Source organism: uncultured Limimaricola sp. (assembly GCF_964022235.1).
Lineage (GTDB): Bacteria > Pseudomonadota > Alphaproteobacteria > Rhodobacterales > Rhodobacteraceae > Limimaricola.
Window position 1 is genome coordinate 1 of record NZ_CAXHZL010000011.1, and the last position, 54,287, is coordinate 54,287.

At 68.5% G+C, this 54,287-nt stretch carries 58 protein-coding genes; 36 read left to right on the forward strand and 22 right to left on the reverse strand.

The features are described from left to right. On the reverse strand, positions 1–192 hold a 192-nt coding region (gene rpsF / locus AADJ02_RS13530; protein WP_341213545.1), incomplete at its 3' end, for a 30S ribosomal protein S6. 278 nt (positions 193–470) lie between these two features. On the opposite strand from rpsF, the gene AADJ02_RS13535 reads away from it, so the two are divergent. From AADJ02_RS13535 to AADJ02_RS13550, 4 genes are all read left to right on the forward strand, one after another. Next, positions 471–1,028, forward strand: a complete 558-nt coding sequence (locus AADJ02_RS13535) for a hypothetical protein (protein WP_341213546.1) — start codon at positions 471–473, stop codon at positions 1,026–1,028. A 114-nt stretch (positions 1,029–1,142) separates the two neighbouring features. Then, positions 1,143–2,069 carry an ACP S-malonyltransferase gene (gene fabD / locus AADJ02_RS13540; protein ID WP_341213547.1) on the forward strand — a complete coding sequence of 309 codons (927 nt, stop codon included), beginning with the start codon at positions 1,143–1,145 and terminating at the stop codon, positions 2,067–2,069. Between the two features lie 124 nt (positions 2,070–2,193). Further along, positions 2,194–2,931 (forward strand): 3-oxoacyl-[acyl-carrier-protein] reductase, encoded by a 738-nt coding sequence (gene fabG, locus AADJ02_RS13545; RefSeq protein WP_341213548.1) that lies wholly within the window; start codon positions 2,194–2,196, stop codon positions 2,929–2,931. 192 nt (positions 2,932–3,123) lie between these two features. Further along, on the forward strand, positions 3,124–3,357 hold the full coding sequence (locus tag AADJ02_RS13550; protein ID WP_017929475.1) for an acyl carrier protein: 234 nt from the start codon (positions 3,124–3,126) through the stop codon (positions 3,355–3,357). Between the two features lie 77 nt (positions 3,358–3,434). Here AADJ02_RS13550 and AADJ02_RS13555 read toward each other — a convergent pair whose 3' ends face one another. Further along, a complete protein-coding gene (locus AADJ02_RS13555) occupies positions 3,435–4,283 on the reverse strand; it encodes a PilZ domain-containing protein (RefSeq protein WP_341213549.1) in 849 nt (282 codons plus the stop codon). Between the two features lie 159 nt (positions 4,284–4,442). On the opposite strand from AADJ02_RS13555, the gene fabF reads away from it, so the two are divergent. The 22 genes from fabF to AADJ02_RS13665 all read left to right on the forward strand — a co-directional run bounded on the left by fabF (position 4,443) and on the right by AADJ02_RS13665 (position 22,538). Further along, positions 4,443–5,711, forward strand: a complete 1,269-nt coding sequence (fabF, locus tag AADJ02_RS13560; protein WP_341213550.1) for a beta-ketoacyl-ACP synthase II — start codon at positions 4,443–4,445, stop codon at positions 5,709–5,711. Next, a complete protein-coding gene (gene mltG / locus AADJ02_RS13565; protein WP_341213551.1) occupies positions 5,711–6,877 on the forward strand; it encodes an endolytic transglycosylase MltG in 1,167 nt (388 codons plus the stop codon). The genes fabF and mltG overlap by 1 nt, the downstream gene beginning before the upstream one ends. Positions 6,878–7,055: 178 nt before the next feature. Beyond that, positions 7,056–7,394, forward strand: coding sequence for a hypothetical protein (locus AADJ02_RS13570; RefSeq protein WP_341213552.1), 339 nt, complete (start codon positions 7,056–7,058; stop codon positions 7,392–7,394). Continuing rightward, complete coding sequence (locus AADJ02_RS13575; RefSeq protein WP_341213553.1) at positions 7,276–8,682, forward strand: terminase family protein; 1,407 nt, start codon at positions 7,276–7,278, stop codon at positions 8,680–8,682. Before AADJ02_RS13570 ends, AADJ02_RS13575 begins: the two co-directional genes overlap by 119 nt. A 179-nt stretch (positions 8,683–8,861) precedes the next feature. Beyond that, positions 8,862–10,034, forward strand: a complete 1,173-nt coding sequence (locus tag AADJ02_RS13580; RefSeq protein ID WP_341213554.1) for a phage portal protein — start codon at positions 8,862–8,864, stop codon at positions 10,032–10,034. Then, positions 10,027–10,242, forward strand: coding sequence for a hypothetical protein (locus tag AADJ02_RS13585; protein ID WP_341213555.1), 216 nt, complete (start codon positions 10,027–10,029; stop codon positions 10,240–10,242). Before AADJ02_RS13580 ends, AADJ02_RS13585 begins: the two co-directional genes overlap by 8 nt. 11 nt (positions 10,243–10,253) lie before the next feature. Continuing rightward, positions 10,254–10,802: an HK97 family phage prohead protease gene (locus AADJ02_RS13590; RefSeq protein WP_341213556.1), complete on the forward strand. Its 549-nt coding sequence runs from the start codon at positions 10,254–10,256 to the stop codon at positions 10,800–10,802. Then, positions 10,795–11,946 (forward strand): phage major capsid protein, encoded by a 1,152-nt coding sequence (locus AADJ02_RS13595; RefSeq protein ID WP_341213557.1) that lies wholly within the window; start codon positions 10,795–10,797, stop codon positions 11,944–11,946. The genes AADJ02_RS13590 and AADJ02_RS13595 overlap by 8 nt, the downstream gene beginning before the upstream one ends. 66 nt (positions 11,947–12,012) lie before the next feature. Next, positions 12,013–12,612, forward strand: coding sequence for a hypothetical protein (locus tag AADJ02_RS13600; RefSeq protein WP_341213558.1), 600 nt, complete (start codon positions 12,013–12,015; stop codon positions 12,610–12,612). Then, entirely contained in the window at positions 12,609–12,959 is a 351-nt protein-coding gene (locus tag AADJ02_RS13605; RefSeq protein WP_341213559.1) for a head-tail adaptor protein, read from the forward strand. Before AADJ02_RS13600 ends, AADJ02_RS13605 begins: the two co-directional genes overlap by 4 nt. Further along, on the forward strand, positions 12,956–13,366 hold the full coding sequence (locus tag AADJ02_RS13610; protein ID WP_341213560.1) for a DUF3168 domain-containing protein: 411 nt from the start codon (positions 12,956–12,958) through the stop codon (positions 13,364–13,366). Before AADJ02_RS13605 ends, AADJ02_RS13610 begins: the two co-directional genes overlap by 4 nt. Positions 13,367–13,389: 23 nt before the next feature. Further along, positions 13,390–13,803 carry a phage major tail protein, TP901-1 family gene (locus AADJ02_RS13615; RefSeq protein WP_341213561.1) on the forward strand — a complete coding sequence of 138 codons (414 nt, stop codon included), beginning with the start codon at positions 13,390–13,392 and terminating at the stop codon, positions 13,801–13,803. Beyond that, a complete protein-coding gene (locus AADJ02_RS13620) occupies positions 13,803–14,117 on the forward strand; it encodes a gene transfer agent family protein (RefSeq protein WP_341213562.1) in 315 nt (104 codons plus the stop codon). Before AADJ02_RS13615 ends, AADJ02_RS13620 begins: the two co-directional genes overlap by 1 nt. After that, positions 14,114–14,302: a rcc01693 family protein gene (locus AADJ02_RS13625; protein ID WP_341213563.1), complete on the forward strand. Its 189-nt coding sequence runs from the start codon at positions 14,114–14,116 to the stop codon at positions 14,300–14,302. Before AADJ02_RS13620 ends, AADJ02_RS13625 begins: the two co-directional genes overlap by 4 nt. After that, positions 14,299–14,937: a phage tail tape measure protein gene (locus AADJ02_RS13630; RefSeq protein ID WP_341213564.1), complete on the forward strand. Its 639-nt coding sequence runs from the start codon at positions 14,299–14,301 to the stop codon at positions 14,935–14,937. Before AADJ02_RS13625 ends, AADJ02_RS13630 begins: the two co-directional genes overlap by 4 nt. Before the next feature lie 10 nt (positions 14,938–14,947). Further along, positions 14,948–15,580: a DUF2460 domain-containing protein gene (locus AADJ02_RS13635; protein WP_341213565.1), complete on the forward strand. Its 633-nt coding sequence runs from the start codon at positions 14,948–14,950 to the stop codon at positions 15,578–15,580. Next, on the forward strand, positions 15,577–16,428 hold the full coding sequence (locus AADJ02_RS13640) for a DUF2163 domain-containing protein (RefSeq protein ID WP_341213566.1): 852 nt from the start codon (positions 15,577–15,579) through the stop codon (positions 16,426–16,428). Before AADJ02_RS13635 ends, AADJ02_RS13640 begins: the two co-directional genes overlap by 4 nt. Next, complete coding sequence (locus AADJ02_RS13645; RefSeq protein WP_341213567.1) at positions 16,425–16,853, forward strand: NlpC/P60 family protein; 429 nt, start codon at positions 16,425–16,427, stop codon at positions 16,851–16,853. The genes AADJ02_RS13640 and AADJ02_RS13645 overlap by 4 nt, the downstream gene beginning before the upstream one ends. Further along, positions 16,853–20,773 carry a glycoside hydrolase/phage tail family protein gene (locus AADJ02_RS13650; RefSeq protein ID WP_341213568.1) on the forward strand — a complete coding sequence of 1,307 codons (3,921 nt, stop codon included), beginning with the start codon at positions 16,853–16,855 and terminating at the stop codon, positions 20,771–20,773. Before AADJ02_RS13645 ends, AADJ02_RS13650 begins: the two co-directional genes overlap by 1 nt. Then, the gene (locus AADJ02_RS13655) at positions 20,770–21,054 is read left to right on the forward strand and encodes a hypothetical protein (RefSeq protein ID WP_341213569.1); all 285 of its coding nucleotides are present in this window, start codon (positions 20,770–20,772) and stop codon (positions 21,052–21,054) included. Before AADJ02_RS13650 ends, AADJ02_RS13655 begins: the two co-directional genes overlap by 4 nt. 58 nt (positions 21,055–21,112) lie before the next feature. Further along, the gene (cysE, locus tag AADJ02_RS13660) at positions 21,113–21,919 is read left to right on the forward strand and encodes a serine O-acetyltransferase (protein ID WP_341213570.1); all 807 of its coding nucleotides are present in this window, start codon (positions 21,113–21,115) and stop codon (positions 21,917–21,919) included. 187 nt (positions 21,920–22,106) lie between these two features. Then, a complete protein-coding gene (locus tag AADJ02_RS13665) occupies positions 22,107–22,538 on the forward strand; it encodes a carboxymuconolactone decarboxylase family protein (protein ID WP_341213571.1) in 432 nt (143 codons plus the stop codon). Between the two features lie 124 nt (positions 22,539–22,662). Here the strand turns inward: AADJ02_RS13665 and AADJ02_RS13670 are convergent, their stop codons facing one another. The 7 genes from AADJ02_RS13670 to AADJ02_RS13700 all read right to left on the reverse strand — a co-directional run bounded on the left by AADJ02_RS13670 (position 22,663) and on the right by AADJ02_RS13700 (position 30,182). After that, the gene (locus AADJ02_RS13670) at positions 22,663–24,027 is read right to left on the reverse strand and encodes a pyruvate dehydrogenase complex dihydrolipoamide acetyltransferase (protein WP_341213572.1); all 1,365 of its coding nucleotides are present in this window, start codon (positions 24,025–24,027) and stop codon (positions 22,663–22,665) included. Between the two features lie 12 nt (positions 24,028–24,039). Continuing rightward, the gene (locus tag AADJ02_RS13675; protein ID WP_341213573.1) at positions 24,040–25,440 is read right to left on the reverse strand and encodes a pyruvate dehydrogenase complex E1 component subunit beta; all 1,401 of its coding nucleotides are present in this window, start codon (positions 25,438–25,440) and stop codon (positions 24,040–24,042) included. Between the two features lie 3 nt (positions 25,441–25,443). Next, positions 25,444–26,490, reverse strand: coding sequence for a pyruvate dehydrogenase (acetyl-transferring) E1 component subunit alpha (gene pdhA, locus AADJ02_RS13680; protein WP_341213574.1), 1,047 nt, complete (start codon positions 26,488–26,490; stop codon positions 25,444–25,446). Positions 26,491–26,654: 164 nt separating this feature from the next. Further along, entirely contained in the window at positions 26,655–26,948 is a 294-nt protein-coding gene (locus tag AADJ02_RS13685) for a septum formation initiator family protein (RefSeq protein WP_341213575.1), read from the reverse strand. 162 nt (positions 26,949–27,110) lie between these two features. After that, positions 27,111–28,040 carry a class I fructose-bisphosphate aldolase gene (locus AADJ02_RS13690; RefSeq protein ID WP_341213576.1) on the reverse strand — a complete coding sequence of 310 codons (930 nt, stop codon included), beginning with the start codon at positions 28,038–28,040 and terminating at the stop codon, positions 27,111–27,113. Between the two features lie 127 nt (positions 28,041–28,167). After that, positions 28,168–28,977, reverse strand: coding sequence for an SDR family oxidoreductase (locus AADJ02_RS13695; protein WP_341213577.1), 810 nt, complete (start codon positions 28,975–28,977; stop codon positions 28,168–28,170). A 14-nt stretch (positions 28,978–28,991) separates the two neighbouring features. Continuing rightward, complete coding sequence (locus tag AADJ02_RS13700) at positions 28,992–30,182, reverse strand: phosphoglycerate kinase (protein ID WP_341213578.1); 1,191 nt, start codon at positions 30,180–30,182, stop codon at positions 28,992–28,994. A 119-nt stretch (positions 30,183–30,301) separates the two neighbouring features. Between AADJ02_RS13700 and AADJ02_RS13705 the strand changes: the two genes are divergently transcribed. Further along, positions 30,302–30,808 (forward strand): peptidylprolyl isomerase, encoded by a 507-nt coding sequence (locus AADJ02_RS13705; protein ID WP_341213579.1) that lies wholly within the window; start codon positions 30,302–30,304, stop codon positions 30,806–30,808. Continuing rightward, a complete protein-coding gene (locus AADJ02_RS13710) occupies positions 30,801–31,346 on the forward strand; it encodes a peptidylprolyl isomerase (protein WP_341213580.1) in 546 nt (181 codons plus the stop codon). Before AADJ02_RS13705 ends, AADJ02_RS13710 begins: the two co-directional genes overlap by 8 nt. A 40-nt stretch (positions 31,347–31,386) precedes the next feature. On the opposite strand, the gene AADJ02_RS13715 is transcribed toward AADJ02_RS13710, so the two are convergent. From AADJ02_RS13715 to AADJ02_RS13740, 6 genes are all read right to left on the reverse strand, one after another. After that, complete coding sequence (locus tag AADJ02_RS13715; protein WP_341213581.1) at positions 31,387–32,502, reverse strand: histidine kinase dimerization/phosphoacceptor domain -containing protein; 1,116 nt, start codon at positions 32,500–32,502, stop codon at positions 31,387–31,389. Between the two features lie 74 nt (positions 32,503–32,576). Further along, entirely contained in the window at positions 32,577–33,980 is a 1,404-nt protein-coding gene (locus AADJ02_RS13720) for a YdiU family protein (RefSeq protein ID WP_341213582.1), read from the reverse strand. Positions 33,981–34,099: 119 nt separating this feature from the next. Next, the gene (locus tag AADJ02_RS13725) at positions 34,100–35,032 is read right to left on the reverse strand and encodes a nucleoside hydrolase (protein WP_341213583.1); all 933 of its coding nucleotides are present in this window, start codon (positions 35,030–35,032) and stop codon (positions 34,100–34,102) included. An 87-nt stretch (positions 35,033–35,119) separates the two neighbouring features. Beyond that, positions 35,120–35,686, reverse strand: coding sequence for an acetolactate synthase small subunit (ilvN, locus tag AADJ02_RS13730; RefSeq protein WP_341213584.1), 567 nt, complete (start codon positions 35,684–35,686; stop codon positions 35,120–35,122). Positions 35,687–35,762: 76 nt separating this feature from the next. Then, positions 35,763–37,541 carry an acetolactate synthase 3 large subunit gene (locus AADJ02_RS13735; protein ID WP_341213585.1) on the reverse strand — a complete coding sequence of 593 codons (1,779 nt, stop codon included), beginning with the start codon at positions 37,539–37,541 and terminating at the stop codon, positions 35,763–35,765. A 286-nt stretch (positions 37,542–37,827) separates the two neighbouring features. Then, the gene (locus AADJ02_RS13740) at positions 37,828–38,775 is read right to left on the reverse strand and encodes a YihY/virulence factor BrkB family protein (RefSeq protein WP_341213586.1); all 948 of its coding nucleotides are present in this window, start codon (positions 38,773–38,775) and stop codon (positions 37,828–37,830) included. Positions 38,776–38,953: 178 nt separating this feature from the next. On the opposite strand from AADJ02_RS13740, the gene AADJ02_RS13745 reads away from it, so the two are divergent. Both AADJ02_RS13745 and AADJ02_RS13750 read left to right on the forward strand, forming a co-directional pair. After that, positions 38,954–40,828, forward strand: coding sequence for a PhoX family phosphatase (locus tag AADJ02_RS13745; RefSeq protein ID WP_341213587.1), 1,875 nt, complete (start codon positions 38,954–38,956; stop codon positions 40,826–40,828). Positions 40,829–40,947: 119 nt separating this feature from the next. Continuing rightward, positions 40,948–42,597, forward strand: coding sequence for an alpha-amylase family protein (locus AADJ02_RS13750; protein WP_341213588.1), 1,650 nt, complete (start codon positions 40,948–40,950; stop codon positions 42,595–42,597). On the opposite strand, the gene AADJ02_RS13755 is transcribed toward AADJ02_RS13750, so the two are convergent. From AADJ02_RS13755 to AADJ02_RS13765, 3 genes are all read right to left on the reverse strand, one after another. Further along, positions 42,594–43,433 (reverse strand): arginyltransferase, encoded by an 840-nt coding sequence (locus AADJ02_RS13755; RefSeq protein WP_341213589.1) that lies wholly within the window; start codon positions 43,431–43,433, stop codon positions 42,594–42,596. The genes AADJ02_RS13750 and AADJ02_RS13755 overlap by 4 nt on opposite strands. Positions 43,434–43,539: 106 nt before the next feature. Continuing rightward, complete coding sequence (locus tag AADJ02_RS13760) at positions 43,540–44,001, reverse strand: RDD family protein (protein WP_341213590.1); 462 nt, start codon at positions 43,999–44,001, stop codon at positions 43,540–43,542. A gap of 89 nt (positions 44,002–44,090) precedes the next feature. Further along, positions 44,091–44,567 carry a DUF2852 domain-containing protein gene (locus AADJ02_RS13765; protein ID WP_341213591.1) on the reverse strand — a complete coding sequence of 159 codons (477 nt, stop codon included), beginning with the start codon at positions 44,565–44,567 and terminating at the stop codon, positions 44,091–44,093. A 189-nt stretch (positions 44,568–44,756) separates the two neighbouring features. On the opposite strand from AADJ02_RS13765, the gene AADJ02_RS13770 reads away from it, so the two are divergent. Further along, on the forward strand, positions 44,757–47,543 hold the full coding sequence (locus AADJ02_RS13770) for a glutamine-synthetase adenylyltransferase (RefSeq protein WP_341213592.1): 2,787 nt from the start codon (positions 44,757–44,759) through the stop codon (positions 47,541–47,543). Further along, positions 47,540–47,806: a hypothetical protein gene (locus AADJ02_RS13775; protein WP_341213593.1), complete on the forward strand. Its 267-nt coding sequence runs from the start codon at positions 47,540–47,542 to the stop codon at positions 47,804–47,806. Before AADJ02_RS13770 ends, AADJ02_RS13775 begins: the two co-directional genes overlap by 4 nt. Positions 47,807–47,825: 19 nt before the next feature. Here the strand turns inward: AADJ02_RS13775 and eda are convergent, their stop codons facing one another. Continuing rightward, a complete protein-coding gene (eda, locus tag AADJ02_RS13780; RefSeq protein ID WP_341213594.1) occupies positions 47,826–48,467 on the reverse strand; it encodes a bifunctional 4-hydroxy-2-oxoglutarate aldolase/2-dehydro-3-deoxy-phosphogluconate aldolase in 642 nt (213 codons plus the stop codon). Positions 48,468–48,607: 140 nt separating this feature from the next. On the opposite strand from eda, the gene AADJ02_RS13785 reads away from it, so the two are divergent. Then, positions 48,608–49,174 carry a hypothetical protein gene (locus AADJ02_RS13785; protein WP_341213595.1) on the forward strand — a complete coding sequence of 189 codons (567 nt, stop codon included), beginning with the start codon at positions 48,608–48,610 and terminating at the stop codon, positions 49,172–49,174. Here the strand turns inward: AADJ02_RS13785 and edd are convergent, their stop codons facing one another. Then, entirely contained in the window at positions 49,175–50,977 is a 1,803-nt protein-coding gene (gene edd, locus AADJ02_RS13790; protein ID WP_341213596.1) for a phosphogluconate dehydratase, read from the reverse strand. It lies immediately after the preceding gene. A gap of 180 nt (positions 50,978–51,157) precedes the next feature. Between edd and AADJ02_RS13795 the strand changes: the two genes are divergently transcribed. Continuing rightward, positions 51,158–52,366, forward strand: a complete 1,209-nt coding sequence (locus tag AADJ02_RS13795; protein ID WP_341213597.1) for a class I SAM-dependent rRNA methyltransferase — start codon at positions 51,158–51,160, stop codon at positions 52,364–52,366. Beyond that, positions 52,363–52,923: a PIN domain-containing protein gene (locus AADJ02_RS13800; protein WP_341213598.1), complete on the forward strand. Its 561-nt coding sequence runs from the start codon at positions 52,363–52,365 to the stop codon at positions 52,921–52,923. Before AADJ02_RS13795 ends, AADJ02_RS13800 begins: the two co-directional genes overlap by 4 nt. Here the strand turns inward: AADJ02_RS13800 and AADJ02_RS13805 are convergent. Continuing rightward, complete coding sequence (locus AADJ02_RS13805; protein ID WP_341213599.1) at positions 52,920–53,603, reverse strand: M48 family metallopeptidase; 684 nt, start codon at positions 53,601–53,603, stop codon at positions 52,920–52,922. The two genes, AADJ02_RS13800 and AADJ02_RS13805, sit on opposite strands and share 4 nt — an antisense overlap. Before the next feature lie 170 nt (positions 53,604–53,773). Here AADJ02_RS13805 and AADJ02_RS13810 point away from each other — a divergent pair, with 170 nt between their 5' ends. Then, positions 53,774–53,932 (forward strand): hypothetical protein, encoded by a 159-nt coding sequence (locus AADJ02_RS13810; protein WP_341213600.1) that lies wholly within the window; start codon positions 53,774–53,776, stop codon positions 53,930–53,932. A 39-nt stretch (positions 53,933–53,971) separates the two neighbouring features. On the opposite strand, the gene AADJ02_RS13815 is transcribed toward AADJ02_RS13810, so the two are convergent. After that, entirely contained in the window at positions 53,972–54,265 is a 294-nt protein-coding gene (locus AADJ02_RS13815; RefSeq protein ID WP_341213601.1) for a hypothetical protein, read from the reverse strand. Between the last annotated feature and the right edge of the window lie 22 nt (positions 54,266–54,287).

Consider the following 54,287-nt stretch of genomic DNA (forward strand, 5'->3'; position numbering starts at 1 on the left):
GCGCAGGAAGGCATAGTGGCCCTTGCGGTTCTTGTTGATCTTGTAGGCCATCGTCTTGACGCCCCAGTACTCGTTCTCGAGCACCTTGCCGCCGTTGTCGGCGAGGACGGTCGAGAAGTGCTCGACAAGGCTTTCGGCCTGCGCGTTGGACAGGTCCTGACGCGCAATGAAGACATGCTCGTAAAGCGGCATGTGAACTCCAGTTCGGTTTCCAGGCGCATTTCATAGAACGGGGCGATGACCTTCCGCTCCCCGTTCACGAGAGTCTGCGCGGTTCATTCGAATGCGCGGAAGGATGCGGCCTTATACAGATCATACGGGGCGGCGCAAGCGGCGCGGCCCCAAGGGCGCCGTGCCGCGCGCCGCCGGGTCCATTCAACCCAACCACGCCCGCTTGCCGACATATTCGCGCCCTGATCCCGGGTGAGGATCGACCTGTCCGATAGCATAGGTCCGGGAGACCCCCCTCCATGAGCGCTGCCGCCCAGAGCCCCCGTCATGATGCCGCGCCGCTGGTGCTGGGCTGCGGCCGTCGTTGCCGCAGGCTCGCGGTGATGGTTCTCTTCGCCGTCTGGGCCTTCGCGCTCGGCGTCACCGCGGCGGCGGGGGCGATCTGGCTGTCGCCTCTGGGCGCGCCGCTCGACGAGGCGCTGTGGATTAAGATGGTGGTGGCGGTGATGCTCGGCGGCGGGCTCATCTGCTACGCCGGACGCGGCAGCCGCAGCGAGATCCATTTCGACACCGAGCGTCGCCTGGTGCGCGAGGTGCTGCGCCGTCCGAACGGGCGCATCGAACAGGTCGCGACCTGGGGCTTTGACGAATTTCGCGCCACCGAGATCCGCGACCGCAGCGACGCCCGACGCATGCTGCTGCGCGCCGAGTTGCGCCTGTCGGGCGAAAACCTGTCGGTGCGGGTCGCGCAGGGCGATCTGCACGCCATGGCCGCGCTGGCGCGCCGGATCGAGGGCGACCTCGGCCTGCCGCAGCCCCGGGGCGTGCCGCTGTTCCGCCGCCGCGACGCGGCCTGAACGCCGCTGCCTGAGACCTGCCCTCCAGACCCTGCCGCCTGACGCTTTCTTGTCGCGGCCCGTCCGAGCCGTTATGCGGTGATCCGACGCACCGCATCACAAGGGAGCAGGGCCATGCGCGCATTCGTTTTTCCGGGGCAGGGATCGCAGACCATCGGCATGGGCCGGGCGCTGGCCGAGGCCTATCCTTCGGCGCGCGCCGTGTTCGACGAGGTGGACGCCGCGCTGGGGGAAAAGCTCAGCGCGCTGATCTTCGAAGGCGAGATCGAGACCCTGACCCTCACCCGCAACGCGCAGCCCGCCCTGATGGCGACCTCGATCGCCGCGATGGCGGCGCTGAAGGCCGAAGGCGTCTCAATCACCGACGCCTCCTATGTCGCGGGCCACTCCTTGGGCGAATACTCCGCGCTCTGCGCCGCGGGGTCGCTGCGTCTTGACGATACCGCGCGGCTGCTGCGCCTGCGCGGCGAGGCGATGCAGGCCGCCGTGCCGGTGGGCGAGGGCGCGATGGCCGCCCTTCTTGGGCTCGACCTCGCAGCGGCGCGCGAAGTGGCGAGCGAGGCCGCCCAGGGCGAGACCTGTCAGGCCGCAAACGACAACGATCCCTCCCAAGTGGTGATCTCCGGCAGCCGTGCCGCGGTGGAGCGCGCACTCGATATCGCCAAGGCCAAGGGCGCCAAGCGCGCAATCCTGCTCCCCGTCAGCGCGCCGTTCCATTGCGCGCTGATGGCGCCCGCCGCCCGCGCCATGGCCGAGGCGCTTGAGGGCGTCGACATCCGCGAGCCCGCCGTGCCGCTGGTCGCCAACGTGCGCGCCGAGGCGGTCTGCGACCCGGCGCTGATCCGCACGCTTCTGGTCGACCAGGTGACCGGCGCGGTGCGCTGGCGCGAGAGCGTGGAGTTCATGGCGCGCGAAGGCGTGACTGAGTTCTGGGAGATCGGCGCGGGCAAGGCGCTCATCGGCATGATCCGTCGCATCGCCAAGGGGGCCGAGACCCGCGCCATCGGCACGCCCGAGGATGTGGCGGCGGCTAAGGGCTGACGGCTGCGGCCACTTCACTCTTCAAATACTCAGATCCTGCGCCCAATCCTCGGTGCGCGGGATGTGGTCCGGGCGCGGCCTTGCTGCTAGACCCTTGGCCAAGCGAAGTCTCAGGAGACCACACATGTTCGATCTGACCGGAAAATGCGCCTTGGTGACCGGAGCCTCTGGTGGCATCGGCGGCGCCATCGCCACCGCGCTGCACGGCGCGGGGGCCACGGTGGGGCTGTCTGGCACCCGCACCGGCCCGCTCGAGGAGCTGGCGGCGAGCTTGGGGGAGCGCGCCCATGTCCTGCCGTGCAACCTCGGCGACGCCGAGGCGGTCAACGCGCTGCCCAAGCAGGCCATCGAGGCGATGGGCGGGCTCGACATCCTCGTCAACAACGCCGGCATCACCCGCGACAACCTGTTCATGCGCATGTCCGAAGAAGACTGGGCGCAGGTTCTGGAGGTGAACCTCACCTCGACGATGCGCCTCTGCAAGGGCGTGGTGCGCCCGATGATGAAGGCCCGCTGGGGCCGGATCATCAACATCTCCTCGATCGTCGGCTCCACCGGCAACCCCGGTCAGGCGAACTATGCCGCCGCCAAGGCCGGCATGGTCGGCATGTCGAAATCCATCGCCTACGAAGTGGCGAGCCGGGGCATCACCGTGAACTGCGTGGCGCCGGGCTTCATCGCCACGGCGATGACCGACAAGCTCAACGACGAGCAGAAGTCGGGCATTCTGGGCCAGATTCCGGCGGGCCGCATGGGCGACGCCGACGAGATCGCGGCGGCGGTGCTCTATCTGGCGAGCCCCGAAGCAGGCTATGTCACGGGGGCGACGCTGCATGTGAACGGTGGCATGGCGATGCTCTGAGGCGGGAATTACGGGGCCGGTGCCGCGCCACAAAGCGTTTGCGCGGCCCCGAAACTCTGCTAAAGGACGACGAGATTTTCCGGCGGTGGCCCGTTTCGGCCCCTGTCGGTGAGCGGCCCGCTCGGGCATGAAAATGCCCTTCGGGGCAAGACAAAAAGGCCCGAAGGGGCCGGAAAGACGTGAGGAATTGTTATGAGCGACGTCGCCGACCGCGTGCGCAAGATCGTTGTTGAGCATCTGGGTGTCGAAGAGGACAAGGTCGTCGAGAACGCCTCGTTCATCGACGATCTGGGCGCCGACAGCCTCGACACCGTCGAGCTGGTCATGGCTTTCGAGGAAGAGTTCGGGATCGAGATCCCCGACGACGCCGCCGAAACCATCCAGACCTTCGGTGATGCGGTTCGCTTCATCAAAGAAGCGCAGTAATACACAAGGCTTTGGTCTTCGGACCCTGGCAGGACACGGCACCCTTCGGGGTGCCGTTTTCGTTTCGGCGCATCTATTCAGCCGGGCGGGGCAACACCGCCCTCTGGCTCGGGCAGCGTCAGGATCGGGGCCACCGCATCGTCGGGCAGCGGTCGCAGGAACTGCACCCCGACGTAATGCCGGTTGCGCCATTTCGCCGTGGCACCGATGCGCCGGTCGCCCAGCAGGATCGTCACCCCCTTGAGACCCGCGGGCTCGAACTCGGGGTCGAGGCGCAGCTTGGCCCCCAGCCGGCTGATGTCGATCAGCCGGGTTCCGGTTTCGGCGGTGCCGCTGCGGATCCGGGCGGGCAGGTTGACCGCGTGACGCTGGGCCTGTCGCTTGCGCTTGCGGCGTCGCAGCGCGATGACATGCGCGCCAAGCGCCGTGAGCGCGCAAAGGGCCAGCGCCCCCGCGCCGAGGCTGGCAAGCCTGGCCATGCGCATCCCGGCCATCACCCCGTCGGGTGGCGCGCCCGTGGATGTGGGCTCGCCCGCACCGGCCCCGCGCGCCGCTGCGGCATCCTCCGGCGCGCAGACATGGCGCGACAAGAGCGCGGCCAACCGCCCCGTGGTCGCGCGCGCCGTGTCGGTCGTGAGGTGCGCCGCCGCCGCCGCGTGGCCCCGAACCCGCGCCATCTCGACCGCCTCCACGGCAAGCGTCACCGAAGCCGCGATGTCGCGGCGATGGACGGTGAGCGGGTGGCCCGCGAGGTTCCACATCACCCGTTCGGTGTCGGTGCGGCGCAGCTCGCGCTCGAGCCCGCCGAGGTCGCCCGCGGCGGTCGTCGTCACGAGGCGACCCAGCGCATCCACCGCCTCGCAGGCCGGATCGGCCCGAAGCGGCGCGGCCATCACGATCAAGATCAGCACGAACCACAGGCGCATGGCAGGTCTCCTTCCCCTCCAGCTATGCTCCAAGGAAGCTGAAATCCGCGTTAACTCGGCTCTGAAAGGCTCGTCTGGCATTTCCCGCCCCCCGCGCTCTTGCTCCTGTGCAAAGCCCTGCGGTATCAGGACGCGAGTTATTGCGAAGAGGATGGTCAGATGCGGCGAGTGGTCGTGACGGGGCTGGGGCTTGTAACGCCGCTGGCCGACAAGGTCGAGCCGAGCTGGGATGCGATCCTGGCCGGGAAATCCGGGGCAGGCACCATCACCCGCTTCGACGCCAACCACCTTGCGACGAATTACGCCTGCGAGGTGCCGCAGGGCGAGGGCGTCGATCCGGCGATCCGTTTCGATCCCGACGACTACATGGAGCCCAAGGACCAGCGGAAGGTCGACGACTTCATCCTGTTCGGCATCGCGGCGGCGCAGCAGGCGGTCGAGGACAGCGGCTGGACCCCGCAGACCGAGGACGACCGCGAGCGTACCGGCGTGATGATCGGCTCTGGCATCGGCGGCCTCAATTCGATCGCCGAAACGGCGCTGCTGATCCGCGACAAGGGCCCGCGCCGCGTCTCGCCCTTCTTCATTCCCGGCGCGCTGATCAACCTGATCTCGGGTCAGGTCTCGATCCGCTACGGCTTCAAGGGGCCGAACCACTCGGTCGTCACCGCCTGTTCGACCGGCGCGCACGCCATCGGCGACGCGGCTCGGCTCATCAAATACGGCTCGGCCGACGTGATGGTCGCGGGCGGCGCCGAGGCGGCGATTTCCGAGATCGGCATCGCGGGCTTCAACGCCTGCAAGGCGCTCTCGACCAAGCGGCGCGACGATCCGCAGGCCGCGAGCCGCCCCTATGATGCCGACCGCGACGGTTTCGTCATGGGCGAGGGCGCGGGCATCGTCGTGCTCGAGGAATACGAGCACGCCAAGGCGCGCGGCGCCAAGATCTATGCCGAGGTGCTGGGCTACGGCATGTCGGGCGACGCCTATCACATCACCGCCCCCGCCGAAGGCGGCGAGGGTGGCGAGCGGGCGATGCGCGCGGCGATCAAGGACGCGGGCATCGAAGCGAGCCAGATCGATTACATCAACGCGCATGGCACCTCGACCATGGCCGACACGATCGAGCTTGGCGCGGTGGAGCGGCTGATGGGCGACGCGGTGTCGAACGTCACCATGTCCTCGACCAAATCGATGACCGGGCACCTTCTGGGGGCGGCCGGCGCGATCGAGGCGATCTTCTGCATTCTCGCGATCCGCGATCAGGTTGCGCCGCCGACGATCAACCTCGACGATCTCGCGGTCGAGACCACCGTTGATCTCGCGCCCAACGCCAAGCGCGAGCGCAAGATCGACATCGCGCTCTCCAACAGCTTCGGCTTTGGCGGCACCAACGCGAGCGTTCTGTTCGGAAAGGTCGCCTCCTGATGTGGCGGCACCTCGCCTCGAACACCATCACCTTCCTGATCGTCGGCCTCGCGGGTGCGGCGGGCGTCATCGCCTGGGGGGTCAACACGTATTCGGACGAGGGGCCGCTCGAGGCCGCGATCTGCCTGCGGGTCGAGCCGGGCACAAACATGCGCGCCGTGAGCCAGCGGCTCGTGGATCAAGGGGCGATCGGCTCGGGCTCGGTGTTTCGCATCGGGGCCGAGTATTCCGAGAAGGCCGGTCAGCTCAAGGCCGGCAGCCACCTGATCCCCGAGCGGTCCTCGATGGAGCGCATCGTCGAGATCGTCACGCGCGGCGGGGCATCGACCTGCGGCACCGAGATCCTCTACAAGATCGGCGTCAACGCGGTGCTGGCCGAGGTGCGCGAGCTTGATCCCGCCACTTCCGATTATACCGAGCTGGCCGAGTTCGACCCCACCGCCGAAAGCGTTGAGATCCCGCCTGAATACACGACCATGCGCGAGCGGGCCGACACGCGCTACCGCGTCTCGATGGCCGAGGGCGTGACCTCCTGGCAGGTGGTCAACGCGCTCAACGCGCTCGATACGCTCGATGGCGACGTCGAGGAGATCCCCGCCGAGGGCAGCCTTGCCCCCGACAGTTACGAGATCGCGCCCGGCACGCAGGTAGAGGCGGTGCTCGACCGGATGGAAGCGGCGCAGGCCGCGATCCTCGCACAGGCCTGGGAAGATCGGGCGGGCGATCTGCCGCTCGAAAGCCCCGAAGAGGCGCTGGTGCTTGCCTCCATCGTCGAAAAGGAAACCGGCGTCGCGGCCGAACGCCCGCAAGTGGCGAGCGTTTTCGTGAACCGTCTGCGTCAGGGCATGCCGCTGCAGACCGACCCCACGGTGATCTATGGCATCACCGAGGGCAAAGGCGTGCTGGGCCGTGGCCTGCGGCAGAGCGAGCTGCGTGCCGAGACGCCTTGGAACACCTATGTCATCAGAGGCCTGCCGCCGACGCCGATCGCCAACCCCGGTCGCGCGGCGATCGAGGCGGCGTTGAACCCGGCCACGACCGATTTCATCTTCTTCGTGGCTGATGGCACGGGCGGCCACGCCTTTGCCGAGACGCTGGACGAGCACAACAGCAACGTCGCCGAATGGCGCAAGATCGAGGCCGAGCGCGCAGCAGCTCAGAATTGATTTTTCGTTAATATAACGGGCGCTTGCCGGTCGTCCTTCACGTCGCAAAGATTGACTTTCGGGACGATCTGACGTATAGTTGCAGACAAGCTGAGAGAGTTACGACAAGGCGGCACCGGAGCAATCCGGGGCCGCCTTTTTCGTATCCGCTCTCCGGCTGAAACAACAAGGGGCAGGCATGAGCATGGGTGAAACGACGCGCGCTTCGGGGCCGGACGACGCGGCACGGCGCAAGGAGTGGCAGGACGCGTGGGGGCTGTTGTCCTCGGTGCGCTCGACCTTGGCGGATCTTTTGGACGATGTGCGATCCGAAGCAGGCGAGCCAAAGGAATTGCAAAAGAAAATCAGCGATCTGGAGAGTGCTCTTAAGGGTGCGTTCGAGGTGGAAAGGAAGTTCAATGACTGGCTCAAGCGGCAGGACGGCGGACTCGCATCCGGAGAGATCGACATCGACGACGCCCGGCGCCGGATCGGTTGCCGACTGGATCGCCTGCGCGCCTGCTGCCGCGAGGGCTGAGTTTCTGGGCGCGCTGGACGCAGCAGAGCTGGCGGCGCTGCCTTGGCTCTTCGACATCTGGGCGTTGCCGCATCAACTGCCGCCCGGAGGCGATTGGCGGACATGGGTGATCCTTGGCGGGCGCGGCGCGGGCAAGACCCGCGCCGGGGCCGAATGGGTGCGCGCGCAGGTCGAGGGTGCGCGGCCCGGAGATGCCGGGCGCGCGCGGCGGGTCGCCTTGGTGGGCGAGACGCTCGATCAGGCGCGCGAGGTGATGGTGTTCGGCGAAAGCGGCATCCTTGCCTGTTCGCCGCCCGACCGGCGACCGGTCTGGAGCGCCACGCGGCGGATGCTGACTTGGCCCAACGAAGCCACGGCGCAGATCTTCTCGGCGCATGACTTCGAGGCGCTGCGTGGCCCGCAGTTCGATGCGGCTTGGGCCGACGAGCTGGCCAAGTGGAAGCGCGGGGCCGAGGCCTGGGACATGCTGCAGTTCGGCCTGCGTCTAGGCGATCCGCGCGCCTGCGTGACGACGACGCCGCGCAACGCGCCGGTGCTGCGCGACCTGCTGGCTTCGGAGAGCACGGTGGTCACCCATGCCGCGACCGAAGCCAACGCCGCGAACCTCGCCCGCGGCTTTCTCGACGAGATGAAGCGCCGTTACGCGGGCACGCGGCAGGGGCGTCAGGAGCTGGAGGGCGTGCTGCTCGCCGATGCCGAAGGGGCGCTGTGGACCGCCGAGATGCTGGTGGGCTGCATGGCCGACGCGGCCCCCGATCTCGATCGCATCGTCGTCGCGGTCGACCCCTCGGTGAGCGCGCACGCGACCTCCGACGCCTGCGGCATCGTCGTGGCCGGTGTGGTGATGGAGGGTCCGCCGCAGGACTGGCGGGCCTATGTGCTGGAGGACGCCACGGTCGAGGCGGCCTCGCCGCTCGACTGGGCGCGGGCGGCCTGCGCGGCGATGGCGCGGCACGGGGCCGAGCGCATGGTGGCCGAGGTGAATCAGGGCGGCGCGCTGGTCGAGACGGTGGTGCGTCAGGTCGATCCGCTGGTGCCGTTCAAGGCGCTGCGGGCCAGCCGGGGCAAGGGGCTTCGGGCCGAGCCGGTCGCGGCGCTCTACGAACAGGGCCGCGTGCATCACCTGCGCGGTCTCGGCGCGCTCGAGGATCAGATGGCGCAGATGACGGCGCGGGGGTTTTCGGGCTCGGGCTCGCCCGACCGGGTGGATGCGCTGGTCTGGGCCCTGCACGAGCTGATGATCGCGCCGGCGCAGGCGTGGCGCAGGCCACGGCTCCGGCAGCTCTAGGCCGCACTCTGCTCCAAAAATACTCGCGTGGGGCCGCGGCACGCGGCGGGGGCGGCAGCCCCCTCCGATCCAAGGTGTTGCGTGGCCCCCCGGACCACCGCGCGCCCCGTTCCCGGTTTCCCAACCGCGCACTGTCATTCTCTTCGCTAAGACGCAGTGACGACCAGCGGGGGGCGGCGATGTTCGAGTTCTTCAAGCGCGACAAGGGGGCACCCGAGGACAAGGCCTCGGCAGCGGGGCGGTGTCTCGCCTGGCCCGGCGCGGGACGACCGGCGTGGAGCGCGCGGGACACGGTCTCGCTCACCCGCGCGGGCTTTGTCGGCAACCCGGTGGGGTTTCGCGCGGTGCGGCTGATTTCCGAGGCGGCGGCGGCGCTGCCGTTGATGCTTCAGGATCGCGGACGTCGCTATGACGAGCACCCCGCACTGGCACTTCTGGCGCGGCCCAACCCCGGTCAGGGCCGGGCCGAGCTGATCGAGGCGCTGGTCGGGCAGATCCTGCTCACCGGCAACGGCTATGTCGAGGCGGTGGGCGCCGAGGGGCTGCCCTATGAGCTGCACGTGCTGCGCTCGGACCGGGTGGCGCTGGTGCCGGGGGCCGACGGCTGGCCGGTGGCCTACGACTATGCCGTGGGCGGGCGAAAGCACCGTTTCGCGGTGGGCGATGGCCCGAGCCCGGTGTGCCATATCAAGAGCTTTCACCCGCAGGACGACCATTACGGGCTCTCGGCGCTTGTCGCGGCGGCCACGGCGATCGACGTGCACAACGCCGCCTCGGCCTGGTCCAAGGCGCTCTTGGACAACGCCGCGCGCCCCTCGGGCGCCATCGTCTATCGCGGTGCCGACGGGCAGGCGGGGCTGACGCCCGATCAATACGACCGTCTGGTCGAGGAGATGGAGAGCCAGCATCAGGGGGCGCGCAACGCCGGACGCCCGATGCTGCTCGAAGGCGGGCTCGATTGGAAGCCGATGGGGTTCAGCCCCTCGGACATGGAATTTCAGAAAACCAAGGAAGCGGCGGCGCGCGAGATCGCGGTGGCCTTTGGTGTGCCGCCAATGATCCTCGGGATACCCGGCGACGCGACCTACGCCAATTACCAGGAGGCCAACCGCGCTTTCTACCGCCTAACCGTGCTGCCCTTGATGGCGCGGGTTGCAGGCGCGCTGGCCGAATGGCTGTCGGATTTCTCCGAGACGCGGTTCGAGCTTCGCGTCGATCTCGATCAGGTGCCGGCGTTGGCCGCCGAGCGCGACGGGCAATGGCGGCGCGTCTCCGAGGCGCTGTTCCTGACCGATGCGGAGAAGCGCGCGCTTCTGGGGCTGCCCGTGCGCGAGGTCGGCTCGGATGGATGACCTGCGCGAGCATCGCTTCGCTTGCGCGCCGGGGATGCGCATCGAGGCGCATGAGCAGCTGGTGGCGCTTCAATTCGCGCAAGTCGCGGCGACGCTTGAACGGATCGAGGCGGTGATGGAGCGGCTGGAGCGCCGGCTCTGGCTCGCCGTCTACGGCGTCGTGGCCGCCATCGGCGCGCAGGCGGCCCAAGGGATCGTGGGGCTTTGAGGGAGAAGATGATGGAGCTGGAACGCAAGTTCTGTGCGGGCGGCACGGAGGGCAGCGGGCCGCTGGAGATCGGCGAGGGCGCGGTGATCTCGGGCTACGCCTCGCTCTTTGGCAAACCCGATCAGGGTGGCGACGTGGTCGAGCCGGGGGCCTATGCCGCCTCGCTCAAGCGGCTGATGGCCGCGGGCGGCCGGGTGCGGATGCTGTGGCAGCACGACCCGGCGCGACCGATCGGTGTCTGGGACGAGGTGCGCGAGGACGCGCGCGGGCTTTGGGTCAAGGGCCGCATCCTCACGGAGGTGGCGCAGGGCCGGGAGGCCTCGGCGCTGGTCGCGGCGGGGGCGATCGACGGTCTGTCGATCGGCTACCGCACGCGGCGCGCGAGGAAAGACGGCGCGGGCCGCAGGCTCGACGAGCTGGAGCTTTGGGAGGTGTCTCTCGTGACCTTCCCGATGCTGCGAGAGGCCCGCGTGGGCGTCAAGCACGAGGACGCGCTGGCGGCAAAGGTGCGGGCGGCGCGGTGCCTGCTCAGGGGTGAAGGGGGAGAACGCGATGCGTGACGACGACAGTGAGCTTGGCCGCGAGATCGGCGGGCTGATGGACGAGCTGGGCCGGTTCTCGGCCGAGATCCGAACGAAACTCAAGACACAGGACGACCGGATGACCAGACTGGACCGCAAGACCGCGCTCGCCGCGCGCCCCGCTCTCGAAGCGAAGGCCGAAGGCCAGCCGCACCGCGCCGCCTTCGGCGCCTATCTGCGCACCGGCGAGGATGACGGGCTGCGCGGCCTCGGCCTCGAGGGCAAGGCGATGAGCACGACCGTCGCGGCCGATGGCGGCTATCTCGTCGATCCGCAGACCGCCGAGCGCGTGCGCGGCGTGCTGGGGGCGACCGCCTCGCTGCGCGCCATCGCCAGCGTGGTGGCGGTGGACGCGGGCTCCTACGACGTATTGATCGACCATGCCCAGGCGGGGGCCGGCTGGGCCGATGAGACGAGCGCTCGCACCGAAACCGGCACGCCGCAGATCGACCGCATCTCCATCCCGCTACACGAGCTGTCGGCGCTGCCGAAAACCTCGCAGCGCCTGCTCGACGACTCTGCCTTCGACATCGAGGGCTGGCTCGCGGGCCGCATCGCCGACACCTTCGCCCGCTCGGAGGCCGCAGCCTTCGTCTCGGGCGACGGCATCGACAAGCCGACCGGCATCCTGAGCTACCCGCAGGTCGACGACGACGGCTGGAGCTGGGGCAGCTTGGGCTATGTCGCCACCGGCACCGACGGCGGCTTTGACGACACCAACCCGGCGGATGCGGTGATCGACCTCGTCTACCGCCTCGGCGCGCCCTACCGCGCGGGCGCGAGCTTCGTGATGAACTCGCGCACCGCGGGCGCGCTGCGCAAGCTCAAGGATGCGGATGGGCGCTTCTTGTGGAGCGACGGTCTCTCGGCGGGCGAGCCCGCGCGGCTCCTGGGCTACCCGGTGCTGATCGCCGAGGACATGCCCGACATCACCACGGACGCCTGCGCGCTGGCCTTCGGCAATTTCGAGGCGGGCTACACCATCGCCGAGCGCCCCGACCTGCGGGTGCTGCGCGATCCCTTCTCGGCCAAGCCGCACGTGATCTTCTACGCGACCAAGCGCGTCGGCGGCGCGGTGAGCGACTTCGCGGCGATCAAGCTTCTGAAGTTCGGCATCGCCTGAGGATGGGCCGGGCCGCCCCTTCGCGGGTGGCCCGGCTGAGTTGCCGAGACCTCGAAAGGACGGGTGATGAGACTGATCGAAACGGGAGCGGTGCCCGAGGCGGCCCTGCCGGTCGAGGGGCTTCGCGCGCATCTGCGGCTGGGCACCGGCTTTGCCGAGACCGGGTTGCAGGACACGAGCCTCGCGGGATTTCTGCGCGCCGCCATCGCGGCGATCGAGGCCCGCACCGGCAAGGTGCTGCTGGCGCGCGGCTTCGCGCTCGAGCTGACCCGCTGGCGCGACGACTGCCGCCAGCCCCTGCCGGTGGCCCCGCTGCGCGCGGTCACGGCCTTCGACACGGTGGACGCCCAAGGGGGGGTGGTGCCGGTGGCCGCGGGGCGCTGGCGCGCGGTGGCCGACGACCAGAGACCGTATCTCGAGCCGCTCTCGGTCACCCTGCCCGAGATCCCCTCGGGCGGGCTGGCGCGGATCGGCTTCGAGGCGGGGTTCGGGCCGGGGTGGTCCGACATCCCCGCCGATCTCGCGCAGGCGGTGATGATGCTGGCCGCGCATTACCATGAATACCGCCACGACACCGGCCTTGGGCCGGGCTGCATGCCCTTTGGCGTCACGGCGCTGACGGAACGGTTCCGCGGCCTGCGGCTTGGCACGGGGGGCGGGGCATGAAGCCCGCGCAAAGGCCCGTGCGGCTGAACCGGCCCCTGATGCTGGAGACGCCCCTGCGTGCGCCCGACGGCGCGGGCGGCTTTTCGCGCGGCTGGGTGGCGCTGGGCATGGTCTGGGCGCGGGTCGATGCCCGTTCGGGACGCGATCTCGACGGCATGGGCGCCGCGCTGAGCCGGGTACGGCTGCGCATCACCACGCGCGCGGCGCCGCCGGGCTCGTCGATGCGGCCCACGCCCGAACAGCGGTTTCGCGAAGGCAACCGGGTCTTTGCGATCCGCGCGGTGCGCGAATGGGACGCCGAGGGGCGGTATCTCGTCTGCGAGGCCGAGGAGGAGGTGGCGCGATGAGCTATGCAACATCCGCCGCGCTGCAGGCGGCGATCTATGCACGGCTGACGGCGCACGCGCCGCTGACCGATCTGCTGGGCGAGGCGATCTACGACGCGCTGCCCGCGGGGCCCCTGCCGCCGCTTTACGCGACGCTCGGGGCCGAGAAGGCGCGCGACCGGTCCGACACGACCATGACCGGCACCGAGCACGATCTCACGGTGAGCGTGGTGAGCGACGCGGCGGGGTTTCGCAGCGCCAAGGAGGCGGCGGCGGCCATCTCGGACGCGCTGGCCGAACCCATGCCCGAGCTGACCCGCGGACGGCTGGTGGGGCTGTGGTTCCTGCAGGCGCGGGCGCGGCGGGTGGGCAGCGGCGACGCGCGGCAGATCGACATGATCTTTCGCGCCCGCAGCGAAGACGGCTGAAACACAACAAGGAGGGCGCGCAGATGGCGGCTCAGAACGGCAGGGACCTCCTGCTCAAGATCGACATGACCGGCAACGGGCTGTTCGAGACCATGGCGGGGCTGCGCGCGACGCGGCTCACGCTCAATGCCCAGAGCGTCGACGTGACCCATCTCGGGAGCGAGGGCTGGCGCGAGGTGCTGGGCGGCGCGGGCGTGCGCACCGCGGCCATCTCGGGCTCTGGCGTGTTTCGCGACGCGACCACCGATGCGCGGGCGCGGCAGATCTTCTTCGACGGCGAGACGCCCGAATTCCAGGTGGTGATCCCCGATTTCGGCACCATGACCGGCGCGTTCCAGATCGCCTCGATCGACTACGCGGGCAGCCATGACGGCGAGGCCAGCTTCGAGATCGCGCTGGTCTCGGCGGGGCCGGTGCGCTTCGAGGCGGCGATCTGATGGCCAACCCGCGTGCCGGTGAGGTGGCCGTGATCCTCGACGGGACGCGGCAGGTGATGAAGCTGACGCTTGGCGCGCTGGCCGAACTCGAGGAGGCGCTTGGCTGCGACAGCCTCGCGGCGCTGGTGGCCCGGCTCGAGGGCGGCGAGGTCTCGGCGCGCGATGTGCTGGCGCTCATCGTCGCGGGGCTACGGGGTGGCGGCTGGCAGGGGCGCACCGCCGATCTGATGGCGGTCGAGATCGAGGGCGGGCCGGTCGAGGCGGCGCGGCTTGCAGCCCTGCTCGTGGCGCGCGCCTTTGGCGAGGCGGCATGAAGCGGCTCGATTTCGCGGCGATGATGCGCGCCGGGATCTGCGGTCTGGGTCTGCACCCTGCCGCGTTCTGGGCGCTGACGCCCGCCGAGCTGCGGCTGATGCTCGGGCCACCGGGCGAGGCGCCGATGGGCCGCGAAAGGCTGATGGAGCTGTGCCGCCAATATCCTGACGGGGAGAGACCATGACCGAGGACGAGATCGAGGCGCTGGAACGCGCCATGGAGGAGGCGGGCGGCATGGCCACGGCGTTCTCGCGAGAGCTGGACCGGATGCGCTCGGGGCTGGCCGAGACGACGCGCGATCTGGGGCGTCTCGAGCGGGGCTTTTCCGGCGGTCTGCGCCGCGCCATCGACGGCGTGCTGTTCGACGGCAAATCGGTGGGCGGCGCGCTCAAGGGGCTGGCGGGCACCATGTCGGACACCGTCTATGGCAACGCGATGCGCCCGGTGACCAACGGGCTCGGCGGGCTCTTGGCCCAAGGCGTGAACGGTCTGGTCTCGGGCCTGATGCCTTTCGCGCAGGGCGGGGCGTTTTCCGGCGGGCGGGTGACGCCATTTGCCCAGGGCGGCGTCGTGTCGGGGCCGGTGGCCTTTCCGATGCGCGGCGGCGCCGGGCTGATGGGCGAGGCGGGTCCCGAGGCGATCCTGCCGCTGTCGCGCGGCGCGGACGGACGGCTTGGCGTCGCCGCGGGCGGCGGCGGCGGGGCCGCGCAGGTGACGATCAACATCACGACGCCCGACGTCGAAGGCTTCAGGCGTTCGCGCGGGCAGGTGGCGGCGCAGATCGCGCGCGCCGTCGACCGCGGCCGCCGCGACAGGTGAGGAGAACATCATGGCATTCCACGACGTGAGATTTCCCGTGGCGCTGAGCTTTGGCGCGACCGGCGGGCCGGAGCGGCGCTGCGAGATCGTCACCCTCGCCAACGGCCATGAGGAGCGCAACAGCCCTTGGGCCGACGCGCGGCGGCGCTATGACGCGGGCCTTGGCCTGCGCGCGCTGGACGACATCGAGACGGTGCTGGGTTTCTTCGAGGCGCGACGCGGCCCGCTCTACGGATTTCGCTGGAAGGACTGGCTCGACTGGCGCTCGGCCCCGGCCTCGCGCCCGGTCAAGGAGCTCGATCAGCAGATCGGCACGGGCGACGACACCGCCACCGCGTTCCAGCTCGTCAAACGCTATGGGACCGGCGCGCAGGCCTATCTGCGCCCGATCGCCAAGCCCGTCGCGGGCAGCGTGCGGCTGGCAGTCGATGGCGATCCGGTGATCGAGGGCGAGGGGGTCGAGATCGACCACGCCACGGGCCTCGTGCGGTTCGACGTGGCCCCACCTATCGGTGCCCTCGTCACGGCGGGGTTCGAGTTCGACGTGCCCGCGCGCTTTGACACCGAAACGCTGATCGGCTCGGTCGCGAGCTTCGAGGCGGGCACGGTGCCGGACATCCCGGTGGTGGAGATCCGGCTGTGAGCGGGCTGCAGGATCACTTCGCGGGCGGTATCACCACGCTGTGCCGCGCCTGGGCGCTTACCCGCGCCGACGGGCTGGTGCGCGGTTTCACCGATCACGACCGGGCGCTGTCTTTCGAAGGTATCGATTTTCGCCCCGAGACCGGGATGAGCGCCAGCGCGCTGGTGCAGGGCGCGGGGCTGGCCGCGGACACCGCCGAGGCGCTGGGCGCGATTTCGGACGATGGCATCACCGAGGCCGAGATCGCCCAGGGGCGGCTCGACGGGGCAACGCTGCGGATCTGGCGGGTGAACTGGGCCGAGCCCGCGCAGCGCGCGCTCGAATTTCGCGGGCTCTTGGGCGAGATCCGCCGCGACGGCACGGTGTTCCGGGCCGAGTTGCGCGGACTGTCGGACCTTTTGAACCGGCCATTGGGCCGGGTCTATCAGCCGCGCTGCGACGCGAGCTTGGGCGATACGCGCTGTGGCTTTGACGCGAGGCAGCCGGGCTTTGCCGAAACACGGCCCCTGGCGCAGGCCGAGGGCACGCGGCTGCGCTTTGATTGGCCGGACGGGCCGCAGGCGGGCTGGTTCGCGCAAGGCCGCGTCGAGGTCGTGGACGGGCCGGGCGCCGGTCTGTCGGCCCCGATCCGCGAGGACCGCTGCGAGGGCGACGCGCGCCTGATCGAGCTGTGGCAGCCGATCTGCGCCGATCTGGCCCCCGGGGCCACGCTGCGCCTCGTTGCGGGCTGCGACAAGCGGGGCGAGACCTGCCAGCTCAAATTCGACAATTTCCTGAACTTTCGCGGGTTTCCGCATCTGCCGGGGACCGACTGGCTGATGGCGGTGCCGCGCTCGGGGGGCGCATGAGCCGCATCGTCGAGACGGCGCGCGGCTGGATCGGCACGCCCTATGTGCATGGTGCCGCAAGGCAGGGCGCGGGCTGCGATTGCCTCGGGCTGGTGCGCGGCGTCTGGGGCGCGCTCGGCGGAGCCGAGCCGGAGGCGGTGCCTGCCTATCCACGGCACGAGGCGCGCGGCGGTGAGGTTTTGCACGCGGCGGCGGCGCGTCACCTGCGCGAGATCGCATGGGCCGAGGCGCGGCCCGGCGATCTGTTGCTGTTTCGGCTGCGCGCGGGGCTGCCCGCGCGGCATCTCGGGCTGCTGGCGGCGGGACCGGAGGGTCCGAGCTTCATTCATGCCTACGAGGGGCACGGCGTGGTCGAAAGCCGGCTCACCCCCCCGTGGCGGCGGCGCATCGCCGCGTGTTTCGCACTGACGGAAAGGATCGGCTGATGGCGACCATCGTGTTCGGAGCCGCCGGAATGGCCATGGGTGGCTCGATCGGCGGCAGCGTGCTGGGCCTGTCGGGCGCGGTGTTGGGCCGCGCCGCCGGCTCGGGCCTCGGTCGGGTGATCGACGCGCGGCTTTTGGGCGGCGGCGCCGACCCGGTCGAGACGGGCCGCGTCGACCGGTTTCGCCTCACCGGGGCGGGCGAGGGCGAGCCGATCGCCCGGCTCTGGGGCCGGATGCGCATCGGCGGGCAGGTGATCTGGGCCTCGGAGTTCGAGGAGCGCCGCAGCACCTCTGGCGGCGGCAAGGGCGCACAGCACCCTGAGGTGACCGAGTTCTCCTATGCGGTGAGCCTCGCCGTCGGGCTGTGCGAGGGGGCTGTCACGCGGGTGGCGCGGATCTGGGCCGACGGGGTCGAGCTGGGCCGCGACGAGATCACCTGGCGGCTCTACGAGGGGCGCGGCGATCAGCTTCCCGACCCCAAGGTCGAAGCCGTGGAGGGGATCGGTCGCGCCCCCGCCTATCGCGGGTTGGCCTATGTGGTGATCGAGGATCTCGACCTCGCGCGGTTCGGCAACCGGGTGCCGCAGTTCTCCTTCGAGGTGCTGCGCCCAGCCGATGTCGCCGATCCCGCCCGCGCCAAGGATATCGCGCAGCTGGTGCGCGGTGTCGCGGTGATCCCCGGCACCGGGGATTACGCTCTGGCGACGACGCCGGTGCATGTCGAGACCGGTTTTGCCGAACGGCTGCCTGCGAACCTGCACGGGCCCTCGGGCCCGAGCGACGCCGACGCCGCGCTCGACGATCTGGTCGAGGAGCTGCCGCGCTGCCGCGCCGCCTCGCTCGTGGTGTCGTGGTTCGGGGACGATCTGCGCGCCGGGCACTGCACGATCCGCCCCAAGGTCGAGCAGGCCGAAGCCGACGGCGCGGAGATGGCGTGGCGTGTCTCGGGGTTGGGCCGCGCCGAGGCCATGGCGGTGCCGCGCCTCGAAGGGCGTCCGGTGTACGGCGGCACGCCGTCGGACCGCGCGGTGATCGAGGCGATCCGCGCGATGGCCGCGCGCGGGCTTGAAGTGACCTATTATCCTTTCATCCTGATGGACCAGCTTCCGGGCAACGGGTTGCCCGATCCGTGGGGCGGGGCCGAGCAGGCGGCCCTGCCGTGGCGGGGCCGGATCACCACCGCTCTGGCACCGAGGCAGCCGGGGAGCACCGACCGCACCGCGCAGGCCGAGGCCGAGGTCGCGGCGATCTTTGGCACCGCGCGGGCGGCGGATTTCACCATCACGCCCGACGGTCCGGTCTACGAAGGCCCCGAGGATTGGGGCCTGCGCCGCTTCGTGCTGCATCAGGCGCATCTTTGCGCCATGGCAAGCGGCGTCGAGGCGTTCTGCATCGGCTCGGAGCTGGTGGCGCTCACCACGATCAGGGGCGCGGGCGACAGTTATCCGGCGGTGGCCGCGCTGCGCGATCTCGCGGCAGAGGTGCGGGGCATCCTCGGGCCGGGGGTCAAGCTTTCCTACGCCGCCGACTGGACCGAATACCACGGCCATCAGCCGGGGGGCGCGACCAAGCGGTTTCACCTCGACCCGCTCTGGGCCGACCCCCAGATCGACTTCATCGGCATCGACAATTACATGCCGCTGTCGGACTGGCGCGACGGTTGGGACCATCTGGACGCGCAAGACCACCGCTCAATCCACGATCTCGACTACCTCACCGGCAATGTCGCGGGGGGCGAGGGGTATGACTGGTTCTACCATTCGCCCGAGGCCCGCGCGGCGCAGATCCGAACGCCGATCACCGATGGCGACGGCGAGCCTTGGGTCTGGCGCTACAAGGATCTCAAGGGCTGGTGGGGCCATGCGCATCACGAGCGCTTGGACGGGGTGCGGCAGGCCGAAGCCACCGCGTGGCAGCCGCGCTCGAAGCCCTTCCGCTTCACCGAGCTGGGCTGCGCCGCCGTCGACCGGGGCACCAACCAGCCCAACAAGTTCATCGACCCCAAATCCTCGGAATCCTCCTTGCCCTACCACTCGCGCGGGCACCGCGACGAGCTGATCCAGATGCAGTATCTGCGGGCCATGCATCGCCATTTTGCCGATGCGGAGGCCAACCCGGTGTCGGAGGTCTACGGCGCGCCGATGCTCGACACCGAGCGGATGCTGGTCTGGGCTTGGGACCTGCGGCCCTATCCATGGTTTCCGGGCCTGTCGGAGGTCTGGTCCGATGGCGCGAACTGGGCGCGCGGGCATTGGATCACCGGGCGCACCGCGCACCGCGACCTCGCCTCGGTGGTGGCCGAGATTTGCGCCCAAGCGGGGGTGAGCGAGATCGACACCTCGCGGCTGTTCGGCCTCGTGCGCGGCTATGTCGCCAATGAGCCGCAAAGCGCGCGGGCGCTATTGCAGCCCTTGATGCTGGCGCATGGCTTCGACGCGGTCGAGCGCGATGGGATTTTGGTGTTCCGCACGCGCGACGGGCGCCGCGACGCGGTGATCGACCCCGGCCGTCTGGTGCGCGAAAGTGCCGATGCGCCCAGCTTCGAGATCGCGCGCGAGGGGGCGTCGGCGCTGCCGGGCCGGGTGCGGCTGGGCTATGTCGACGCGACCGGGTCCGGGGAGGCGGCCAGCGTCGAGGCGGCGGTGCCGGAGGGCGATGCGCGTCATGTCGAGGCGGCCGAACTGCCGCTGGCGCTCACCCGAGGCGAGGCGCAGGGGATTGCCGCGCGTTGGCTCGCCGAGATGCGGCTCGGACGCGAGACCGCCGGTTTCGCGTTGCCGCCGTCGGCGCATCCGCTGGGTGCGGCTGACGTGGTGGAGATCGCGGCCACGGGCGAGGCCGGGGATGAAAACTGCGGCGCGTGGCGCATCGAGCGGGTCGAGCGGACGACCTTTGCGCGGATCGAGGCGGTGCGCACCGCGCCGGGCCTCTATCTGCCGCAGCGCGCCGAAGAGGAGGCGCCGACACCGGTGGCCTATATTCCGCCGGTGCCGGTCGAGGGGGTGTTTCTCGACCTGCCGCTGCTGACCGGCGAGGAGACCCCGCACGCGCCGCATTTCGCCGCCACGGCCAAGCCTTGGCCCGGTGCGGTCGCGCTGGTCTCGGGCGTCGAGGACGCCGATCACCGGTTGAACCTCGTGCAGCCGATTGCCGCGACCATCGGCACGACGCTGACGGCGCTGGGCGCGGCTTCGCCCGGGGTCTGGGACCGCGGCCCGGCGCTTCGGGTGCGGCTGGCGCAGGGGCGGCTGACGAGCGTCAGCGAGGCCGCGGTGCTGTCTGGGGCCAACCTCGTGGCGATCGGCGACGGCACCGGCGATCATTGGGAGGTGCTGCAGTTTCAGCGCGCCGAGCCGGTGGCGCCGGGGGTCTATGATCTGTCGCTGCGACTCAGGGGGCAGGCGGGGACCGATGCGGTGATGCCCGATCTTTGGCCCGTGGGCAGCCGCCTCGTGCTGCTCGACGGTGTGCCGCGCCAGATCGATCTGGCCCCGGCGGCGCGGGGGCTGGAGCGGCACTACCGCTATGGCCCGGCGCGCCGACCGGTGAGCGATCCGAGCTGGCGGCACGAGGTCCGCGCCTTCGCGGGCGTCGGTCTCAGGCCCTATGCGCCCGCGCATCTCGCGGCCCGCGCGGCGGGTGGCGATCTCGCTATCTCGTGGGTGCGGCGGGCGCGCAGCGGCGCCGACGCCTGGGAGGGCCGCGAGGTGCCGCTCGACGAGGCGCGCGAGGCCTATTTGCTGCGCATCCTGCGCGCCGGTGTGGTGAGGCGAGAGGTGGAGCTGGGGGCGGCGTCCTTTACCTACGGCGCCGCCGAGCGGGCCGCCGATGGCGCGACGGGGCCGATCGTGGTGCAGGTGGCGCAGCTCTCCGACGCCTTCGGGCCGGGGCCCTTCGCCTCGCTCACCGTGCAGCCATGAGGCCGATCCTGCCGGGCTGTCTCGACCGCGCGATGGCGGCACTGCTCGCGGTGCCGCCCGGCGCGCGCCCGGCGCTGGCCGCGCGCCTCGTCACCGAGGCGCGCACCGCCGATGCCTGGCGCAAGCGGCAGGGCCGGGCGCATCCCCTTTGGGGTGACGGATCGCTGATGTCGGCGGCGCTGCGGCATCCGGCGCGGCCCTTGCCGCCGTCGCTGGGGCCGGAGGCGCGGGGGGCGCTGCGGCAGGTGCTCGACGCCCTTGACGAAGGTCGGGGGCTTTGATCTTGGCGGCGGGGCCCTATCTGGGCTAGACAGGACGCGGCATCAGGAGGCCATGGCGATGGCGAAACCACAGGCGCAGTTGGCCGAGATCGATCCGGTCTGGAGCCGTATCCGGAGCGAGGCCGAAGAGGCCATCGCCGCCGAGCCGCTGATGGGCGGGCTCATTCATTCGGGTGTGCTGCACCATCAGAGCTTTGCCTGCGCGCTGGCCTACCGGCTGTCGCTCAAGCTCGCCTCCGACGAGATGCCCGCGCAGATCCTGCGCGAGATCATCGACGGGGCCTATAATGCCGAGGCGGAGTTGGTCGTCTCGGCCCGCGCCGATCTTGTCGCCACCTATGAGCGCGACCCAGCCTGCCACCGGTTCTTGCAGCCGCTGTTCTACTTCAAGGGGTATCAGGCGATTCAGGCCTACCGGCTTGGGCACTGGCTCTGGATGCAAGGACGGCTCGATCTGGCGTATTTCGTGCAGATGCGTGTGAGCGAGACCTTTGGCGTCGACATCCACCCGGCGGCCCGGATCGGGCGCGGCGTGATGATCGACCACGCGCATTCCGTGGTAATCGGCGAGACGGCCGTGGTGGGCGACAACGTGTCGATGCTGCATTCCGTGACGCTTGGCGGCACCGGCAAGGAAGAGCAGGACCGCCACCCCAAGATCGGCAACGGCGTGCTGATCGGCGCGGGCGCGAAGGTCTTGGGCAACATCCGCATCGGCGACTGCACCCGCATCGCCGCCGGATCGGTGGTGCTGATGGACATTCCGGCCTGCAAGACCGTCGCCGGGGTGCCCGCGCGGATCGTCGGCGAGGCGGGCTGTGCCCAGCCTTCGGTGTCGATGGACCAGACGTTCAACGACGAGTAAGCCGCCGACCGAGGCAGGGCTCGGTCGGGAGCGGAAGCGATCCCACGCCATGCCACAACGGTTTCGCGTGAAGCGAACCCGGTTTCGTGGTATGGTCGAAATCTGAATCGTACCTCATTTCGGCCTTTGCCGAGATCGCGGCGGCAGGCCCGATTCTGCATGTCTCAAAATCGGTGGGAGAAGTTCCATGAAACGCATGATGATGGCGGTCGCTATCGCGTGTGCTGGCGGGCTTGCCGGCGCGCAGGAGGCCCAAGAGGCAATGCCCGACGCACAGGGTGAGCAAGGTCCGCCCGAGTTCTTTCGCAACATTTACCCTGAACACGCCTTTGACGAGGCAATGGCGCTTTATGGTGCCTTGGGCAGCGAGGAAGCGGAACTCGATGCCAAGACCCGCGAGCTTGTCGCGCTCGCGGTCGCCGCGCAGATTCCCTGTGATTACTGCGTCTACGCTCACAAGAAGAATGCGATGAGCGCGGGTGCGTCGGAGGCCGAGCTTCGGGAGGCGGTGGCGACAGCCGCCAACGTCCGCATGTGGAGCACGATGCTCAACGGGATGGATTACGACTTCGAGGCCTACAAGGCCGAGCATGACGAAAGGATGCCGCCAACCAACTGAATTGGCGAGATGAATCGGCGAACCGACGCGACGCTAGCGCGCAACGCAGTCGCTGCACAGCTGCGCAAAGAGAAGGGGCCGCGCCCTCGTGGCGCGGCCCCTTCGAACGTCGTGGCGGGGCCGATCAGGCCAGCATCACCATCGGGTTTTCCAGAGCGTCGGCGATCTGCTTGAGCAGCTCCGCGCCCATCGCGCCGTCGATCACCCGGTGATCGACCGAGAGCGTCACCGACATCACGGTGGCCACTTCGATCTCGCCCGCGTCGTTCACCACCGGCTTCTTCACGCCTGCGCCGACCGCAAGGATCGCGCCATGCGGCGGGTTGATCACGGCGTCGAAGTTGTCGATGCCGAACATGCCGAGGTTGGAGATCGCGAAACTGCCGCCCTGATACTCGTGCGGGGCGAGCTTCTTGTCGCGCGCCCGCTTGGCGAGGTCCTTCATCTGCGCCGAGAGCGACGACAGCGACCGGCTTTCGGCGTCGCGCAGGACGGGGGTGAAGAGACCACCCTCGATCGCCACGGCGACGGCCACGTCCGAAGGCTTGAGCTTCAGGACCCGGTCACCGGCCCAGACCGCGTTGGCATCCGGCACCGCCTGCAGCGCCAAGGCCGAGGCCTTGATGATGAAGTCGTTGACCGAAAGCTTCACGCCGCGCCCTTCGAGCTGCTTGTTCAGCTGGGAGCGGAATTTCAGCAGCGCGTCGAGCTTGATGTCGCGGCGCAGGTAGAAATGCGGGATGGTCTGCTTGGCCTCGGTGAGACGAGCCGCGATGGTGCGGCGCATCCCGTCGAGCTTGACCTCCTCGAACTCGCGATCCGCGTACATCTTGCGGATTTGCTCGGCCTGCGCGCCGGGGGCGGCAGGGGCCGCCACGGGGGCCTTGTCGGCTGCGGCGGCGGGGGCCTTGGCGGCCTCGCTCGCGGCGGGCTTCTGGCCCGGCTTGGCGCTTTCGACGTCGGCCTTGACGATCCGGCCGTTGGGGCCGGTGCCGCTGATCTGGCTCAGGTCGAGACCCTTGTCCTTGGCGATCCGCCGCGCCAGCGGCGAGGCGAAGACGCGGTCGCCGGACGCACCCGACGCCGCAGGAGCGGCATCATCGCCCTTCGCCTGCTGCGCCGCCGCGCCGTCGTCGCCATAGCCCTTGGCGGGCGAGGTCTCGGCCTTGGGCGCTGCCGGTTCGGTATGGCTGTCGGCGTCGCCCGATTTGGGCGCGGAGGCGCTGCCGATGTCGTCGGCAGACTCACCCTCTTCGAGCAGCACGGCGATGGGGGTGTTGACCTTCACCCCTTCGGTGCCCTCGGCGATCAGCAGCTTGCCGACGACGCCTTCGTCGACGGCCTCGAACTCCATCGTCGCCTTGTCGGTCTCGATTTCGGCCAGCAGGTCGCCGGAGGAGACGGTGTCCCCCTCCTTGACCAGCCATTTCGCGAGCGTGCCTTCCTCCATGGTCGGCGACAGCGCGGGCATCAGGATTTCCGTTGGCATGTCTCGCGCCCCTTACTTGTAGGTCACTTTGCGCACCGCCTCGACGACCTCGTCGGTCGTCAGCAGCGCGTGCTTCTCGAGGTTCGCCGCATAGGGCATCGGCACGTCCTTGCCCGTGCAGTTGATGACCGGCGCGTCGAGGTGATCGAAGGCCTGCTGCATGATCACCGAGGAGATGTAGTTGCCGACCGAACCCTGCGGCCAGCCTTCTTCCACGGTGACGCAACGGTTGGTCTTCTTCACGCTCTCGAGGATCGCGTCGGTGTCCATCGGACGGATCGTCCGCAGGTCGATCACCTCGGCCTCGATGCCGTCCTCGGCGAGCTTTTCGGCCGCCGCGAGCGCATAGGTCATGCCGATGCCGAAGGACACGATGGTGACGTCCGTGCCTTCGCGGGCGATCTTGGCCTTGCCGAGCGGGATCGTGAAGTCATCCATCACCGGCACCTCGAAGGAGCGGCCATAGAGGATCTCGTTCTCGAGGAAGATCACCGGGTTGGGATCGCGGATCGCGGATTTCATCAGGCCCTTCGCATCGGCGGCGGAGTAGGGCATGACGACCTTGAGACCGGGCACCTGCATGAACCATGCGGCGTAGTCCTGGGAGTGCTGCGCGCCGACGCGGGCGGCGGCACCGTTGGGGCCGCGGAACACCATCGGGGCACCCATCTGGCCGCCCGACATGTAGAGCGTCTTGGCCGCCGAGTTGATCAGGTGGTCCATCGCCTGCATGGCGAAGTTGAAGGTCATGAACTCCACGATCGGGCGCAGGCCGCCAAAGGCCGCGCCGACCGCTATGCCGGCGAAGCCGTGCTCGGTGATCGGTGTGTCGATGACGCGCTTGGGGCCGAACTCGTCCAGAAGACCTTGGGAGATCTTGTAGGCGCCTTGATACTCGCCAACCTCCTCGCCCATGAGAAAGACGTTGTCGGCGCGGCGCATTTCCTCGGCCATCGCGTCGCGCAGGGCTTCGCGGACCGTGGTGGTCTTGGTCTCGGTGCCTTCGGGCCAATCCGGCGTGCGCGGGGGCTTTGGCGCCGCGGCGGCGGGCGAAGAGGCGGCGGGCGTATCGGCGGGAACGATGTCCTTGGCCTCGGCCTTGTTCTCTTCCTTGGCTTCGACCTTGGCGTCAGAGCCGGAGCCCGCGTTGTCGGCGGCGGAGGCGTCTTCGCCTTCCTCCAGCAGCACGGCGATGGGGGTGTTCACCTTCACGCCCTCGGTGCCTTCGGCGATGAGAATCTTGCCGACGGTGCCTTCGTCGACGGCCTCGAACTCCATCGTGGCCTTGTCGGTTTCGATCTCGGCCAGGATGTCGCCGGAGGAGACGGTGTCACCTTCCTTCACGAGCCACTTGGCGAGCGTGCCTTCCTCCATGGTCGGGGAGAGGGCGGGCATCAGAATTTCGGTCGCCATGGATCAGGCCTCCTGCGGGGCTTCTTCAGCGTAGATGTCGGTCCAAAGCTCCTCGAGCGCGGGCTCGGGGCTTTCCTTGGAGAACTCGGCGGACTCGTTGACGATCTCCTTGATCTCCTTGTCGATCGCCTTGAGGTCGTCCTCGGTCGCGTGCTGACCGGAGAGCAGCACCTGCCGGATCTGCTCGATCGGATCGCGCTCCTCGCGCATCTTCTGCACTTCCTCGCGCGAGCGGTACTTCGCGGGGTCGGACATCGAATGGCCACGGTAGCGGTAGGTCTTGATCTCGAGGATGTAGGGGCCCTTGCCCTCGCGGCAGTGCGCCACGGCGCGCTCGCCGGCCTCTTTCACCGCCAGCACGTCCATGCCGTCGACTTCCTCGCCCTTGATGCCGTAGGCGGCACCGCGCTCCCACAGCGACGGCGACTTGGTCGAGCGCTGCACGGAGGTGCCCATGGCGTATTGGTTGTTCTCGATCACGAAGACGACCGGAAGCTCCCACAGCTGCGCCATGTTGTAGGTCTCGTAGACCTGGCCCTGGTTGGCCGCACCGTCGCCGAAATAGGTGAAGGTCACGCGCTTGTTGTCGAGATACTTGTCGGCGAAGGCGAGGCCCGCGCCGATCGGCACCTGGGCGCCGACGATGCCGTGGCCGCCGTAGAAGTGCTTTTCCTTCGAGAACATGTGCATGCTCCCGCCTTTGCCCTTAGAATACCCGCCTTCGCGGCCTGTGAGCTCGGCCATGACGCCCTTGGGGTCCATGCCGCAGGCCAGCATGTGGCCGTGGTCGCGATAGGAGGTGACGCGCTTGTCGCCCTCTTCCGCCGCGGCTTCGAGCCCCACCACGACGGCCTCCTGGCCGATGTAGAGGTGGCAAAAGCCGCCGATCAGACCCATGCCGTAGAGCTGGCCGGCCTTCTCCTCGAAACGCCGGATCAGCAGCATTTCTCGGTAGTAGTGCTTCAGCTCATCTGCGGGGATGTTGGAGCCCTTTGGGGCAGGATTGGAACCCTTGGCGGGGCCTGTGTCGGAGGTCTTCCGGGTCGCCATGGCGTCTCCCTTCGCGCTGTGACGGATAGTTTAGCCTTGAACTATCACTTACAGAACTTGCGCGGGATGCAACAGGGCAATCTGCCGATGGGCGAAATGACGAGCGCCGCGCACGATAAATCGGCACGGCGCAGCAAAATAAGGCGGGTGAAGCTGCCCTTGGGTCAGCGAATGACGATTTCGTCCGCGCGGATCATGCCCAGCACTTCACGCGCGCGGGCATCGAGCAGGTCAAGATCGAGGAAATCGTCCGAGAGGCGGCGGGTGAGATTCTCCATCCGCGCCACTTCGCCGCGCAAGCTGGCGAGTTCCTTCTCCAGGCCCCGCGCCTCCGCTTCGACCTCTGCGCGGCGGAACACGCCGTAGTCGCCCTGAACGGCGGCAAAGGTGAAGTAGAGTCCGATCAGCATCATGCCGACCAGATAAAGGGCGGGGCCCAAAGAAGGGGTGCGTTTCATTTCTGCCGTGCCTCGTATGCCGCCTCTTGAACCGGGCGGCTGTGAGCAGGATGACATGAATGAGGCGGTAAAAACACCGTGTTTTCACCGCCTCCGCGCCTTATTGCCGATAGGCGTGGCCGGAATGCCGCTTTGGATAGGTCCAAAGCGGCAGGTCCGCGGTCAGGCCTTGCCGAGATAGATGTCTTGCAGCTTGCCAAGCATCTCCAGCGCCTCTTCGCGCGGACGCTGGAAGGAGTTGCGGCCGATGATCGAGCCGTTGCCGCCGCCATCACGGATCGCGCGGGCGTCGTCATAGACCGAATCCGCGCCCTTCTTGGCCCCGCCCGAGAACACTATGATCCGGCGGCCGGCGAAGGCCGACTGCACGCAATGCTTCACCCGCGCGGCCTGGGTCGAGACGTCGATGCCCTCGGCCTCGTAGACCTTCTTGGCCTCGGGCAGCGAGAGATGATCGGTCGAAAGCTTGATCTTGATGACATGCGCGCCGATCAGCGCCGCGATCTGCGCGGCATAGGCCGCGATGTCGATCGCGGTTTCGCCGTCCTTGTCGAGCGCCTCGCCGCGCGGGTAGGACCAGATCACGGTGGCCACGCCCTTGGCGGCGGCCTCTTTGCGCATCTCGACGATCTCTTCGAACATGTCGAGCGCGCAGTCGGAGGCGGGATAGATCGTGAAGCCAATGGCCGAGCAGCCCAGACGCAGCGCGTCGTCGACGCTCGCGGTCACGGCCTGGTTTTTGCCTGCGGTTTCGGACATCAGCGAGTTGGCGCTGTTGCATTTCAGGATGGTCGGGATCTGGCCGGCGAAGGTGTCGGCGCCGGCCTCGATCATGCCGAGAGGGGCGGCATAGGCGTTGAGGCCTGCGTCGATCGCCAGCTGGTAGTGGTAATGCGGGTCGTAGCCGCCGGGGTTCGGGGCAAAGCTGCGGGCGGGGCCGTGCTCGAAGCCCTGATCGACGGGCAGGATGATCATCTTGCCGGTGCCGCCCAGACGGCCCGCCATCAGCATCCGGGCGAGGTTGGCCTTCACGCCGGGGGTCTCGCCCTCGTAGTTGCGAAGGATGTCGCGGACGGTGTCGGTGGTCTGCATGGGAAGCCTTTCGGTTTGCATCTGCGGCAAACGTTAGGCCTCCGCCCGGTGGCTCACAATCCTGTTAGCGCCACCGGGCGGCACTGTTAGCGCCACCAACCCCCCGTGATCACTCGGGGTTTTGAAATCAGGCGCGCCCGTAGGCGCGACCTGCGATCCGCGCGGTCAGACCGCGCGGCAGCACCCGGCCCGCGAAGGCCGCAATCCGGGTCATGCCGCCGGGCACCACGGTCTGGCGCCCCGCCAGCATCGCCTCCCAACCCGCCTGCGCCACGTCGCGGGCGCGGGCCGGGCGCATCGGGCCGGAGGGGCCTTCGGCGGCCATGCCAGCGGCTTCGAAGAACCGGGTATCGACCGGGCCGGGGCAGAGGGCGGTGATGGTGACATCGCTGTCCTCGGCGCGAAGCTCGCTCGACACCGCGTCCGACAGCGACAGCAGATAGGCCTTTGTCGCGTGGTAGACCGCCATGCCGGGGCCGGGGATGAAGGCCGCGACCGAGGCCACGTTCATGATGTGGCCCGCGCCTTCGCGGCGCATGTGCGCCACGGCGGATTGCATCAGGATCGTCGCCGCCGAGACGTTGACCGCGACGAGGTTCTCGACCTCCTCGGTGCCGCCGTCGCCAAAGCGCCGCTGCAGCCCGAGGCCCGCGTTGTTGACGAGGATCTCGATGCGACGGCCCTCGGAGGCCTCGCGCCACAGCCGCTCGGCGCCGCCGGGGCGGGCGAGATCGGCGGGGATCACCACGACCTCGACGCGCGCGCCAAGCTCGGCGGCCAGCGCGTCGAGCTTGTCCTCGGAGCGGGCCGAGAGGATCAGCCGGCGACCGCCGCGGGCGGCGATGCGGGCGAACTCTTCGCCAAGGCCGGAGGAGGCCCCGGTAATGAGCGTCCAGCCACGGCTTTGCGGGACCAGATCGTTGCGTGCGGTATCCATGTGTCCTGCTCCGCTCATGCGCCCAGCGCCTTCACGCCCGGAAGCACCTTGCCTTCCATCCACTCGAGGAAGGCACCGCCCGCCGTCGAGACATAAGTGAAATCGCCCGAGACCCCGGCGGCGTTGAGCGCGGCCACGGTGTCGCCACCGCCTGCCACCGAGACGAGTTTGCCGGCCTTGGTCAGCTCGGCGGCCTTTTGCGCCGCGGCCACCGTGCCCTTGTCGAAGGGCTCGATCTCGAAGGCCCCCAGAGGACCGTTCCAGACCAGCGTCTTGGCCTTCTCAAGTGCCATCTCGACATGGGCGACGCTGTCGGGGCCGGCGTCGAGGATCATCGCGTCTGCGGGCGTGTTCTCGGCCATGACGACCTCGCTTTCGGCACCTGCCTTGAACTCGCGCGCCACCACGACGTCGCGGGGCAGCAGGATCGTGCAGCCCTTGTCGGCGGCCTTCTGGGCGATTTCGCGGGCGGTGTCGGCGAGATCGTGCTCGCACAGCGACTTGCCGACATCGAGGCCCTGGGCGGCGAGGAAGGTGTTGGCCATGCCGCCGCCGATCACCAGCGTGTCGACCTTCTCGACGAGGTTCGACAGCAGGTCGAGCTTGGTCGAGACCTTGGCGCCGCCGACGACGGCGACGACGGGACGCTCGGGGTTGCCCAAGGCCTTTTCCAGCGCCGAGAGCTCTTCGGCCATCAGGCGACCGGCGCAGGCGGGCAGCAGGCGCGCCAGCGCCTCGGTCGAGGCATGGGCGCGGTGCGCCGCCGAGAAGGCGTCGTTCACATAGACGTCACCCAGATGCGCGAGGGACTGGGCGAAATCGCCGTCGTTCTTTTCCTCGCCCGCGTGGAAACGGGTGTTTTCGAGAAGCAGCACCTCACCATCGCTCAGCGCGTCGACCGCCGATTGTGCCGCATCGCCCACGCAATCCTCGGCGAAGGCGACCTTGCGGCCGAGCTTATCTTCGAGAGCGGGCAGGATCTGCTTGAGCGACATTTCCGGCACGACCTTGCCCTTGGGGCGGTCGAAATGCGCCAGCAGGATCACCCGCCCGCCCTTGTTTGCAATGTCATTGACGGTGGGCACGATGCGCTCGATGCGGGTCGCGTCGGTGACGCGGCCCGCTTCGATCGGCACGTTCACGTCCACCCGCACCAGGACCCGCTTGCCCGCGAGGTCCATCTCGTCGATCGTCTTCCAGCCCATGAGCCGTCCTTTCCAATTCGAGTTGGCAGATAGGTAGCGCCCGGGGGCGCGGCGCTCAAGCCATTGGCTTACGCGCACGCTGGCCTTATGTCGGGGACAAAGCAGAAGGAGGATCGGCAATGGCCGAGATCAAGGACCCCGAGAACACCATCATCATCGAGCTGAAGGACGGCTCCGTGACGATCGAGCTTCTGGCCGACGTCGCGCCGAAGCACGCCGAGCGCATGAAAGAGCTGGCCCGCGCCGGTGCCTATGACAACGTGGCCTTCCACCGCGTGATCGATGGCTTCATGGCGCAGACCGGCGACGTCGAGCACGCCAACATGGAAAAGGACTACAACCCGCGCCGCGCCGGCACGGGCGGCTCCGACAAGCCCGACCTCCCGGCCGAGTTCTCCAAGCTGCCGCATGACCGTGGCACGCTGGGGGCTGCGCGTTCGGCCAACCCGAACTCGGCCAACAGCCAGTTCTTCATCAACTTCAGCGACAACCATTTCCTCAACGGCCAATACACCGTCTATGGCCGCGTCATCGAGGGCATGGAGCATGTCGACGCCATCGCCAAGGGCGAGCCGCCGGCAAATCCCGACCGGATGATCTCGGTCAAGGTGGCCGCCGATGCGTAAGCTCGCAGTTCTGCTGGCGCTGGCCGCGTCGCCCGCCGCCGCCACCGGCCTCGAGATCGACGTCGCGGGTCAGGCCAACGGCACGATCAAGATCGACCTTCTCGAAGAGGTCGCACCGAAGCATGTCGAGCAGATCACCGCGCTGGCGCGCGAGGGGGCCTATGACGGGGTGATGTTCCACCGCGTGATCGACGGCTTCATGGCGCAGACCGGCGACGTGGAGTTCGGCCGCGAGGGCGGCGACGTCTCCATGGCCGGCATGGGGGGATCGGAGCGCGACGATCTGGATGCGGAGTTCTCCGACATCCCGTTCGAGCGTGGCACCATCGGCATGGCGCGCAGCCAGGATCCGAACTCGGCCAACAGCCAGTTCTTCATCATGTTCGCGCCCGGCGACTTTCTCAACGGCCAGTACACGGTCGTGGGCAAGGTCACCGAAGGTCTCGACGTGCTCGACGCGATCAAGCGTGGCGAGGGTCCGAACGGCGCCGTGATCGGCGCGCCGGACCTGATGCGCGAAGTGCGCGTCACCGAGTGAACCATCCGGTGCCGCGGCCCCTTGCGGGCCGCGGCGCCTCTCAATGGTTGGGCAACAGTCGCGGCACCGGAAAACGCACCTCGATCGAGGTGCCGCCGGGGCCGCTTTCGCGGCTGATCTCGCCATTGATCCGGGCCACCGAAGCATCGATGATCTGCCGACCGAGGCCGCTGCCACTGCCGCTTTCGAGCGCGGCTTCGAGGTTGTCGCTGCCGACACCGTCGTCGACGATGCTGAGCCGGCCCTTCGTTCCGTTCAACTTCAGCGTCACGTCGATCCGCCCGGCGCGCCCATCGGGGAACGCGTGTTTGGCGGCATTGGTAATCGCTTCGTTGACCAGCAGCGCCAGCGAGGTCGCGACCTCGGAGCGCACCAGCATCGGGATCAGGCTGTGCGAGATCGCGACGTTCGTCGGCAGGGTCACGTCCAGATGGCGGATGATGTCGGGCAGGAACTGATGCAGCGCGATCTCGTTGCGGGCCGAGACCTTGTGCAGCTCGGCGTGCAGCAAGGCGATGGCCGACAGGCGGTCGATCGTGATGGCGAGCGCCTCGCGGGTTTCGTCGCTGCGCGCCTGTGATCTTTGAATCCGCACCAGCGCGGTCACCATCTGCAGCGAGTTCTTGACCCGGTGATCGACCTCGTTGGCCAGCGTCTCCTGCGCGGCGAGCGCGCGGCGCAGCTCCATGCGGCGCGTGACCTGCCGCGCGAGGATGATCAGCAGCCGCTTGGTTTCGTCCGACAGACGACGCGGTTTGCGATCGAGGATGCACAGCGCGCCGATCGGCGTGTCGTCACCCAGCTTGAGGATCGCACCGCCGTAGTAGCGTATCGCGCTGGGGCCGGTGACCAGCGGGTTGTCGCAGGTGCGCGGATCGGTGGCGGTGTCCTCGATTTCGAGGAAGTCCGGGCCCGACAGCCCATGCGCGCAGATCGACTCGTCCATGCTGTAATCGCGCTGCTCGGTGCCATAAGCCGACTTGGCCCATTGACGCTCGGTGTCGACCAGCGTGACAAGCGAGATCGGCGCGCCGCAGATCTCGGCGGCATAGGCGGTGATCTCGTCGAAATCAGCCTCGTCCTCGCTGTCCATGATCCCCAAGGATCGGATCGCTTCGGCGCGCTGCTCACCCGTATGGTCGTTGACGTCTTTCAAGGGCATACTCTTTACCGGGGCGGTCTCGTGATCGGACGGCCCTGCGACGGGGATGACGGAGGATCTTATCGCTTTTAGGTGCCGCAGAAGGTCTTGTCGACTTTTTCGTGAGGCTCTGGCGGGGCGACGTACCGTCCCAAAAGCGCCGGGTCGGGATGAAAGGGCCGGGTGACGACGCCAAGCATCTCGTGGAACGGCGCGAGATCGCCCGCCACGGCGGCGGTGATCGCGGCCTCGATCAGGTGCAGGCGCGGCACGACGACCGGGTTGGTCGCCCGCGCGAGATCGAGGTCCGGCGCGCGGTCGCGCCATGCGGCGATCCAGTCCGCGTCGACCCCCGCGGGCTCCGGCGCGTCGTCGGCCAAGGCGCGGAAGCTGTTGGTAAAATCGGCGTCGTCGCGGGCCATGGCCGTGAGAAGGTCTTCGATCAGGCCGCGATCCTCGGCGCGCGGCTCGGCCAGCCCCAGCTTGGCGCCGAAACGGGTGAGCCAAGCGGATTGGTAGAGGTCGGCAAAGCGGTTGATGATCGCGGTGAAGTCGTCCACCGCGCGGGCCTGATCAGGCATCAACGGCACAAGGGCCGTCGCGAACTGCGCGATGTTCCACAAGGCGACCTGCGGCTGCGCGCCGTAAGCATAGCGGCCATGCACGTCGATCGAGGAGAAGACGCGCGCGGGGTGGTAGGCGTCCATCATGGCGCAGGGGCCGTAATCGATGGTTTCGCCCGCGACGGAGCAGTTGTCGGTGTTCATCACGCCATGGATGAAGCCGAGGCTCATCCATTGCGCGATCAGGTCGGCCTGCCGCGCCACCATCTGCGCCAGCATCTCGGGCACCGATCCGGCGGTAGGAAAATGTCGCGCCATGGTGTGATCAGCCAGAGCGCGCAGCCCCTCGTGGTCACCGCGCGCGGCCAGCACCTGAAACGTGCCGACGCGGATGTGGCTTTGCGCCACGCGGGTCAGCACGGCACCGGGCAGGGCGGCCTCGCGGATCACCTCCTCGCCGGTGCTGACGGCGGCCAGCGCCCGCGTCGACGGCACGCCAAGCGCGTGCATCGCCTCGCTCATGATGTATTCGCGGATCACCGGGCCGAGCCAAGCGCGCCCGTCGCCCATGCGCGAGTAAGGCGTGCGCCCCGATCCCTTGAGCGCGATATCGCGGCGGATGCCGTCCGGCCCCACCACTTCGCCCAAGAGCACCTGCCGCCCGTCGCCCAGCTGCGGGTTCCAACTGCCGAACTGATGCCCGGCATAGAGCTGCGCAATGGGTGTGGAGCCTTCGGGGATGACGTTGCCCGCAAAGACCTGCAGGCCCTCGTCCGTGTGCAGCGTGGCGGGGTCGAGCCCGAGATCGCGGGCGAGGCCCTCGTTCAGGGCGATCCAGCCGGGGGCGGCCACGGGCACGGGCGCCTGCTCGGTGAACAGGCGCGCGGGCAGGCGGGCATAGGAGTTGTCGAAGGGGATGTGCAGGGTCATGCGCTGCATCTATGCTGCCGCGCGCTCAAACCAAGCGGAGCGGCAGCAATTTTGCCCCCCTGCCACTTCATTCCTCAAATACTCATGGCGCGCGACGTCGAAACGCGCGCCGCGTCCGCTCAAAGCCGTCCGATCCGCTCGCTCAGCAGCGCGAAGAAGCCGTCGCGATCGACGTCGCCGATGAACAGCGCGTTGGGCGTACGGTCGGTCACGCCCCACCAGTCGGCCACGGTCATGCCCAGCGTCAGATCGGACTGCGTTTCGATTTCGACGTTGATCTCGCGGCCCGAGAACAGGTCGGGGCGCAGCAGCCATGCGATGACGCAAGGATCGTGCAGCGGCGCGCCCTCGGAGCCGTATTTCTCGGTGTCGAACCGCTCGAAGAAGTCGGTCCAGCTCGCCACGACCTCGCCGATCCGGCCCAGGCCCCGCATTTCGGCGATCCAGGCCTTGGAGGTGAGCGCCTTGTGCGTCGCGTCGAGCGGCAACACGGTAATGGGCCGCCCGCAATCGAACACCACCTTGGCCGCTTCGGGATCGACATAGATGTTGAACTCGGCCGCGGGGGTGATGTTGCCGCCCTCGAAAAAGCCGCCGCCCATCAGCACGATGCGCTGCACGCGCGCGACGATGTCGGGGGCGCGCTCGAAGGCGGCGGCGATGTTGGTGAGGGGCCCGAGCGGGCAGAGCGTGACGGTGTTCTCGGGCTCGCGGCGCAGCGTCTCGATGATGAAATCGACGCCGTGCTGCTCCTGCAGCGGATGCGTCGGGTCGGGCAAGGCGATGCCGTCGAGACCGGTCTTGCCATGGACATGCTCGGCGGTGACCAGCGGGCGCGAGAGCGGCGCGTCGCAGCCCGCGAAGACCGGCGTGTCGCGGCCCGCAAGCTCGACGATCTGGCGCGCGTTGCGTTGGGTGAGGTCGAGCGGCACGTTGCCGGCGACGGCGGTGAGGCCGAGCACGTCGAGCTCGGGCGAGGCCAGCGCCAACAGGATGGCGACGGCATCGTCCTGTCCGGGATCGGTGTCGATGATGATCTTCTGCGCGCCCATGTCCGGCCCTCCTTGTCAGGCGCATAGGAAGGCAGGAATGCCGCGCGGGGGCAAGCCTCGCGCGGCGTCAGTATGCTCGTCCGCGCGTCAGACGCGCGCGTCGGGGCCGCGTGACAGGGCGGCGATGCCGGTGCGCGCCAGCTCGGTGAGGCCCAGCGGCCGCATCAGATCGGCGAAGGCGTCGATCTTCTCGGGCGTGCCGGTGATCTCGAAGACAAAGCTTTCGAGCGTGCTGTCGACCACGTTGGCGCGGAAGATGTCCGCAAGCCGCAGCGCTTCGACGCGGGCGTCGCCTTCGCCGCGCACCTTGAAGAGGGCCAGTTCGCGCTCGACGGTCGGCCCCTCGACGGTGAGGTCGTGGACCTCGTGCACGGGAATGATGCGGCCCAGCTGCGCCTTGATCTGCTCGATCACCTGCGGCGTGCCGGAGGTGACGAGGGTGATGCGGCTCATGTGCCCGGTGTGGTCGATCTCGGCCACGGTGAGGCTTTCGATGTTGTAGCCGCGCCCCGAGAACAGGCCGATGACGCGGGCCAGCACGCCGGGCTCGTTCTCGACGATCACCGCGAGGGTATGGCGCTCCTCCACGTCGGAGAAGGTGGAACGCAGGTTATAGGCGGAGTGGCTGGTCGAGCCTTCCTTGATGTTCAGCATCGTGTCGTCCTTTCCCCGGGCCGGAGCCCGGGACATTTTGAGATGTCGTTCAAACGTCCAAGGGTCGGACCGTGGCTCAGACCAGCACCGCGCCGCCGGCCTCGATGGCATGGGCGGTCGAGACCTCGCCCATCAGCATCTCGTTGTGCGCCTTGCCCGACGGGATCATCGGGAAGCAGTTCTCGTGCTTCTCGACCAGACAGTCGAAGATCACCGGGCCGTCGTAGTCGAGCATTTCCATGATCGCGTCATCGAGCTGCGCGGGGTCCGAGCAGCGGATGCCCTTGGCCCCGAAGGCTTCGGCCAGCTTCACGAAATCGGGCAGGGCCTCGGACCAGCTCTGGGAGTAGCGCTCGCCGTGCAGCAGCTCCTGCCACTGGCGCACCATGCCCAAACGCTCGTTGTTGAGGATGAACTGCTTGACTGGCAGGCGGTACTGCGCCGCCGTGCCCATCTCCTGCATGTTCATCAACCACGAGGCTTCGCCCGCGACGTTGATCACGAGGGCATCCGGATGCGCCATCTGCACGCCGATCGACGCCGGAAAGCCGTAGCCCATGGTCCCGAGACCCCCGGAGGTCATCCAGCGGTTCGGATCCTCGAAGCCCAGATACTGCGCGGCCCACATCTGGTGTTGGCCCACCTCGGTGGTGATGTAGCGGTCGCGGTCCTTGGTCAGCGCCTCGAGCCGTTGCAGCGCGTATTGCGGCTTGATGATGGTCTCGGAGTTGCGGAACGACAGGCAATCCTTGGCCCGCCATTCGCCGATCTGCGCCTGCCACTGCGACAGCGCCTCGCGGTCGGTCTTGCGGCCGCGCTTGGACCACGCGGCCAACAGGTCGCCCAGCACGTCGGCGACGTCGCCGATGATCGGGATGTCGGTGCGGATCACCTTGTTGAGCGAGGAGGGGTCGATGTCGATATGGGCGCGGGTCGAGTTCGGCGAGAAGGCGTCGATGCGGCCGGTGATCCGGTCGTCGAAGCGCGCGCCGATGCAGATCAGCAGGTCGCAGCCGTGCATCGCCATGTTGGCTTCATAAAGCCCGTGCATGCCGAGCATCCCGAGCCACTGCTCGCCGCTCGCCGGATAAGCGCCGAGGCCCATCAGCGTCGAGGTGATCGGAAAGCCGGTCGCGGCGACCAGCTCGCGCAGGAGCTTCGAGGCCTCGGGGCCCGAGTTGATGACGCCGCCGCCGGTGTAGAACACCGGGCGCTTGGCCGTCTCCATCGCCCGCGCCAGCGCCTCGATCGCCGCCGCGTCGCCCTTGACGGGCGGGTTGTAGCGGGTCGAACGGGTTTCCTTGCCGCCGTATGCGCCGGTGGCGAACTGCACGTCCTTGGGGATGTCGACGAGCACCGGGCCGGGGCGGCCGGCGGTGGCGACGTGGAACGCCTCGTGCAGGGTCTGGCCGAGCTTGTCGGTCTCCTTCACCAGCCAGTTGTGCTTGGTGCAGGGGCGGGTAATGCCGACGGTGTCGGCCTCCTGAAACGCGTCCGAGCCGATCATGAAGGTCGGCACCTGGCCCGAGAGCACGACGATCGGGATCGAGTCGAGCAGCGCGTCGGTCAGGCCGGTGACGGCGTTGGTCGCACCGGGGCCGGAGGTGACGATGGCGACGCCGGGCTTGCCGGTGGAGCGGGCATAGCCTTCTGCGGCGTGGATCGCGCCCTGTTCGTGGCGCACCAGCACGTGGCGGATGTCGTTTTGCTGGAACAGCTCGTCATAGATCGGCAGCACCGCGCCGCCGGGATAGCCGAACACCGTGTCGACGCCCTGATCGCGAAGCGCCTGCACGACCATTCTCGCGCCCGTCATCTGTCCGCCAGTCTGCGCCGTCTGCGTCTGCCCTGTCATCGTGCCGTATCCTGTCTGTCTGCCGCGCCGCGCGCACAAAAAAGCCCCCGGTGATCCGGAGGCGCATGGTCGACCGTCATGGTCCCTGCCGTTACCGGCCCACGCGCCCCACTCCACCGATTACAAGAAGGAGATCCATCGCCCTCGGTCCTTTCCGTTCCGCCCGCGCAGATATGCACGGGCGGGCGGGAGGGTCAACCGCATTCGGCGGAAAAAATGTCGCACCTTAACGGTTTCGGGTAACTTTCTTATCAGTCAGTGGCGCGAAGCGGTCGATACGCAAATCTCACGAGGCAGGGAAACCACCGGCCTCGGCCTTGGCATCCTCCATCAGCGGGTCGTTCTTGGCGTCCTCGGGCTGCGGGTCGTGCTTGGCCTGACGCTCCATTTCGCTGTCGAACTCGGCTCCCATCAGCACGATGAAGGCCGAAAGCCACAGCCACATCAAGAGCACGATGACGCCGCCCAGCGCGCCGAAGGTCTCGTTATAGCCGCCGAAGGTGCTGACGTAATAGGCAAAGCCCAGCGAGCCCACGAGCCACAGCAGGCAAGCCAGCCCGGCACCCGGCGTGATCCAGCGCCATTTGCGCTCGGCACGATCGGGGCCATAGCGGTAGAGAATGGCGAGGCCCAGCGCCACGAGGATAAGCAACACCGGCCAACGCACGACGTTGATCAAAAGCTCGGTCGAGGAGCCCAGCGGCAGCACGCCCAGCACCAGCGGCAGACCGGCAGCGACGGCGACAATCAGCAAAAAGCCGATGATCATGCCGATCGTCAGCGCCAGCACCTGCAGGTAATAGGAGACGAGGCCACGGCTTTCCTCGGCCTCGAAGGCGACGTTGAGCCCTTCGACCAGCGACTGCACGCCTTTGGAGGCCGAGTAGATCGCCACCAGAATGCCGAACAGCGCGGCGAGGCCGAGACCGCCTTCTTCGGAGCCCGCGACCTCCTTGGCCTGACCCAGCACGATGTCGGCGGCGTCCTGCGGCAGGAAGGCCGAAAGCGATTGCAGCTGATCCACCACCGCCGAGGGGTCGAAGAACAGACCCGCGATGGCCATGGCGGCAACGATGCCCGGAAAGATCGCAAGGAGGCCATAGAAGGCGACGCCCGCCGCGATCAGGCTGACGTGGTCGTCGCCGATCTCGGAGTAGACGCGTTTGAGGGTGGCAAACCAGCCGGGCTTGTTGATGTCGCCGGGATGGGCGTCGGGGTTCTTCGCATGCGCCATCTGTGGCCTCCGCTGATGTCTTTGGACACATCAACGTGAAAACGGCCCCACCGTTCCCGCAGGTTCCCGCCGATGCGAACCTTGTGACAAAACTCTTACAAAACCGTCGCGTCGCCTTCACGGCAGCGCCCTAGCAGAGCGCGAGGGGGCCACAGCGCCCCGAGGAAAGGGACAGGACATGAAGCGCTTCAACATCAACAAGATCAGCTGGGACGCGCTCGACGAGCTGCGTCGCCCGACCGACGAGACCACCGATTTCGACCGCGTCGTCGCCGGGGCAGTGTCGCGGCGCGGCTTTCTGTCGGGGCTGGTGGCCTTCGGCTCGGGGGCAGCCGTCATGGGCACGGGCGCGCTCAAAGGCTCGACCGCTTTGGCGCAATCGAGCCGGTTCGAGTTTGCCCCGATCGCGGCGCAGACCGATTTCACGGTCCACGTGCCCGAGGGCCATGAGTGGGAGGTGCTGGCAAGCTGGGGCGATCCGCTGTTTTCGGACGCGCCCGCCTTTGATCCGGTGCTTGGCACGACGCCCGAAGGGCAGGTGCGCGCCTTTGGCGAGAACACCGACGGCATGGAGCTTTTCGACATCGACGGCCACGAAGTGATCGCGGTGAACCATGAATACGCCAATCTCGAAGTGAACCTGCCGCAGAACCCCGACGGCACGCCCGCCTCTGCCGAGGACGTGCGCAAGATCCAGGATGCGCAGGGTGTCGCGGTGTTCGAGGTGCGAAACGGCGCGCGTGGCTGGGAGATCGTGCTCGACAGCCCCTACAACCGCCGCATCACCCATAACACGCCGATGACCATCTCGGGCCCCGCCGCCGGGCACGATCTGCTTAAGACCGAGGCCGATCCGTCGGGCACCGAGGCGTTTGGCACCTTCAACAACTGCGGCGCGGGCCGCACGCCGTGGGGCACCTATCTGACCTGCGAAGAAAACTTCAACGGCTACTTCGGCTCGACCGATACCGACATGCAGATGCCCGAGGGCTTTGATCGCTACGGCATCGAGGCGGAGTCGGGCTATGACTACGAGAAGTTCGACCCGCGCTTCGACGTGTCGCGTAACCCCAACGAGCCGAACCGCGCGGGCTACGTGGTCGAGATCGACCCCTCGGACGCCACCTCCAAGCCCGTCAAGCGCACGGCGCTGGGCCGCTTCAAGCACGAGAATGCCGAAGTGACATTGGCCGCCGACAACCGGGTCGTCGTGTATCTCGGCGACGACGAGCGCGGTGAATTCCTCTACCGCTACGTCTCCAACGGCACCTACGAAGAAGGTGGCGACACCACGGGGCTGCTCGACGAGGGGCAGCTCTACGTGGCGAAGTTCCACGAGGACGGCACCGGGGAGTGGCTGGCGCTGACGCCCGAGACCACCGGCATGGACGCCGCCATGATCCACATCCACACCCGGATGGCGGGCTCGGCGGTGGGGGCGACCACCATGGACCGCCCCGAATGGGTCGCGGTGAACCCAGCGAAAGCCGAGGCCTACTGCGCGCTCACCAACAACAAGAACCGCGCCGTGGCCCCCAACGCGGGCGGGGATGAGACCCCGGTCGGCGGCCCGAACCCGCGGGCCGAGAACAACTATGGCCAGATCGTGCGCTGGCGGCCCGAGGGCGAGGATCACGCCGCACAGGGCTTCGCGTGGGATCTCTACGTGATGGCGGGCAACCCGCAGGTGCATTCGGACGCCTATGCGGGATCGGCGAACGTAACGCCGGGCAACCTGTTCAATTCGCCCGACGGGATGAAGTTCGACAGCCGCGGCATGCTGTGGATCCAGACCGACGGCGACGACAGCGACGAGGGCGATTTCGCGGGCATGGGCAACAACCAGATGCTGGTGGGCGACCCCGAGACCGGCGAGATCGCGCGCTTTCTGACCGGGCCCAAGGGGTCTGAGGTCACGGGGGCCTGCTTCTCGACCGATCGCAAGACCATGTTCGTCGGCATCCAGCACCCCGACAACTTCCCCGATCCGGCGGCGCTGCCGCGCTCTTCGATCGTGGCGGTGCGACGCAGCGACGGCGCGACCATCGGCTGAACCGGCCACAGGCTTTGACCCGACGGGGGCGGTGCGGTGCGATCCGCGCCGCCCCTTGTCGTCTCGCCGCCCGGGCGCGGCGCACTAGGTGGCGGGGCAGCAACCCCGAGAGGCCAGTGATGCTTGATTTGTGGTACAAGAACGCCGTCATCTATTGTCTCGATGTCGAGACCTTCATGGATGCCGACGGCAATGGCGTCGGAGATTTTCAGGGGCTGACGGACCGGCTCGATCATATCGAGGGGCTGGGGGCGACGGCGGTCTGGCTCAACCCGTTCTATCCGACGCCCAACCGCGACAACGGCTATGACATCACCGATTTCTACGGCATCGATCCGCGCTCGGGCAACGCGGGCGACTTCGTGGCCTTTGCGCGCGCCGCGGCCGACCGCGGGCTCAAGGTGATCGTCGATCTGGTGGTGAACCATTGCTCGGTCGATCACCCGTGGTTTCAAGCGGCCCGCTCGGACCCGGACAGCCCCTACCGCGACTGGTTCGTCTGGTCCAAGGAGAAGCCGAAGGACATCACCGAAGGCATCATATTTCCAGGCGTGCAGGAGGCGGTCTGGACCTACGACCGCACCGCCAAGGCGTGGTACATGCACCGCTTCTATGCGCATCAGGCCGATTTCAACATCGCCAACCCGGCGGTGCGCGCCGAGATCCTCAAGATCATGGGCTACTGGCTTGAGCTGGGCGTCTGGGGCTTTCGCATCGACGCGGTGCCGTTCCTGATCGAATACAAGGGCCTCGACGAGGAGCCCGACCGCGACCCGCTGCTGCTGCTCTCGGAGATGCGCGATTTCCTGTCTTGGCGGCGCGCGGGGGCCATCATGCTGGCCGAGGCCAACATCGAGCGCGAGACCGCGCCCGACTACTTTGGCGGGCGCGAGTTCGGCGCCGACGAGCGGATGCACCTGATCCTCGACTTTCCACTGAATCAGGCGCTGTTCCTTGCCCTCGCGCGGTCGCAGGCGGCCCCGATCGCCGAAGCCCTGGCCTCGCGCCCCGACGACGCGCCGGATCAGGCGCAATGGGCGACCTTCCTGCGCAACCACGACGAGCTGTCGCTCGACAAGCTGTCGGAGGCCGAAAAGCAGGAGGTGTTCGACGCCTTCGGTCCCGAGAAGGACATGCAGCTCTACGACCGGGGCCTGCGCCGTCGCCTCGCGCCGATGCTGGGCGATCTCGACCGCGTGGCGCTGGCGCAATCGCTCTTGTTCGCGCTGCCGGGCACGCCGGTGATGTGGTACGGCGACGAGATCGGGCAGGGCGAGGATCTGTCGCTCAACGAGCGCGACGCGGTGCGCACGCCGATGCAATGGGCCGACGAGCCGCAGGGGGGATTCACGCGCGGGGCTGCCGACCCGGTGCGCCCGGTGGTCGAGGAGGGCCCGCTCGGGTTTCACGAGACCAGCGTTGCGGCGCAGCGGGGCCGCCCCGGCAGCCTGCTCACCCGTGTGCAGCAACTGGTGCGGTGTCGCCGTGCCTGCCCCGAGATCGGCTGGGGCGAGACGGAGGTGATCGAGGGGCTGCCAGAGGCGGTGCTGGGCCTGGTGTCGTCGTGGCGAGGGGCGCGGGTGCTGACGCTGCACAACCTGTCCGAAAAGCCCGTGACCTGCGCGCCCAAGGTCCGGGACGCCAGCCACCTCGTGGCGCTGCTTGGCGGGCCCGACGAGGCGGTGGCAAAGCCGCTGTCCCCGGGCGACAAGATCGAGCTGCCGGGTTATGGCTACCGCTGGTTCCGGATCGACGGAGAGCGCGCCTAGCTGGTGATCACGGGGCGCGTGTCGGGCAGGCTGATACGCGCCACCTGTTCGGAGATCGGGGCGACCGAGAGCGGATGGGTCTCGGCGGAGTAGTCGTCGCGATCGCCCATCGGCTGCCACTTGCCCGCGCGGAACAGCTCAAGCGCCGCGAAGCGCGACTTGTAATCCATCTTGGGGCTGCCGGGCACCCAGTAGCCCAAATAGACATAAGGCAGGCCCATCTCGCGCGCGATCCGCACGTGGTCGAGGATCACATGCGTGCCGAGCGAGCGGCGGTCCTCTGCGGGATCGAAGAAGGAATAGACCATCGACAGACCGTCATCGAGAATGTCGGTAAGACAGACCGCGCGCAGCCCGTGGCGCGCATCGTGCATCTCGTTGGGGTCGGTGTATTCGACGAGGCGCGAGCGCACCGGCGTCTCCTCGACCATCGCGGCGAATTCGAACATGTCCATGTCGGCCATGCCGCCGCTGGCGTGGCGGCTGTCGAGATAGTCGCGAAACAGCGCGTATTGCTCTTCGGTGGCCCAAGGCGAGGTGGCGCGGCGCGCGAGGTCGCGGTTGCGCCTGAGCACGCGGCTCTGGCTGCGCGAGGGGGCAAAGCGGCTCACGTCGATCCGGGCCGAGAGGCAGGCGGTGCATTCGGCGCAGGAGGGGCGGTAGAGCACGTTCTGGCTGCGCCGGAACCCCTGCTTGGAGAGCGAGTCGTTCAGCCGCTCTGCCTGTTCGCCCTGCAAGGCGGTGAACAGCTTTCGTTCCATCCTGTCCGCGAGGTACGGACAGGGCTGGGGGGCCGTCACATAGAATTGCGGCGCGAAGGGCAGGGTATGGCGCATAGGCTGTCCACTCGGCTCGTGATCCGAGGAAAGCTAGCGCTCGAGTAGGCGGCTGCCAAGACCCCTGAGGATCTTGGGCCGGTGTCCAGCCCCCCGACCTTGCGTTTCAACGGCGACGACGCAGCGCCGTGGTGGCCAGAATGCTGTCGTTCAAACCCTGCCCATGCGGGGTCAGGAGCATCATCGCCATGGAGACGAGCTGCAGCGGGAACATCATCATCGACACGGCGTAACCGGTGGTGTGCAAGAAGGCCTGCGTGGTGTCGAGCGGCCGGTCCTCGCCGTCGCGCAGCTCGATCGCCATGAGACGCATCCCCCATGTGGCCGAGCCGGAGGCGATGGTGGCGACGCGGTAAAAGAAGCCGACGACCATCATCATCACCGGAAAGAAGAACAGCCCGACAAAGGCGGTCAGCGGCACCAGCAGCGCGCAGATCACCGCGATCACGGTGACATCGACGAGCCAGGCCAGCGCGCGCTTGAACGCCACGCCGTCATAGCACTCGGGGCTGGTCTCGGGGTCGGGCAGGCCGCGCAGGCGGGCGGCAAAGGTGGGGGTTGCTGTCATGGCGCGATCCTCTCATGCGGGTCGGGGTGGATCAAGTGGCCCGGCCCCCTCGAAAAGGGGGCCGTCGCCGTATCATGGGGGGACGGGGATCAGGCCGCGTCCTTGTCGCCGTTGGGGCCATTATCGGTGCCGTTGCCGTTCTCGGTAGCGCCGGTCTCGCGGGCCTTGGCGGCGCGGTCGTCCATGAACTGGTCGAACTCGGCCTTGTCCTTGGCGTCGCGCAGCCGCTCGAGAAAGCTCTCGAAGGCGCGCTGCTCGTCTTCGAGGCGGCGCAGGGTCTCGGTCTTGTAGGCATCGAAGGCGCTGTTGCCCGAGGAGCGCATCGTCGTGAAGGGCGAGACGCGGGCGGTGCGGCTGCGGCAGGATTTGCTGAACATGCGTTTGCTCCAGATCATGTAGGCGAGAAGGGCGAGGCCGACCGGCCAGAAGGCGATGAAGCCCAGCACCATCGCAGCGATCCAGGCGGGCTTGCCGCGGGCGTCGAGCCAAGCCTCGGCGCGGTTGAGCCAGTCTTTGATGCCGGCGCGCGGGGTGCGGTGGGACAGGGGCATGTCGGTCGTGGACATCGAGGAACTCCTTCGAGGAAGGGGCCCGTCTGCCGGGCCTGTGGGGATGTGAATGTCTTTCACATTACAGCAGATGGGAAAGGCGACCCGCGCCTTCAAGGGGTCATGTGAAGTGTATTAACATTTTTCGGCCCTCCGATGGGGTCAGGGGCGATTGACGCCTCCTTCGGGTCGCGCCACGGTTCGCGCATGACCGATATTGCCTCGCGCCTGCGCCGCGCCCCGCGCCCCCTCGACACCGACAAGGCCACCGAAGCCCGCGCGCTCTGCGGCTGGGCCGATCCGGCGACCGCCGAGCTGATCGGCGGCACCGCCGGGTGCAGCCCCTATCTCGCGAACCTGATCGGCCGCGAACATGATTGGCTCGAAGCGGCCTGCGCCGATCCCGAAGCCGCCGTCACGGCCGAGCTTGCGGATCTCAAGGGCCACGACATCGCCGCTCTTGGTCCGAGGCTGCGGCAGGCCAAGCGCCGCGTGGCGCTGATCGCGGCACTCGCCGATCTGGGCGGCGCCTGGCCGCTCGAAGAGGTGACGGGCAGCCTGACCCGGCTCGCCGACGCGGCGCTGCAGGCGGGGCTCGAGACGCTGATCGCGCCCGAAATCGCGCGCGGCAAGCTGCCCGGCATGACCGAGGCCGACATCGAAAGCGGCGCGGGCATGGTGCTCTTCGCCATGGGCAAAATGGGCGCCTTCGAGCTCAACTACTCTTCCGACATCGACCTCATCTGTCTTTACGATGAGACCCGCTACGAAGGCCTAGATCAGCACGAGGCGCGCAGCATTCTGGTGCGTGTCACGCGCAAACTCGCGGGTTTGATCGGCGACATCACCGGCGAGGGCTACGTGTTCCGCACCGATCTGCGGCTGCGCCCCGATGCCGCCGTCACGCCGGTCTGCCTGTCGATGGCCGCCGCCGAGCAATATTACGAGAGCGTCGGCCGCACATGGGAGCGCGCCGCCTGGATCAAGGCGCGGCCCTGCGCGGGCGATCTCTCCGCGGGGGCCGCGTTCGTCGATACGCTGCGCCCCTTCGTCTGGCGGCGGCACCTCGATTTCCACGCGATCCGCGACGCGCATGACATGCGGCTCAAGATCCGCGATCACAAGGGGCTTGGCGGCGCGCTGAGCCTGCCGGGCCACGACATGAAGCTCGGGAGGGGCGGCATCCGCGAGATCGAGTTCTTCACCCAGACGCGGCAGCTCATCTCGGGCGGGCGCGATGCGAGCTTGCGGGTGCGCGGCACGGTCGAGGGGCTCGATCGACTGGCGCAGGCGGGCTGGATCGAGAGCGACGTGGCCGAGGAACTGACCCGCCACTACCGCGCGCACCGCGAGGTCGAACACCGGGTGCAGATGATCGGCGACCAGCAGACGCATATGCTGCCCTCGAACGAAGAGGGGTTCACGCGGCTCGCGGCCTTCATGGACCTCGACCTCGACGCGCTGAAGGCGGATCTGACCGAGAGGTTGGAGCAGGTGCACGCGCTGACCGAGGATTTCTTTGCCCCCGGCCATGCCGCGACCGATGCGCCCGATTTCGGTCAGGAGGTGACGGCGCGGTGGCCCGGCTATCCGGCGCTGCGTTCGGACCGCGCGGTCGAGATCTTTGACCGGCTGCGCCCGGAGATCCTCAAGACCCTGTCCGAGGCCGCGCGCCCCGAGGAGGCGCTGGCGCAGTTCGACGCGTTTCTCGCGGGCCTGCCTGCGGGGGTGCAGCTGTTCTCATTGTTCGAGGCGAACCCGCAACTCACCCGGCTTCTGGTCGATATCTGCGCCACGGCGCCGGGCCTCGCGCAGTATCTGTCGCGCAACTCGGGCGTGCTCGACGCGGTAATCGGCGGCGGGTTCTTCGCAGATTGGCCCGGCGTCGAGGCGCTGCGCTCCGACCTCGCCGACCGTCTGGCGCGTCAGCCCGATCACGAGGCGCGGCTCGGGGCGGCGCGGGTCTGGGCCAAGGAGATCCACTTTCGGATCGGCGTGCACCACCTGCGCGGGCTGATCGACGCTGGCAAGGCGGGTCAGGAATATGCCGAGCTGGCCGAGGCCGTGGTCGCAGCGCTCGTGCCGGTGGTGATCGACGACATGGCGCGCCGTCACGGCCCGCCCCCCGGTCGCGGGCTGTCGGTTCTGGCGATGGGGTCTTTGGGGGCGGGGCGGCTGAGTTCGTCCTCGGACCTCGACCTGATCGTGATCTACGACGCGGACGGGGTCGAGGCCTCGGACGGGCCGCGCCCCTTGCCCGCCCGCACATGGTACGCGCGCTTTACGCAAGGGCTGATCACGGCACTCACCGCGCCGATGCCCGACGGGCGGCTCTATGAGGTCGACATGCGGCTGCGCCCCTCGGGTCGGCAGGGGCCAGTGGCCACGGCGCTGCCGGCGTTTCGTGCCTACCAGCAAGACGAGGCCTGGACTTGGGAGCATCTGGCGCTGACCCGGGCGCGGGCGGTCGCCGGAGAGCCCGCCTTGGGCGAAGAGATCGAGGCGTTCCGCCGGGACCTGCTCGCGCAGAAAGCCAAGGGCGAGACGGTCGAGGCCGACCTCGCCTCGATGCGTGCGCGTCTGTCGGAGGCGCGGCCCGCCTCGGGCGGCTGGAACCTGCGCGACGGGGCGGGGCGGCTTCAGGACGTGGAGCTCTTTGCCCAGAGCCTCGCGCTGCGCGCCGGATCGCCCGAGCGGGAGGTGCCCGCGCAGATCAGGTCGGGGCAGGCTGCGGGGCTGATCGACGAGGAGGGGGCAAGCGTGCTGATCGAGACCGGCGATCTGATGCGCCGGGTGCAATGCGTGGCGCGGCTGCTCACGGGGGGCGGGCCGCTTCCCGACACGCCCGCCGAGGGCGGCGCGCGTTTGTTGTTGCGCGAAGCCGGCTGCGAGACGCTGGACGATCTGCGCCGCGCTCTTGACGCGGCGGCGGCACGGGCAGAGGGGGTGATCGCAATGGCCCTGACGGGCGTGGAGCCGGGAGACGCAGGATGAGCGACGAGATCGACCCCAAGGGGCTGGTGCGCGAGGCCTATCGGATCGAGGGCATCAGCCTTGGCGAATGCCGCTCGATCTTTCTGGATTGGGCGCTGTCGCTGCCAGAGGGCGCGCAGAGCGCCCCGGCGATCCGGCGGCTACTGGAGCGGCATGCCACAGCACCCGAAGGCCACCCGATGACGCAGGTGCTGACCCAAGGGTTGGAGGCGGGCGGTGCGCCGCAGCGGCGCGGCGGGCGCGCGGGGCGCGTGGCGGGCTGAACCGCCACGCGCCAAAGCGTCAGCGCGCGAGTTGCGCGGCTTCGGCGGCGAGGCGGGTGATCCCGTCCCAATCGCCGGAGGTGACCATCGAGGTCGGCGCGACCCAGCTGCCGCCGACGCACAGCGTGTTGGAGAGCGCCAGATACTCGGGCGCGTTCTTGAGGCTGACGCCGCCGGTGGGGCAGAACTTCACCTGCGGGATCGGCGCGCCGATCGCCTTGAGCGCGGGCACGCCGCCGTTGACCTCGGCCGGAAAGAACTTCTGCACCGTGTAGCCGCGATCGAGCAGGCGCAGCACCTCGGAGGCCGTGGCAGCGGCGGGCAGCAGCGGCAGGTCGTTGGCCTCGCAGGCGTCGAGGATGCGGTCGGTGGCTCCGGGGCAGACGCCAAAGGTGGCGCCGGCCGCCTTGGCAGCCTCGACATCCTGCGGCGTGAGCAGCGTGCCTGCTCCGACGACACCGCCTTCGACACTGGCCATCTCGCGGATCACCTCGAGCGCCGAGGGCGTGCGCAGCGTCACTTCGAGAGCGGGCAATCCGCCCTTGATCAAGGCGCGCGCCAGATCGGCGGCATGGGCCGGATCCTCGACCACCAGCACCGGGATGACGGGGGCAAGCGCGCAGACCTTGGCGGTCAGTTCGGAGGCATGTTCGGGTGTCATGTTGAAATCCTGTCGACTTTGAGAAGAAAACGTAACGGATCGCTCTCCGTTAACGTGTGGTTAAGGTTTCCGACCCAACCTGAGGGGGCTGGAGGAGGAAGGCAATGGCGCGTGGCGGTATGAGGGTCCTTGCCTGCGTCATGGTCCTCGCGGGATGCGGCGGCGGCGGGCAGGAGGCGGGCCTGCCGGCGCCGTATTTCGATCGTTCGGCCTTCGGCACGCTCTCGGCGCTGCCCGCCTCCACCGATCTGCCCGACCGCGGCAGCGCCCGTTACGAGGGCGGCTTTGTCGCCGATATCCGGCAGGCCGACGTGACGCCCACGGGGCGCATTGAGGGCGGGCTTACGCTCGATCTCGATTTCGCGGCTGGCACCACGGTCTTGCCGGTCGAGGGGCAGCTGCACGGCATATCCGGCGCGTTTCTGAACCAGACGGTCGCCATCGACACCCTGCCGCTGGTGCCGGGCAATGCCCGACTGGTGCTGACGCAGGACGGCAACCGGCGCACCGGCACAGTGGCGGCGGGGTTCGGGGCAGAGCTGCCGCTCGCGGGCGAGAGGCGGCGTCTTGATATCGCGCTCGACAGTCCGCTGCGCGGGCGCGGTGGCCGGGCGATGGCCGGGCCGGTGACGGGCACGATCCTCACCGCGCCCTTCACCGATCAGCCGCATGTCCTGACGGGACAGTTCCACGCGACCACCGATTGATCAGACGACCACGGCCGCGCCGTAGGCCCCGCCGCCGACGTTCTGGCGAAACACCTCGAACAGCTCGCGACCGACACCGTTGCCGTTGCCCGCCAGATCGGCGGGGGCGGGCTCGCGGCCTTCGAGGCTGGTCAGCACCTCGAGCGTGCCCAAGGTCGCGTCGAGCCGCACCAGATCGCCGTCCCGCACCAGCGCGATGGCGCCGCCATCGGCGGCCTCAGGCGTGACGTGGATCGCGGCGGGCACCTTGCCGCTCGCCCCCGACATGCGGCCATCGGTGACCAGCGCCACCTTGAGGCCCCGGTCCTGCAGCACCGCCAGCGTCGGCGTCAGGTTGTGCAACTCGGGCATGCCGTTCGATTTCGGCCCTTGGTAGCGGACGATGACGATGGTGTCGTCCTTGAACTCGTCGTTGCGGAACGCGGTCTTGACCGACTCCTGATCGTGGAACACGCGGGCCTTGGCCTCGATCACGTGGCGCTCGGGCGCGACGGCCGAGGTCTTGATCACGGCGCGGCCGATGTTGCCCGAAAGCTGGCGCAGACCGCCGGTCTTCTGGAACGGGTCCGACGCCGGGCGCAGGATCTTGTCGTTGAGCGTCTCGCCAGAGCCCTTGGTGTAGGAGACCCGGCCCTCGGAGAGCTTGGGCTCGTGGGTGTAAAGCTCCAGACCCTCGCCCGCGACGGTGCGGGTGTCGGGGTGCAGCAAGCCCGCGTTCAAAAGCTCGCCGATCATGTAGCCGAGGCCACCGGCGGCGTGGAAGTGGTTCACGTCGGCCAGACCGTTGGGATAGACCTTGGCCATCAGCGGCGTGACCGCCGACAGCTCCGCGAAATCCTCGAGATCGAGGATCACGCCCGCGGCGCGCGCCATGGCGGGCAGGTGCAGCACGAGGTTGGTCGAGCCGCCGGTCGCCATCAGACCGACCATGCCGTTCACGAAAGCGCGCTCGTCGAGCACGTCGGAGGCCGGGGTGAACTCGTTGCCGAGCGCCGAGATCTGCGCCGCGCGCTCGGTGCCCGCGACGGTCAGCGCATCGCGTAGCGGCGTGTTGGGGTTCACGAAGCTTGCGCCCGGCAGGTGCAGGCCCATGAACTCCATCAGCATCTGGTTGGAGTTGGCGGTGCCGTAGAAGGTGCAGGTGCCCGGCCCGTGATAAGAGGCCATCTCGGCCTTCATCAGCTCCTCGCGGCCCACTTCGCCGCTCGCGAACTGCTGGCGCACGCGGGCCTTTTCGTCGTTGGGCAGGCCCGAGGTCATCGGCCCCGCGGGCAGAAACACCGCCGGGATGTATCCGAAGGTGGCGGCGGCCATGACAAGGCCCGGCACGATCTTGTCGCAGACGCCGAGATAGACCGAGCTGTCGAACACGTTGTGCGACAGGCCCACGGCGGCGGCGAGCGCGATCACGTCGCGCGAGAAGAGCGACAGCTCCATCCCGGTCTGGCCTTGGGTCACGCCGTCGCACATCGCCGGAACCCCGCCCGCGACCTGGGCCGTGGCCCCGGCGGCGCGCGCCGCCTCGCGGATCAGCGCGGGATAGGTCTCGAATGGCTGATGCGCCGAGAGCATGTCGTTGTAGGCGGTGATGATGCCGATGTTGGGGGCGCGGCCGGTGGCCAGCGCGTCCTTGTCCTCGCCGGTCGCGGCATAGGCGTGGGCCTGGTTGCCGCAGGTCAGATGCGCGCGGCGCGGCCCTTCGGCGGCAGCGGCGGCCATGCGGTCGAGGTAGATCCGACGTGGCCCCTCGCTGCGGGCGCGGATGCGGTCGGTGACAGCTTCGAGCGTGCGGTTGAGGGCCATCTGGCGTCTCCTGTCGAAAAGAGGGGTTGGCCCGGCGTTACCACGGTTCGTTAGCGCTAACAACCTTCGTGGCGGGTCTTGGGATCGCAAAACGCGTCCTTGCGTCAGATCTTGCCGATCCGGGGCCCGGTTTCGCGCGTCGCGGCTTTTCGTGGCGCGCGGGTCAGGGTAGGAGAGCGCATGACACCCTTTCCGCACCTCCCGCCTTATCCCGCCGTCCGGCTGATGCCCAAGGCTGACGCTCGCGCGATCCGCCACGGCTTTCCGTGGGTCTTCGCCAACGAGATGGTCCTCGATCGTCGCACCAAGGCGCTCGCCCCCGGCGCGCTGGCGATCCTCGAAGACGCCGAGCGGCGGCCCATGGCCGTCGTCACGGTGAACCCCGGCTCCAAGATCGCGGCTCGCGTGCTCGACCGCGACGCCGAGGCCGTGATCGACGGCGACTGGATCGCGGCCAAGCTCGCCACCGCGCTGCGCCACCGCGAGGCGCTTTACGATCAGCCATTCTACCGGCTCGTGCATGCCGAGGCCGACGGCCTGCCCGGCGTGGTGATCGACCGCTTTGGCGACATCGCGGTGCTGCAGCCCAACGCCGCTTGGGCCGATGCCGCCGCCGAGACCATCGCCGACGCGCTCTTGGCCGCGACCGGCATCCGCCGCGTCGTGTTCAACGGCGCAGGGAGAGCGCGGGGCCTCGAAGGGCTGGACGAGGAGCTTCGGATGCTGCGCGGCGACGCGCCCGAGGGGCCGCTGCCGGTGCCGATGAACGGGGCGACCTACATGGCCGACCTGATGGGCGGCCAGAAGACCGGCCTATTCTACGACCAGCGTCCGAACCACGCCTTTGCCGCCTCGCTGTCGAAGAACGCCCGCGTGCTCGACGTGTTCAGCCATGTCGGCGGCTTCGGCCTCGCCGCTTTGGCGAATGGCGCGGCCTCGGCGCTGGCCGTCGACGGCTCGGTCCCGGCGCTCGATCTGGCGCGGGCGGGGGCCGAGGCCTCGGGGCTCGCCGATCGCTTCGAGACGCGGCAGGGAGATGCCTTCGACACGCTGGCCGCCCTCGACAAGGAAGGCCGCCGTTTCGAGGTCGTGGTTTGCGACCCGCCCGCCTTTGCGCCGTCGAAATCGGCGCTGGAGCCGGGCCTGCGCGCCTATGAACGTATCGCGCGTCTGGCCGCATCGCTGGTGGAGGAGGGCGGTTATCTCGTGCTCTGCTCGTGCAGCCATGCCGCCGATCTGACCAAGTTCCGCGCCGCCTGCGCGCGTGGCATCGGCAAGGCAGGGCGCCGCGGCGCCATCTGCTACACCGGTTTCGCGGGGGCCGACCATCCGGTGCTGCCGCAGTTGGCCGAAGGCGGCTATCTCAAGGCGATCGTGTTCCGCCTGTGAGGGTGCTGCTCGACGCTTGCGTCCTCTATCCCACGGTGATGCGCGAACTGCTCTTGGGCTGCGCCTCCCGTGGGTTGTTCGAGCCGCGCTGGAGCGCGCGGATCTCGGAAGAGTGGGCGCGGGCGGCGGCCAAGCTGGGGCCAGAGGGAGAGGCGATCGCGCGGGGCGAAATCGCGGTGCTGGCATCGCGGTTCGCGCGCGCCGAGGTGGCCGTGGCCCCGGATCTCGAACGTCGCCTCTGGCTTCCCGATCCGAACGACATCCACGTGCTGGCCAGCGCGGTGGCGGGGCACTGCGACGTGATCGTCACGATGAACGCCAAGGATTTTCCGCGCGACGTGCTGGCCGAGGAAGGGCTGTCGCGCGCCGATCCCGACAACTTTCTGCTAGGGATATTTGAGGCCAGCCCCGGCCCGGTGGGCGAGGTCGTGAACGCCGTGGTGGCCGAGGCGACGCGGCTTTCGGGTGAGGTCTGGACGCCGCGCAAGCTTTTGCGAAAGGCGCGGCTGAACCGGTTGGGCAAGGCGGTGGAGGCGGCAGGATCGGGGCTGGACTAGGCCTTGAGCCACTTGGCCTCATTGGCCTCGATCGCGGCAAGCCGCGCCTCGGTCTTGGGGTGGCTCATGAGCCAGGCCGGGGTGGCGCCGCCGACGCCCGCGAGCTTGTCGAGCTTTGACAGCAGCGATTTCTGCGGCGCGGTCCCGAGGCCCGCCTTGATCATCAGCGCCGAGGCATAGGCGTCGGCCTCGTATTCGTCGACGCGGCTGATCCGGGCCGCCACCAGCCGCGCCAGCCCGGCCGCGATCATACCGCCAAAGCCCGGAATGATCCGTGATAGCAGTGCCGCGAGCGCCGTGCGCAGCGCGTTTTGTGCCGAGAAATCCACCATGCGCCGGCGCGAATGTCCGAGTGCCACATGGCCCAGCTCATGCGCCACGACGCTGGCGATCTCTTCGGCCGTGACGGCGCCGGAGGCAAAGCGCTCGACGAAGCCACGGGTAAGAAAGATCCGCCCATCCGGAGCGGCGAGGCCGTTGACCGGGGCGATCTCGTAGACATGGACCTTGATGCGCGGCAATTCGAGCGCGCGGGCCAGCTTGTCGCAGACCGCCCGCAGCCGAGGTTCAGCCAGTTCGGTCGATTGGGTGTCGAGAGACCGCCGCGTCCGCCAGACAGACACCTGATAGACGGCGAATCCGTAGAGCAGCGCGAGGATGAGCGGTGAGAGCTTGAGCATTATGGCAATATGGTGGCCGGGACTCGTCCGCACAAGCACCGTTTCTTGGGTGTCACATGCGTCCGATACGCCACAGATTGCGTCAAGTGTGATTAACCGGACGGGAACCGAATCCGGGTTAGAGGTATTGTCACAGTGTCAGGGGGGTTGTCCTACTGAATGAGGCAACCATGAATTATGATCAGTTCGACAAGCAGGTGCGCGACAGCACGCTGCAAAAGGCCTTTCCCGTTGAGCGGGAAACGCCAGACAGGCTGCGCCAGCTGCTCGATCAGCTGGCGTCGCGCAGTCAGGACAGTGATCGGCACAGCGGCGAGCGGGCGGGCTGAGCCCCGCCCGCCGTCGGTCTGGGCTCAGATGGTCCGACGTCAGGCTCCGACGCGGCTGAGCAGCAACAACACGAACAGGCCCACGATCCCGAGCGCCAGCGCATGTGCCGCGCCCCATTGCGCCATGTCCGCCGCCCCGCCGCCGTGTCGGCGTGCCCGGTAGGCGCCCAGAACGGCCCCGATGAAAAGACCGGTAAGTGGTAGGATCATCGCGTTCTCTCCGAGCGTTTCACGATCAGCTCCGACCGCGAGGGCGTGAGTAGCGCCAAGGAGGACGCCCTGTCCAGCAATCGCCGCCGCGGCGCGGCGACGCAGCGCAAGACGCACCGTCATATGCACTTTCTGCGCGAAACAT

What these genes read in the sequence shown, in the direction of transcription:
- AADJ02_RS13535 (WP_341213546.1), top strand. Translation starts at nt 471, where the DNA reads ATGAGCGCTGCCGCCCAGAGCCCCCGTCATGATGCCGCGCCGCTGGTG.
- fabD (WP_341213547.1), top strand. Translation starts at nt 1,143, where the DNA reads ATGCGCGCATTCGTTTTTCCGGGGCAGGGATCGCAGACCATCGGCATG.
- fabG (WP_341213548.1), top strand. Translation starts at nt 2,194, where the DNA reads ATGTTCGATCTGACCGGAAAATGCGCCTTGGTGACCGGAGCCTCTGGT.
- AADJ02_RS13550 (WP_017929475.1), top strand. Translation starts at nt 3,124, where the DNA reads ATGAGCGACGTCGCCGACCGCGTGCGCAAGATCGTTGTTGAGCATCTG.
- AADJ02_RS13555 (WP_341213549.1), bottom strand. Translation starts at nt 4,283, where the DNA reads ATGCGCCTGTGGTTCGTGCTGATCTTGATCGTGATGGCCGCGCCGCTT.
- fabF (WP_341213550.1), top strand. Translation starts at nt 4,443, where the DNA reads ATGCGGCGAGTGGTCGTGACGGGGCTGGGGCTTGTAACGCCGCTGGCC.
- mltG (WP_341213551.1), top strand. Translation starts at nt 5,711, where the DNA reads ATGTGGCGGCACCTCGCCTCGAACACCATCACCTTCCTGATCGTCGGC.
- AADJ02_RS13570 (WP_341213552.1), top strand. Translation starts at nt 7,056, where the DNA reads ATGAGCATGGGTGAAACGACGCGCGCTTCGGGGCCGGACGACGCGGCA.
- AADJ02_RS13575 (WP_341213553.1), top strand. Translation starts at nt 7,276, where the DNA reads ATGACTGGCTCAAGCGGCAGGACGGCGGACTCGCATCCGGAGAGATCG.
- AADJ02_RS13580 (WP_341213554.1), top strand. Translation starts at nt 8,862, where the DNA reads ATGTTCGAGTTCTTCAAGCGCGACAAGGGGGCACCCGAGGACAAGGCC.
- AADJ02_RS13585 (WP_341213555.1), top strand. Translation starts at nt 10,027, where the DNA reads ATGGATGACCTGCGCGAGCATCGCTTCGCTTGCGCGCCGGGGATGCGC.
- AADJ02_RS13590 (WP_341213556.1), top strand. Translation starts at nt 10,254, where the DNA reads ATGGAGCTGGAACGCAAGTTCTGTGCGGGCGGCACGGAGGGCAGCGGG.
- AADJ02_RS13595 (WP_341213557.1), top strand. Translation starts at nt 10,795, where the DNA reads ATGCGTGACGACGACAGTGAGCTTGGCCGCGAGATCGGCGGGCTGATG.
- AADJ02_RS13600 (WP_341213558.1), top strand. Translation starts at nt 12,013, where the DNA reads ATGAGACTGATCGAAACGGGAGCGGTGCCCGAGGCGGCCCTGCCGGTC.
- AADJ02_RS13605 (WP_341213559.1), top strand. Translation starts at nt 12,609, where the DNA reads ATGAAGCCCGCGCAAAGGCCCGTGCGGCTGAACCGGCCCCTGATGCTG.
- AADJ02_RS13610 (WP_341213560.1), top strand. Translation starts at nt 12,956, where the DNA reads ATGAGCTATGCAACATCCGCCGCGCTGCAGGCGGCGATCTATGCACGG.
- AADJ02_RS13615 (WP_341213561.1), top strand. Translation starts at nt 13,390, where the DNA reads ATGGCGGCTCAGAACGGCAGGGACCTCCTGCTCAAGATCGACATGACC.
- AADJ02_RS13620 (WP_341213562.1), top strand. Translation starts at nt 13,803, where the DNA reads ATGGCCAACCCGCGTGCCGGTGAGGTGGCCGTGATCCTCGACGGGACG.
- AADJ02_RS13625 (WP_341213563.1), top strand. Translation starts at nt 14,114, where the DNA reads ATGAAGCGGCTCGATTTCGCGGCGATGATGCGCGCCGGGATCTGCGGT.
- AADJ02_RS13630 (WP_341213564.1), top strand. Translation starts at nt 14,299, where the DNA reads ATGACCGAGGACGAGATCGAGGCGCTGGAACGCGCCATGGAGGAGGCG.
- AADJ02_RS13635 (WP_341213565.1), top strand. Translation starts at nt 14,948, where the DNA reads ATGGCATTCCACGACGTGAGATTTCCCGTGGCGCTGAGCTTTGGCGCG.
- AADJ02_RS13645 (WP_341213567.1), top strand. Translation starts at nt 16,425, where the DNA reads ATGAGCCGCATCGTCGAGACGGCGCGCGGCTGGATCGGCACGCCCTAT.
- AADJ02_RS13650 (WP_341213568.1), top strand. Translation starts at nt 16,853, where the DNA reads ATGGCGACCATCGTGTTCGGAGCCGCCGGAATGGCCATGGGTGGCTCG.
- AADJ02_RS13655 (WP_341213569.1), top strand. Translation starts at nt 20,770, where the DNA reads ATGAGGCCGATCCTGCCGGGCTGTCTCGACCGCGCGATGGCGGCACTG.
- cysE (WP_341213570.1), top strand. Translation starts at nt 21,113, where the DNA reads ATGGCGAAACCACAGGCGCAGTTGGCCGAGATCGATCCGGTCTGGAGC.
- AADJ02_RS13665 (WP_341213571.1), top strand. Translation starts at nt 22,107, where the DNA reads ATGAAACGCATGATGATGGCGGTCGCTATCGCGTGTGCTGGCGGGCTT.
- AADJ02_RS13670 (WP_341213572.1), bottom strand. Translation starts at nt 24,027, where the DNA reads ATGCCAACGGAAATCCTGATGCCCGCGCTGTCGCCGACCATGGAGGAA.
- AADJ02_RS13675 (WP_341213573.1), bottom strand. Translation starts at nt 25,440, where the DNA reads ATGGCGACCGAAATTCTGATGCCCGCCCTCTCCCCGACCATGGAGGAA.
- pdhA (WP_341213574.1), bottom strand. Translation starts at nt 26,490, where the DNA reads ATGGCGACCCGGAAGACCTCCGACACAGGCCCCGCCAAGGGTTCCAAT.
- AADJ02_RS13685 (WP_341213575.1), bottom strand. Translation starts at nt 26,948, where the DNA reads ATGAAACGCACCCCTTCTTTGGGCCCCGCCCTTTATCTGGTCGGCATG.
- AADJ02_RS13690 (WP_341213576.1), bottom strand. Translation starts at nt 28,040, where the DNA reads ATGCAGACCACCGACACCGTCCGCGACATCCTTCGCAACTACGAGGGC.
- AADJ02_RS13695 (WP_341213577.1), bottom strand. Translation starts at nt 28,977, where the DNA reads ATGGATACCGCACGCAACGATCTGGTCCCGCAAAGCCGTGGCTGGACG.
- AADJ02_RS13700 (WP_341213578.1), bottom strand. Translation starts at nt 30,182, where the DNA reads ATGGGCTGGAAGACGATCGACGAGATGGACCTCGCGGGCAAGCGGGTC.
- AADJ02_RS13705 (WP_341213579.1), top strand. Translation starts at nt 30,302, where the DNA reads ATGGCCGAGATCAAGGACCCCGAGAACACCATCATCATCGAGCTGAAG.
- AADJ02_RS13710 (WP_341213580.1), top strand. Translation starts at nt 30,801, where the DNA reads ATGCGTAAGCTCGCAGTTCTGCTGGCGCTGGCCGCGTCGCCCGCCGCC.
- AADJ02_RS13720 (WP_341213582.1), bottom strand. Translation starts at nt 33,980, where the DNA reads ATGACCCTGCACATCCCCTTCGACAACTCCTATGCCCGCCTGCCCGCG.
- AADJ02_RS13725 (WP_341213583.1), bottom strand. Translation starts at nt 35,032, where the DNA reads ATGGGCGCGCAGAAGATCATCATCGACACCGATCCCGGACAGGACGAT.
- ilvN (WP_341213584.1), bottom strand. Translation starts at nt 35,686, where the DNA reads ATGCTGAACATCAAGGAAGGCTCGACCAGCCACTCCGCCTATAACCTG.
- AADJ02_RS13735 (WP_341213585.1), bottom strand. Translation starts at nt 37,541, where the DNA reads ATGACAGGGCAGACGCAGACGGCGCAGACTGGCGGACAGATGACGGGC.
- AADJ02_RS13740 (WP_341213586.1), bottom strand. Translation starts at nt 38,775, where the DNA reads ATGGCGCATGCGAAGAACCCCGACGCCCATCCCGGCGACATCAACAAG.
- AADJ02_RS13745 (WP_341213587.1), top strand. Translation starts at nt 38,954, where the DNA reads ATGAAGCGCTTCAACATCAACAAGATCAGCTGGGACGCGCTCGACGAG.
- AADJ02_RS13750 (WP_341213588.1), top strand. Translation starts at nt 40,948, where the DNA reads ATGCTTGATTTGTGGTACAAGAACGCCGTCATCTATTGTCTCGATGTC.
- AADJ02_RS13755 (WP_341213589.1), bottom strand. Translation starts at nt 43,433, where the DNA reads ATGCGCCATACCCTGCCCTTCGCGCCGCAATTCTATGTGACGGCCCCC.
- AADJ02_RS13760 (WP_341213590.1), bottom strand. Translation starts at nt 44,001, where the DNA reads ATGACAGCAACCCCCACCTTTGCCGCCCGCCTGCGCGGCCTGCCCGAC.
- AADJ02_RS13765 (WP_341213591.1), bottom strand. Translation starts at nt 44,567, where the DNA reads ATGTCCACGACCGACATGCCCCTGTCCCACCGCACCCCGCGCGCCGGC.
- AADJ02_RS13770 (WP_341213592.1), top strand. Translation starts at nt 44,757, where the DNA reads ATGACCGATATTGCCTCGCGCCTGCGCCGCGCCCCGCGCCCCCTCGAC.
- AADJ02_RS13775 (WP_341213593.1), top strand. Translation starts at nt 47,540, where the DNA reads ATGAGCGACGAGATCGACCCCAAGGGGCTGGTGCGCGAGGCCTATCGG.
- eda (WP_341213594.1), bottom strand. Translation starts at nt 48,467, where the DNA reads ATGACACCCGAACATGCCTCCGAACTGACCGCCAAGGTCTGCGCGCTT.
- AADJ02_RS13785 (WP_341213595.1), top strand. Translation starts at nt 48,608, where the DNA reads ATGGTCCTCGCGGGATGCGGCGGCGGCGGGCAGGAGGCGGGCCTGCCG.
- edd (WP_341213596.1), bottom strand. Translation starts at nt 50,977, where the DNA reads ATGGCCCTCAACCGCACGCTCGAAGCTGTCACCGACCGCATCCGCGCC.
- AADJ02_RS13795 (WP_341213597.1), top strand. Translation starts at nt 51,158, where the DNA reads ATGACACCCTTTCCGCACCTCCCGCCTTATCCCGCCGTCCGGCTGATG.
- AADJ02_RS13805 (WP_341213599.1), bottom strand. Translation starts at nt 53,603, where the DNA reads ATGCTCAAGCTCTCACCGCTCATCCTCGCGCTGCTCTACGGATTCGCC.
- AADJ02_RS13810 (WP_341213600.1), top strand. Translation starts at nt 53,774, where the DNA reads ATGAATTATGATCAGTTCGACAAGCAGGTGCGCGACAGCACGCTGCAA.
- AADJ02_RS13815 (WP_341213601.1), bottom strand. Translation starts at nt 54,265, where the DNA reads ATGACGGTGCGTCTTGCGCTGCGTCGCCGCGCCGCGGCGGCGATTGCT.